The organism is Pseudomonas sp. 8 R 14, from assembly GCF_900005955.1.
GTDB lineage: Bacteria > Pseudomonadota > Gammaproteobacteria > Pseudomonadales > Pseudomonadaceae > Aquipseudomonas > Aquipseudomonas marginalis.
Genome location: NZ_CVTH01000085.1, coordinates 1 through 54,327 on the forward strand (window position 1 = coordinate 1; position 54,327 = coordinate 54,327).

Sequence of the window (54,327 nt, forward strand, 5' to 3'; positions counted from 1 at the left end):
GGCACCTGACACCACGGAAGGCAAGTTCAATGATCTGCTGACCAATCCGGTTGTCCTCGGTGTGATCGGCGGTGCGGCTGGCCTGGTGGTGTTGCTGCTCCTGCTGTTGTGGGCGCGCCATCGCAACGCCCGCCGTGAAGAGGAAAAGCACTTGCGCATGGCGCGGGCGCTGGCTGAAGAGCCGGAATTTACCTCAAGCATCGAACAGGACCTGCCGTCGGACAGTTTCGAAGGCCTCGAAGTGCCGCCGCCGAACGTCAAGCTGGCAGCCGCTCCGGCACCTGCTCCAGTGGTTGCGCCGGCGGTAGCGGTTCCGACGGTTGCCTCCGTGCTCGCGCCGCTGGCCGCTGCCGTGGCCCCGCAAAACGCCAACGATGCCCTGGCGCAAGCCCAGTCCCATATCGACCGTGGTCATCTGAACCAGGCCGCCGATGTGCTGGAGCAAGCGATCAAGCACGAGCCCAAGCGCAGCGACCTGCGGTTGAAGCTGATGGAAGTCTACGGCCTGCAAAGCGACAAGGACGGTTTCGTGACCCAGGAGCGTCAACTGGTGGCCAATGGTGAAAACCATGCCCAGGTCGAGCAGCTCAAGTCGCGCTTTCCTGCGATGGCGGTATTGGCGGCGGGCGTCAGTGCCGCGGTTGCCGCCGCGGCCCTTGACGCTCAGTACGTCAAGGACCTGCTGGAAGACAAGCCGGCTGCCCCGGCCGCCGAGCCCGATGCACTCGACACCGATTTCGACCTGAGCCTGGATGAGCTGGAGGCGGCTTCGCCAGCCAGCCTGGACGACGAGCAGACGTTTGCAGCGCTCCTGGAGCAGCAATCGGCGCCCAAGGCCGGCGAGGAAGACCTGTCGGACTTCGACCTGGACCTGCAACTCAATGACCCGGCGTCCGAGCAATCCGACGACGACTTCCTTTCCGGTCTTGAGGACCAGATGAAGGATGTGTCTGCCGTGGAGCCGCCGACGCTGACCCCATCGGCGCTGGATGACTTCGATTTGCCGGAGGATTTCGACCTGTCCCTGGCGGATGAGCCAGAAGCAGCCGCCAAGCCGGATGCCTTCGCTTCGGAGCTGGACGATGTCAACGCCGAGCTGGATCGCCTGTCCCAGAGCCTGGAAAGTCCGCCCATCGAACCTTCCTTTACCGCTGAGGACGCGGCGCTGGGCGATGATGAACCGGAGTTCGATTTCCTGTCCGGTACGAATGAAGTCGCCACCAAGCTAGACCTCGCCCAGGCCTATATCGACATGGGGGATGCCGACGGCGCGCGGGACATTCTCTCTGAAGTGCTCACCGAAGGTGATGAGGCGCAGCGCGGCGAGGCCAAGGAAATGCTCGGCAAAATCTGAAGGTTGATGCAGGTGCGGTGTGGGAAGGTCAATCCCCAACAAAAGCGCACGCCACGCAGCTGGCGCATTTATAATGGCCGCCTTCGCGCAACTCATCAGGCTCTCAGTTCTTGGCAAATATAGATAACCCGGCCGCCGAAATGGCGGCCGCTGGCTTTTACCGCATCGCCCTCGGCGTGGAATACAAAGGCTCGCGCTATCGCGGCTGGCAGCGCCAGGCGTCAGGCGTGCTGACGGTGCAGGAAACCCTGGAGAAGGCGCTGTCGAAAGTGGCTGACTCCCCGGTGTCGTTGATGTGTGCCGGGCGTACCGATGCCGGTGTGCATGCCTGCGGCCAGGTGGTGCACTTCGATACCCAGGCCGAACGCACGATGAAGGCCTGGGTGATGGGCGCCAATATCAATTTGCCCCATGACGTCAGCGTCAGTTGGGCCAAGGTCATGCCTGCGCACTTTCATGCGCGCTTCAAGGCGATTGCCCGGCGTTATCGCTATGTGATCTACAACGACCAGATCCGTCCCGCGCACCTCAACGAAGAAATCACCTGGAACCACCGTCCGCTGGATGCCGAACGCATGGCCGAGGCTGCGCAGCATCTGGTAGGGGTGCATGATTTCAGTGCGTTTCGTGCCGGCCAGTGCCAGGCCAAGTCGCCGATCAAGGAAGTCCACCACCTGCGGGTGACTCGCCACGGCAAGATGATCGTGCTGGACATCCGCGCCGGCGCCTTCCTGCACCATATGGTGCGTAACATTGCGGGCGTATTGATGACCATCGGCACCGGCGAGCGCCCGGTGGAATGGGCCAGGGAAGTGCTGGAAAGCCGCATTCGCCGCACGGGCGGCGTCACGGCGCATCCGTTTGGCCTGTACCTGGTGGATGTGGAGTACCGCGACGAGTTCGAACTGCCGCAGCGCTTCATCGGGCCACACTTCCTCACAGGGTTCAGTGAACTTGGCGGCTGACGCCCGGAATAGCTTTTGTTACCATCCGGGACTTTATCGGTCCAACCCCTGAGGTTTCTACGACATGCCTGTCGTTCGCAGCAAGATTTGCGGGATTACCCGCATAGAAGACGCGCTGGCGGCAGTCGAGGCGGGGGCGGATGCCATTGGCCTGGTGTTTTATGCCAGGAGCCCGCGGGCGGTGAATGTGTTGCAGGCGCGGGCGATCATTGCGGCGCTGCCGCCGTTCGTGACCACCGTGGGCTTGTTCGTCAACGCCAGCCGCTGCGAACTCAACGAAACCCTGGATGCCGTGCAGCTGGATATGCTGCAATTTCATGGCGACGAAACCCCGGATGAATGTGAAAGCTACCAACGCCCGTATATCAAGGCGTTGCGGGTCAAGGCGGGTGACGATATAGCGAGGGCCTGCGCGGCCTATTCCGGCGCGCGTGGCGTTCTGCTGGACACGTATGTCGAAGGCGTACCCGGTGGTACCGGTGAAGCGTTCGATTGGTCGCTGATCCCCGAAGGATTGAGCAAGCCGATCATCCTGGCCGGGGGGCTCAACCCAGCGAATGTCGGTGCGGCGATTCAACAGGTCCGGCCGTATGCCGTGGATGTCAGCGGTGGGGTAGAGCAAGGCAAGGGCATCAAGGATCACGACAGGATTCGCGCATTCATGCACGCGGTGCGCAACAGCTGTGGCGGGATGTGACGGCTGGCAGTCTGCCGCCGTCCATAACTACCACTGTGTAAAACAGCCCGGCGCCGCCTGAGGGCGGCCCGGAAATGAAGTGGCAACCTGCGCAGGCAGGCTGTCTGGAAGGCTGAGGATGCAGGCTGGAAATGGCAGGTCGAACGTCTGACCCCGTCCAGCCTGCGTCATCGCCACATATGAATTTAGCTCAAGGGCATACGCGGGGCTGTGTTCAAGCCACCGGTACTGGAGAAAGAAAGCATGAGCAACTGGTTAGTAGACAAACTGATCCCTTCGATCATGCGTTCCGAGGTGAAGAAAAGCTCGGTTCCTGAAGGTCTGTGGCACAAGTGCCCGTCCTGCGACGCGGTGCTGTACCGCCCCGAGCTGGAAAAGACCCTGGATGTTTGCCCCAAGTGCAACCACCACATGCGTATCGGCGCCCGCGCCCGAATCGATATCTTCCTCGACGCCGACGGCCGTAACGAGCTGGGCGCCGACCTGGAGCCGGTCGACCGTCTGAAGTTCCGCGACGGCAAGAAGTACAAGGACCGCCTGACCGCTGCGCAAAAGCAGACCGGTGAGAAGGACGCGCTGATTTCCGTCAGCGGCAAGCTGCTGGGCATGCCGGTGGTGGTGTCGGCGTTCGAGTTCTCCTTCATGGGCGGCTCCATGGGGGCCATCGTCGGCGAGCGCTTCGTGCGCGCGGCCAACTACGCCCTGGAAAACCGTTGCCCGATGATCTGCTTCGCCGCCTCCGGTGGTGCGCGGATGCAGGAAGCGTTGATCTCCCTGATGCAAATGGCCAAGACCTCTGCGGTGCTGGCGCGTCTGCGCGAAGAAGGCATTCCGTTCATCTCCGTGCTGACCGACCCGGTCTACGGCGGTGTTTCCGCCAGCCTGGCGATGCTGGGCGATGTGATTGTCGGTGAGCCAAAAGCCCTGATCGGCTTTGCCGGCCCGCGCGTGATCGAGCAGACCGTGCGCGAAAAACTGCCGGAAGGCTTCCAGCGCAGCGAGTTCCTGCTGGAGCACGGCGCAATCGACCTGATCATTCCGCGCGGTGAGCTGCGTCCACGCCTGGGTAGCCTGCTGGCGCAGATGATGGGCCTGCCGACACCTGTTTACGTCGCGCCTAAAGTCGAGCCGATCGTTGTGCCGCCGGTGCCTGCGAACCTATGACCCAACGTACCCTGGGCGAATGGCTCGCCTACCTCGAGCAGTTGCATCCGTCCGCCATCGACATGGGCCTGGAGCGCTCGCAACAGGTAGCGGCCCGCCTTGGGTTGGGCCGGCCGGCGCCGCGTGTGATCACGGTGACCGGCACCAACGGCAAGGGTTCTACCTGTGCCTTTGTTGCCGCGCTGCTGCAAGCCCAGGGGCTGAAAGTCGGCGTGTACAGCTCGCCGCACTTGCTGCGTTACAACGAGCGGGTGCAACTCAATGGCGTCGAAGCCAGCGATGAGCAACTCTGCGAAGCCTTCGCCGCACTCGATGCCGGGCGCGGTGAGATTTCCCTGACTTACTTCGAAATGGGCACCCTGGCGGCGTTCTGGCTGTTCGAGCGTGCGCAGCTGGATGTGGTCGTGTTGGAAGTGGGCCTGGGGGGGCGCCTGGACACCGTCAACGTGGTGGATGCCGACCTGGCGCTGGTCACCAGTATTGGCGTGGACCATGCCGACTACCTGGGGGATACCCGCGAGTCCGTGGCCTATGAGAAGGCCGGGATTTTCCGCCCGGGCAAGCCTGCGCTGTGCGGTGACCTGGATCCGCCGCAGCCCTTGCTGGACAAGGTGCGTGAGCTGGGCTGCCCATTCTTCCTGCGTGGCCGCGAATTCAATCTTGAAATCGGTGACCGGCACTGGCAGTGGCGCGGCCGGGATGCCCATGGGCAGGCTGTGGAGCTGCGTGATCTGCCCTTGCTGAACCTGCCGATGGAGAACGCCGCACTCGCGCTGCAAGCCTATCTGTTGCTGGACCTGCCTTGGCAGGCTGAGCAGATTGCTGCGACGTTGCTGGCGACCCGCGTGGTCGGGCGCCTGGATCACCGGGTGTTCGACTGGCACGGCAAGCGCCTGAACCTGTTGCTGGATGTGGGGCATAACCCCCATGCAGCGCAATACCTGGCCAAGCGCCTGGCACGCACGCCGCCGGTGGGGCGTCGCCTGGCTGTATTCGGTTTGCTCGCCGATAAGGACCTGGAGGGCGTAGTTGCGCCGTTGCTGGACAGCGTCCAGGCTTGGGCGGTAGCGCCGCTGGATACGCCCCGCAGCCGTCCGGCCCATGAGCTTGAGATCGCGTTACAGAACCTTGGTGCGCCCGTGGCGTCGTATGCAAGCGTGACTGCCGCCCTGGAGGCTCAGTGCGCGGTGGCGACGGCCGAGGACGAAATTCTGTTGTTCGGATCATTTTATTGTGTTGCCGAGGCGCTTGAGTGGTTGGCCCGGCGCTCCACGGAGGAAGCTGCAGATGGCATTACTGGATAGCGCATACAAGCAGCGAATGGTTGGAGCCCTGGTGCTGGTGGCATTGGCGGTGATTTTCCTGCCGATGCTGTTTTCCCGCCAGGACGAGCAGCGCCAGGTGGTCGTCGAGGCTCCGGCTGCGCCCCAGGCACCGGCAGTGCCCCAAGTGCAGGTGGAGCCGGTGGTGGTGCCTGAACCGCAGGCGTTGCCGGAAGAAGAACCGGTGCCGACCGATGATGAGGTGGCCGCGCAGCAGGCGCCGTCGATGCCGGTGCAGCCAAGCGTGCCGGTGGTCAAGCCGACACCTGCTCCGACGGTCGCCGCCAAGCCGGCGACACCTGCGCCTGCGCCCAAACCTGTAGCGCCACAGCCTGCTGCGCCGGGCAAGCCGGATGTGGGGCAGAGCCGTATCGACCCGAACGGCTTGCCGATCAGTTGGTCGATCCAGGTGGCCAGCCTGGGCAATCGTGAAGGCGCCGACGCCTTGCAGAAGAAGCTGCGTGCCCAGGGCTACAACGCCTACATCCGTAGCGCCGACGGCAAGAACCGGGTGTTTATCGGGCCGCTGATCGAGCGCGCCGAGGCCGACCGGCTGCGGGATTTGCTGGACCGTCAGCAGAACCTGAAAGGCTTCGTGACCCGCTTCCAGCCTGAGCGCGGCTGAGCCCGCATCGGTTTAAACCTGAAGTCCAATCAAATGTGGTGAGGTTGAAATGTGATCGGCCCGCCACAATCTATTGATTTGCAAAGCAGCCGCAATCACAGCTTACCGACAGCCCGACGCTCTGCTAAAATGCGCCGCCTTATCCGTCCGTAGGCTCAAACGTGCCATTTACCTGGGTTGACTGGGCGATCGTTGCAATCGTCGCCATCTCCGCTTTGATCAGTCTAAGCCGCGGCTTCGTAAAAGAAGCACTGTCGTTGCTGACCTGGATCATCGCAGGAGTCGTAGCCTGGATGTTCGGCGGTTCGTTGTCGGTCTACCTGGCCGGATACATCGAGACACCTTCGGCTCGCGTCATCGCGGGCTGCGCCATCATGTTCATCGCCACGCTGCTGGTGGGGGCAATGGTCAATTATCTTATTGGCGAGTTGATACGTGTCACCGGCCTCTCCGGGACCGATCGATTTCTCGGCATGGCCTTCGGTGCCGCGCGTGGTGCGTTGCTGGTGGTCGTGGCGGTCGGGCTGTTGAGCCTGGGGCCGGTACAGCAGGATTCGTGGTGGCAGGAGTCGGTACTCGTGCCAAAATTTCTATTGGTTGCAGATTGGTCCAAGAACCTCATATTGGGGTGGAGCAGTCAGTGGCTGGCCAGCGGAATCAGCGTACCCGCTGATCTTCCGTTCAAGGAACACCTCTTGCCGGCCAAAACGCCGCAGTAAGTTGTGTTCAGTCAAGATTCATTAAGTAGGGGTTGCGTCGCATGTGTGGCATCGTCGGTATCGTCGGTAAGTCGAACGTCAATCAGGCGCTGTATGACGCGCTAACCGTCCTCCAGCACCGCGGCCAGGACGCTGCCGGTATTGTGACCAGCCACGACGGCCGGTTATTCCTGCGCAAGGACAATGGCCTGGTACGTGACGTGTTCCATCAGCGTCACATGCAGCGCCTCGTCGGGCACATGGGCATTGGCCATGTGCGTTACCCGACCGCCGGTAGCTCGACGTCGGCCGAAGCTCAGCCGTTCTACGTCAACTCGCCTTACGGCATTACCCTGGCGCATAACGGTAACCTGACCAACGTTGAGCAACTGGCCAAGGAGATTTACGAATCTGACCTGCGCCACGTCAACACCAGCTCAGACTCGGAAGTGCTGCTCAACGTGTTCGCCCACGAGCTGGCCCAGCGCGGCAAGCTGCAGCCGACCGAAGAAGATGTGTTCGCCGCCGTGATCGACGTGCATAACCGTTGCGTCGGCGGTTATGCCGTCGTTGCGATGATCACCGGCTACGGCATCGTCGGCTTCCGTGACCCCCACGGTATTCGCCCGATCGTGTTCGGCCAGCGTCACACCGACGAAGGCGTCGAGTACATGATCGCGTCCGAAAGCGTGTCCCTGGACGTGCTGGGCTTCACCCTGATCCGCGACCTCGCGCCGGGCGAAGCGGTGTACATCACCGAAGACGGCAAACTGCACACCCGTCAGTGCGCTGTCGCGCCGAAACTCACCCCGTGCATCTTCGAACACGTCTACCTGGCGCGTCCGGATTCGATCATCGATGGTGTGTCGGTGTACAAGGCGCGCCTGCGCATGGGCGAGAAGCTGGCCGACAAGATCCTGCGCGAGCGTCCCGAGCACGACATCGACGTGGTGATCCCGATCCCGGACACCAGCCGTACTGCTGCGCTGGAATTGGCCAACCACCTGGGCGTCAAGTTCCGCGAAGGCTTCGTGAAGAACCGTTACATCGGTCGCACCTTCATCATGCCGGGCCAGGCGGCGCGCAAGAAGTCGGTGCGCCAGAAGCTCAACGCCATCGAACTGGAATTTCGCGGCAAGAACGTGATGCTGGTGGACGACTCCATCGTACGCGGCACCACCTGCAAGCAAATCATCCAGATGGCCCGTGAGGCCGGTGCGAAGAACGTGTACTTCTGTTCCGCAGCGCCTGCCGTGCGTTACCCGAACGTGTACGGTATCGACATGCCGAGCGCCCACGAACTGATCGCCCACAACCGCACGACCCAGGACGTGGCCGACCTGATCGGCGCCGATTGGCTGATCTACCAGGACCTGCCGGACCTGATCGAAGCGGTCGGCGGTGGCAAGATCAAGATCGAGCAGTTCGACTGCGCCGTGTTCGACGGCAAGTACGTGACCGGTGACGTCGACGAGGCCTACCTGAACAAGATCGAGCAGGCGCGTAACGACTCGTCGAAGATCAAGACCCAGGCGGTCAGCGCGATCATCGATCTGTACAACAACTGAGTAGACACCGGCCCTGAGGGGCCGGTTTTGTATCTTAAATAAAGAATTGAGTAAGGAGTCGCAGCATGAGTCAGGAATGGGATGCCGGTCGCTTGGACAGCGACCTCGATGGCGTAGCTTTCGATACCCTGGCTGTGCGCGCCGGCCAGCACCGTACCCCGGAAGGTGAGCACGGTGACCCGATGTTCTTCACCTCCAGCTACGTGTTCCGCACAGCGGCCGACGCCGCGGCGCGCTTTGCTGGCGAAGTGCCGGGTAACGTTTATTCCCGCTACACCAACCCGACTGTGCGCGCGTTCGAAGAGCGTATTGCGGCCCTGGAGGGCGCAGAGCAGGCGGTGGCAACGGCCACCGGCATGGCGGCGATCCTGGCGGTGGTGATGAGCCTGTGCAGTGCCGGCGACCACGTGCTGGTGTCGCGCAGCGTGTTCGGTTCGACCATCAGCCTGTTCGAGAAGTATTTCAAGCGCTTCGGTATCGAAGTGGACTACGTGCCCCTGGCGGATCTGTCCGGGTGGGGTGCGGCAATCAAGTCCAACACCAAGCTGCTGTTCGTCGAGTCGCCGTCCAATCCGTTGGCCGAGTTGGTGGATATCGCCGCGTTGTCCGAAGTGGCTCACGCCAAAGGCGCAATGCTGGTGGTCGACAACTGTTTCTGCACGCCTGCCTTGCAGCAGCCGCTGAAGCTGGGCGCAGACATTGTGGTGCACTCGGCCACCAAGTTTATCGATGGCCAGGGCCGTTGCATGGGCGGCGTGGTTGCCGGTCGCAGCGAGCAGATGAAGGAGGTGGTGGGCTTCCTGCGCACCGCCGGCCCGACCCTGAGCCCGTTCAACGCCTGGATCTTCCTCAAGGGCCTGGAAACCCTCAGCCTGCGCATGAAAGCCCATTGCGCCAACGCCCAGGCCCTGGCCGAGTGGCTGGAGCAGCAGGACGGTATCGAAAAAGTGCATTACGCCGGCCTCAAGAGCCACCCGCAGCACGCGTTGGCCCAGCGCCAGCAACGTGGTTTCGGCGCCGTGGTAAGTTTCGAAGTGAAGGGCGGCAAAGAGGGCGCCTGGCGCTTTATCGATGCGACGCGCCTGATCTCCATCACGGCCAACCTGGGCGACAGCAAGACCACCATTACCCATCCGAGCACCACGTCCCACGGACGCCTGGCGCCGCAGGAGCGTGAGGCGGCCGGTATCCGGGACAGCCTGATCCGCATCGCGGTCGGCCTGGAAGATGTCACGGATCTGCAGGCTGACCTGGCTCGCGGGCTGGCTGCCTTGTGATCGAGTGGTCCCTGGAGGCCGCGGCGGCCAGTAATGGGCGCGTCGCCCTGGTGACGGGCGCGGCGCGGGGTATTGGTCTCGGGATTGCGGCGTGGCTGATCAGCGAAGGCTGGCAGGTGGTCTTGACCGACCTCGACCGCGAGCGCGGTTCCAAGGTGTCCAAGGTGCTGGGCGAAAACGCCTGGTTTATCACCATGGACGTGGCTGACGAGAAACAGGTGGCCCAGGGAGTCGCCGAAGTCCTGGGGCAATTCGGTCGCCTGGACGCGTTGGTCTGTAACGCTGCGGTGGCCGACCCGCACAACATCACCCTGGAAAGCCTTGACCTGGCTTACTGGAATCGCGTGCTGGCCGTTAACCTCAGTGGGCCGATGTTGCTGGCCAAGCACTGTGCGCCTTACCTGCGTGCCCACGGCGGCGCCATCGTCAACCTGGCGTCGACCCGGGCTCGTCAGTCGGAGCCGGATACCGAGGCTTATGCGGCGAGCAAGGGTGGCCTGTTGGCCCTTACTCACGCCTTGGCGATCAGCCTCGGGCCGGAAGTGCGGGTGAATGCGGTCAGTCCTGGCTGGATTGATGCCCGTGATCCAGCTGCGCGGCGTGCCGAGCCTTTGACCGATGCCGATCATGCCCAGCATCCGGCGGGCAGGGTGGGTACGGTAGAGGACGTGGCAGCGATGGTGGCGTGGTTGCTGTCGCGCCAGGCCGGGTTTGTCACCGGGCAAGAGTTTGTGGTGGACGGTGGCATGAGCAAGAAGATGATTTACAGCGAGTAGGACGGGTAGCCGTCTTGAAGCCATTTTGTCTTTTTCAGAAAAACTTCAAGCAGGCTATTGACTTAGGTCCGCTACCTGCGTAAATTTCGCGGCCTCAACGAAGCAAAGGGTGATTAGCTCAGCTGGGAGAGCATCTGCCTTACAAGCAGAGGGTCGGCGGTTCGATCCCGTCATCACCCACCACTTCTTGAGAGTTTTGCCTTCGGGCAGGACGCAACGTTAAAGGTTGCACCGACGCGCAGCGGTAGTTCAGTCGGTTAGAATACCGGCCTGTCACGCCGGGGGTCGCGGGTTCGAGTCCCGTCCGCTGCGCCATATTTTCCAGGTTCGATTTATCGGGCTTGAGGTTGAACAGCCAAGCTGATCAATCAGATGTTCAAAGACGGTTGAGGCGGTTTGCTCAGCCGGTCAAGCGATACGCAGCGGTAGTTCAGTCGGTTAGAATACCGGCCTGTCACGCCGGGGGTCGCGGGTTCGAGTCCCGTCCGCTGCGCCATATCTGCCTCAAGGCCCGCTGAACGCCTTGAAGCACAAAGAAAGCCACTGGCTACTTTGATCCGATAGCAAAGACCCTGGTCGAAAGACCGGGGTTTTTTGTGTCTGCAATTTGGCAATTTTTTGCGGGAGCCGGCGAACCGGCCCCCATTGATTTGTCAGAAGCCCAGCTTATCCCGCAGCCCGTAGTACCAAGCTCCCAGTGCCGCAAACGGTGTGCGCAACAGTTGCCCGCCCGGGAATGGGTAGTGCGGCAGGTCGGCAAACGCATCGAAGCGCTCTGCCTGGCCTCTCAGCGCTTCCGCCAGCACCTTGCCCGCCAGGTGGGTGTACGTCACGCCATGGCCGCTGCAGCCTTGTGAGTAGTAGATGTTGTCGCCCAGGCGACCAACCTGCGGCAAGCGCGACAGGGTCAGCAGGAAGTTGCCGGTCCAGGCGTAGTCGATCTTCACATCCTTGAGTTGCGGGAAGGCCTTGAGCATCTTCGGGCGGATGATTGCTTCGATGTTCGCCGGGTCGCGCGCGCCATACACCACGCCGCCGCCGAAGATCAGGCGCTTGTCACTGGTGAGGCGATAGTAGTCGAGCAGGTAGTTGCAGTCCTCTACGCAGTAATCCTGCGGCAGGAGTGTCCTGGCCAGCTCATCCCCGAGTGGCGCCGTCGTGATCACCTGGGTGCCACAGGGCATCGACTTGGCCGCCAGCTCCGGCACCAGGTTGCCCAGGTAGGCATTGCCCGCGACGATGATGAACTTGGCCCTGACTTTACCTTCTGCCGTATGGACCACCGGGTTGGCGCCACGCTCGATGCGCACCGCCGCCGATTGTTCGTAGATCGTCCCGCCCAGAGACTCCACGGCGGCGGCTTCACCGAGTGCCAGGTTGAGTGGGTGGATATGGCCGCCACTCATGTCCAGCAGTCCGCCGACATAGTTGTCACAGGCCACGACCTCGCGAATGCGGCGCTCATCCAGCAACTCCAGCTGTGTATGGCCGTAGCGCTCCCACAAGCGCTTCTGCGACTCCAGATGGCCCATGTGCTTGCTGTTGAGTGCCGCGAACACGCCGCCGTCCTTCAGGTCGCACTGGATCTGGTATTTGGCCACACGCTCGCGAATGATCCTGCCACCCTCGAACGCCATCTGCCCCAGCAACTGCGCCTGTTGCGGGCCGACGCTGCGCTCGATCACATCAATGTCACGGCTGTAGCTGTTGACGATCTGTCCACCATTGCGGCCCGACGCACCAAAACCCACCTTGGCGGCTTCCAGTACCGTCACGCGAAAACCGTTCTCCAGCAGAAACAGCGCGCTGGATAGGCCGGTATAGCCGGCGCCAATCACGCACACATCGGTTTCGACGTCGCCTTGCAACATTGGGCGTGGCGGAACTGCATTTGCGGAAGCGGCGTAATACGACTGGGGGTAGGGGGTGTTCGCCATCCTGGAACCTCTGTTTTATATTTTTTACGAGTGCCCTGATCCTACCTGAGTTGAAAATTGCCTGCCAGCCACCCCAAAAAGTGCGGTGCGCCGGCTGCAAATAAATAATTCGCATATTCATAGGGTTAGCTGCAAAAAAGATGTTGACACCCCTCCGGAATTCCGTAGAATGCCGCCTCACAGCAGGCACGTAGCTCAGTTGGTTAGAGCACCACCTTGACATGGTGGGGGTCGTTGGTTCGAGTCCAATCGCGCCTACCAAACAAAATCCGCTCTGCTGGGCGGTCTAGAAGGGCTCACCGAAAGGTGGGCCCTTTTTTGTTCATGCGATTTATTACTACCCGAAAATCTTCCCACCCCCCCGCCTAAAGTAATCGACACCCAGGCCGATAGAGATCGCAAATCTCTTACTCTCGGACACTTGGCATGCTTATCAACATCAGCACTACCGCCTCCGTAGCAAGCACTCCAAGCACTGTCAGCTCGACGGTTGCCGCGACCAAGGAAAGCACAAGCAGCGCAGGCGGCACGACCGTCAACATGCACGCTGATTCCAATGGTGCGGCAGGTGTAAGTGGCGGTGGCGGTGGCCAAGCCTCCTCGCTCTCGAAGGAGTCCGATACCGTCAAAGAGTTGAAGAAGCAGATCGAGCAGTTGCAAAAGCAGCTTCAAGCGCAGCAGCAAGCCTTGCAGAAAGCTCAGTCCAGCAACCAGAGTGCAGAAGCCAAAGCGGCGGCAGTAGCGGCGGCGCAGATGCAGATCGCCGGCACTGCGGCGGCGTTGCAGACAGTGACTTCCGCACTGTTGCAGGCAGTCACCGATGAGGGCAACAGCACGTCGGGTTCGATGGTTAGTACCACCGCCTGATACTGGCAACAGTGTGTTGAGTCGCAGCCTTCACTGTCGATTCAACACACTTTCTCCCGCTCCCACCGTCAAGCGATACACATCCACCAGCGCCCACGCTCCCAGCAGCGCCACGCCGACGAACGCCACGCGAAAATCCCCGACCTGTGCCTGCATCTCATGCCCCTGCAGGGTCATGGATGCTCGTAGCAGCAGCGCCGCCACCGTTACGCCCATCCCCATGGCCAGCTGGAATGACATGCTGAACAGTGCCGAGGCCTCACTCATGCGCGGTTTGGGCACATCCGCGAAGCCGATCGAGTTGTAGCAGGTGAACTGCATCGAGCGGGACAACCCTCCCACAAATAACACGGCCGCGATCAGCACAAATGGGGTCTGCACCGTGAAAAGCGCGCAAGCGGCTATCGACACCACGCCGATTATCCCGTTCACCAGCAAGACCCGGCGAAACCCATAGCGGCGCATGATGGCCGTGGTGAACGGCTTCATCGCCAGATTGCCAGCGAATACCGCCAGCACCAGCAAGCCTGCGTCCACCGGGGACAAGCCAAAGGCGACTTGAAACAGCAGCGGCAGCAGGAACGGCAGGGCGCTGATGGCCAGGCGAAACAGCGAGCCGCCATAGATGCTCACACGAAATGTATCGATGGACAGGGTCTCGAGCGGCAATAACGGGTCGCTGGCATGGCGGCAATGGTGCACGGCCCACACTGCCAGCGCGATGCCTGCCGCGACCAGCACGGCGCCTGGAATAAGGCGTTCACCGGTCTGGTTACCCAGCCATTCCAGCCCGCCCAGCAGGGCCACACAGGCGCCTGCCAGCAGTACAAAACCCTTGGCATCGAACTGGCGCACGCTGGCTTCACGGTCTTCCGGTACAAGCCATAGTGCGGCGGCCAATGCCAGCGCACCCAGCGGCAGATTCACGTAGAAGATCCATGGCCACGATGCATGCGTCACGATCAAGCCGCCGACCAGCGGCCCCAGAATCGGCGCGACCAGGCCGGGCCAGGTAATGATCGCGATCATTTTCACCAAGTCTTTCTTATCCGTATTACGCAGCACGGCCAGGCGCCCCACGGGCACCATCAATGCGCCGCCGATGCCCTGCAGGACGCGGGCGAACACGAACATCTCGATACTTTGGCTGAGCCCGCAGAGCAGCGAAGCGAGGGTGAACAGGATGATTGCGCCAGCGAATACCCGGCGCGCACCAAAGCGGTCGGCGACCCAGCTGGACAGCGGTATGAAGATCGCCACGGCGAGGATATAGGCAGTGATGCCGATGTTCATGTCGACCGGTGTCACGCCAAAGGCCGATGCCATGGTTGGCAGCGCGGTGGCGATAACCGTGGCGTCGAGGTTCTCCATGAAGAAGGTCACGGCGACCACCAGGGCGATCAGACTGGTTTGTAGGCTGAGGCGGTTTTGCGCGGCGGAATCTGGAGTGGCTGAGCTCACCGGTGCTGCCCTTTTTCAGTGAACGGTTTGATGAAGAAGGCCGACCAACTGCCTGATGCGCCGCGCACGATAAACGGGCGGCGTTAAGATGAGCGAATCCTTCATGGTTTGTCCACGTCTTGTTACTTGTGGACTACTCAATTACCCACAAAATTTATTGGTTTGCAGCAACAATTTTTCTTGTTGGACACCTCCCGCTCCCAGGCAGCACAGTTGCCGCCACTGACGCTCGCCCTGACGGGCCAACAATAAAAAAACCGAGCCGACTGCACGCCACTTCCTGCTGTGAACCCTTTGTTCACATCCTGCTGTAATGGCGCCGCAGCGCGCACTTAAGGACCTCTCCGCCATGCAAACTGTTGTGAACTTATGGCCGTTGATCGGCGTACTTGTGATCGTGGTTGGCTTTGTTTTGCGTTTCAATCCGCTGTTGGTGGTCACCGCCGCAGCTATCGCCACCGGGCTCGCTGCCCACTTCCCGCTGGAGAAAATCCTCGCCACTATGGGGGATGGTTTCCTACAGACTCGCGCCCTGCAATTGATCCTGTTGTTGCCCCTCGCCGTCATCGGTTTGCTGGAGCGCCACGGCTTGCGCCTGCACGCGCAGAACTGGATTGCGCGGTTTGAGCGCGCCACGGTCGGACGCCTGCTGATCATCTATCTGTTTGTACGCGAATCCACTGCAGCCATGGGCTTGACCAGCCTCGGCGGGCACCCGCAGATGGTGCGCCCGCTACTGGCCCCGATGGCCGAAGGCGCGGCGGAAAAGCGCTACGGCAAACTGCCGGACAAACTGCGTCACAAGGTGTTGGCCATGTGCGCCGCCACCGATAACGTCGGCCTGTTTTTTGGTGAGGACATCTTCGTCGCCTTTGGTGCGATTGCGTTGATGCATACCTTCCTGCTCGGTTCGGGGATTGATGTGGAGCCGCTGCACATTGCGGTGTGGGGTATTCCTACGGCGATTTGCGCCTTTATCATTCACGCGCTCCGACTTCATCGGTTTGACCGAAGACTGACCCGCGAGATGACGACCGCCGCGACCCCTGTGGAGGCCGCGCTATGATCATCTCTATCCAATACCTGTACTGGCTCGCCGGGGTCCTGCTGCTGATCACCGCCGGCATGATCCTGTTGGATCGAACCCATCCCAAGCGCTGGTCCAGCGCACTGTTCTGGCTGCTGTTCGCCATCCCGTTCCTGGTGGGGGAGCGCCTGCCCTCGGTGGTGGTCGGTGCGGGAGTGGTGGTGATGGCGCTGATCGCCGGCCTGGGCGGCGTCGGCCGTGGCACCCATGCTGAGTTGCATGACAAGGCTTCGCGCGCCAGTGCCGGCCGCCTCGGGCACAAGCTGTTTATCCCGGCGCTGGCGATCCCCCTGACCACCGTGATCGGTTCGGTCTTGCTCAAGCACACCGAGATTGGCGGGGTACCGCTGCTGGATCCGAAAAACACCACCTTCGTGTCCCTCGGCATCGGCTGCCTGATCGCCCTCGGCCTGGCGTGCTGGCTGACCCGTGATACCCCGGTGCAAGCCTTGCGCGAATCCCGGCGACTCACCGAGGCCCTGGGCTGGGCCATGGTGCTGCCGCAGATGCTGGCGATGCTTGGCCTGCTGTTCAATGAAGCCGGTGTCGGCACGGCTGTCGCCCATGTCACCACCACCTACATCAACCTGGATTTCAAGTTGGTGGCGGTCATGGTGTACGTGTTGGGCATGGCGCTGTTTACGGTGATCATGGGCAATGGCTTCGCGGCGTTCCCGGTGATGACCGGGGGCGTCGGCGTGCCGGTGCTGGTGGGTATCTACGGCGGTAACCCGGCGGTGATGGCCGCCATCGGTATGTTCTCCGGCTACTGCGGTACGCTGATGACGCCGATGGCGGCCAACTTCAATATCGTGCCGGCGGCGTTGCTGGAGTTGCCGGACAAGAACGCGGTGATCAAGGCGCAACTGCCGACCGCGTTGATGATGCTGGTGGTCAATATTGTCCTGCTTTATGTGTTGATGTGAGGCGACGATGCGAACTGTATTGCTGACGGGGTTCGAGCCCTTTGATCAAGACCTGGTGAATCCTTCCTGGGAAGCGGTGCGCCAGTTGGATGGCGTGCAACTCGACGATGATGTGCGCATTGTTGCGCGCCGATTGCCCTGTGCGTTTGCCACGGCGGGTGAATGCCTGCTCCAACTGATCAGTGAACTGCGTCCGGCGATGGTCATCGCCACTGGGTTGGCCCCCGGGCGCAGCGAAATATCCATCGAGCGGGTGGCGATCAACGTCAACGATGCACGCATCCCCGATAATCTGGGGGAGCAGCCCATCGACACGGCGGTGGTGGTCGGCGGCCCGGCGGCGTACTTTTCGACGCTGCCGATCAAGGCCATGGCCAGGGCGGTGCGCGAGGCAGGGATTGCGGTGTCGGTATCGCAGACGGCGGGCACATTCGTGTGCAACCAGGTGTTCTACCGCTTGCAGCACGAACTCGCGGGCACCGGTGTACGCAGTGGTTTTATCCACGTGCCGAACCAGCTGGGAGCGGGCCTGGTCGATGGGCTGCGCACCGCGGTGTCGACGGCGTGGAATACCCCGGTGGATGTGCTGGAAGTGGGCGGTCAGGTGAGTTGACGTCCCACGGGTGCGATAACCTCGACTACAGTTCAGCTACATTCCTGTGTTGGATAATCGCCATGATCAAGTGCCCGAAATTCGTGTCTGTTGCGCTTTCGCTTGTGTTGTTTGCCGCTGGCGGTATGGCCCTGGCTGATCCAGGCAATGGCAAGGGGCAAGGCAACGATAAAGGCAATGGTCACGGCGGACAGGGGCATGACAAGCCCAAGGGCAAGGGTGCAGCAGGCAGTCGCGGCCCCAGTGTAGACCGTGGCAGCGTGCTGAATGTGTTGGGCGGTTATCGCGACTACTGGAGCCCGGGGCCCGCCTTGCCGCCTGGCATCCAGAAGAACCTGGCCCGCGGCAAGCCGCTGCCGCCGGGCATTGCCAAGAAACTGGACGGGCGTTTGTTGGGCCGCTTGCCCCATTACGATGGGTACGAGTGGCAGCAGGCGGGCACCGACTTGATACTGGTGGCCATCGCGACGGGCATCATCTACGAAGTCCTCAATGGCGCCCTCGATTGAGCTGGCGGTGTCGCCCGCATGGCGCTCGACGCCGCCGTGTTATTGCCGGCGTCGTTGGCGTTTACAAGCCGCCAGGTGATCCGTAGATTGCATTGCGTCGATTATTCGTTTCAGCTCACGAGGAAACCCCGCAGTGTCCATCCGAGGTTCAGCCGTATTTGCCCGCCCTTACCGCGCCTTTCTGTTCGATATGGATGGGACTCTGCTCAATTCGATTGCCGCGGCCGAGCGGGTATGGAGTATCTGGGCTGAACGCCATGGGCTGGAGGTGGCGACGTTCCTGGCCACCATCCATGGCGCCCGGGCGATCGACACCATCACGCGCCAGGCCTTGCCCGGCGTCGACCCGGAGGTTGAAGCGCAGTGGATTACCGAGGCTGAAATCAATGATGTGCAAGGTGTCGTTGCGATTGCCGGTGCCGTCGAGTTTCTGAACCGCTTGCCCGGCGATCAGTGGGCGCTGGTCACCTCTGCACCCAGGGAACTGGCGTTGCGTCGACTGCAAGCGGCAGGTATTACGCCGCCAGCGGTGCTGGTCACGGCTGAAGACGTGGCTATCGGCAAGCCGAACCCTGCCTGTTATGTGCTCGGTGCGCAGCGCCTGGGGGTGTCGACGCAGGATTGCCTGGTGTTTGAGGATGCGACGGTGGGGATCCGTGCAGGGGAGGCGGCTGGCGCGGATGTGATGGTCGTGACCTCGACGCACCTCAAGCCCATGGCGACGGAGCATCCTTCGATCGATGGGTATGAACAGCTGCAGGTGCAACGCAGCGCTGATGGCTTGCTGTACTTGGCGCGCGCGACGGGCTGACGCAGCAAGGCCGAGCCGGCTACCGGACTCGGCCTGTTTCGCGGGTGGCTGGATCAGGCGACGCCTGCATTCGATCACTGCGCATGCCTTGGCGTGACAGCACCATCTCCCTGAGAATCTCGTTGGCGAGCCGGGCAATCGCTTCGGCACCGCGATAATGCGCGCGCACGATTCCGGTGATTGCGAAGTGGTCGGTCTCCGGACCGCTGAGCACGGCCGAGAGGGTGCCGTCGGCGTGCAGCGTACAGGTGACCGTGTAGCTGGGCAGGCGGGCTGCCAATTCAGATTCGATTTGGGTTTTAGTGAGCGTGTCCATCTGTACCGGCACCTTCTACTGACTGTGCAAACACACCCAAGGATAGGTCCTGCTGCGAGGCTGTAAATACCAGCGATCTGAAAGCGAATCGGGGGTGGGCGTCAGCGTACGGTTTTGCGCACGATGCGTTGGCACAACTTGCGCTGCACGGCCATCTGGATGGGCTTGAGGCAGAACATGAACAGGTAGCCACACAGCAGGAGTACCAGGTCCAGCCGCGAACGGGGCGCTTCGGCGCCCTCTATTTCAAGCTTCAGGCCATATTCCAAGCCGACAAAGACCAGCCCCGTCAGCAGGGCGATCATCCAGGATCTGGAGAAAAATGGCTGGGCATTGCCTGGCAGCATCGACGTGCTCCTAAGTGCACACGGATGGCGGGATATCAGTCAGAGGATTCGGTTGCAAAGGGTGTAATAAGTTCCAGGCGTGAAGATAGTTTCATCTTGATGCATGGATGGGCATGCGGCAAAAAGCGCTTCGCACAACAGAGACAAAAGCAGAGCAAAGAGGTTTTCGCCAGCCGTTACAGTGAACGAAAGGGCTGGCTACTGAGGGCGCTTCAAGGCGTCTGGTTTTTGTCCGGAGCGGACAGACCGGCCTGGATGCGCTGGTAAATCTCCTCGCGATGCACGGCAACATCCTTGGGTGCGTTGATGCCGATTCGTACTTGCTGGCCGCTGACGCCCAGGATGGTGATCGTAATGTCATCACCGATGTTTATGCTTTCACCGACTTTGCGGGTGAGTATAAGCATGGACTTCTCCTTGATTACTTTTAAGGACACATGTTCAGACAGGGCAGGTGTCGTATGTGTGTAGCTTACTGCTAAGCGCGTCCCTGTGACTGCCTCTTTTAGGACGCATAGAGGCGACATTAATTCCCATGGCGGCATCATACAGGTCTGGGATACATCATTCGCATTGTTTAAGCCAACGTTTATGACGGCCAGAATAGACAGTGAATGATAAAGTCGCCTCTTTATCCGTTGAAGGAGCAGGGCAGTGCGTAAAGTAGCGATGGCAATTGCGGTGTTGGCATTGGCCGGTTGCGGTGAAGGCAAAAGCGTCGATGCCCCCAAGGCCAAGCCTGCCGTAACCGAAAGCCAGCCACAAACCGGCGCGATTGCTGCCCAGGAATGGGACCTGCGAGTAGGCCCGCCGGACCACAAGCTGCAGGCAATCACCGACCTGACCGCCTGGTTGCTCGAACACGGGTTCAGTTTTTACATCGTGAAGGTCGACGGCAAGGACGAAGTGCTGCTGGGGCCATTTGCAACCAGGGCCGAGGCCGAGGCCAAGCAGACGCTGCTCAACGAGAAGATGGCGCGGGCCAAGAAAACCGACACGGTGTCCGAGATCATCGAGCACAAGGCCGCGCAGTAACCGCTGATTGGGCGGCATTGCCGCCCCTGTTCAACCGCAGGCTTTCAGGTTAACCGGGCCGACAAACTCATTGCCGCGCCCCATCACGCACGCCACCGTTTGGTTCCGCTGGCGCTCCCAGGCTTGTACCGGATAGGTCTTGTTCCAGGCTTCGTACAACTGGCGATCCTGTTTCGACAGGCGCAAGCCGTACTGCTTGCTCATGTAGAAATACGTGCGTGCGATCATCCCGCGAATGGACGGGCGCGGCATGACCTTCTTGGCCTTGAAATCCACCTGGGTCAGGCACGAACCGTACTGCCCGCTTTGCACCGGCAGCCAGCCAAAACTGAAGTTACTTCGATCTCCATTGACCTCGCCGATGCTCGGCACCAGGTTGTGCAGATCCGCTTCGGCACGCTTGAATACGTCGTCATGGCGGGTGCAGTTCTTGCGTCCGCCGTCCTGCCAGCACTGGCGCTGATGTCCGATCTGCCAGGCCGGAACAATGTGCTCCCACTCGATGCGCGCGGCACGGTTGGCGTTTTTGCGTGGGATGTAGCCGCAGGCTTTCAGGTCAACGCGGTTGCCGGTGTATTTGCAGCCGCAATAGAACTCGGTGGATTGTGGCGCGTACAGCTTCCAGGCGACCTTTTTGGCTTCGCTGAAGGTTCGGGGCGCCTGGGCATGGGCAGTGACAGCAAAAAGCAGGCAGCACACTGCAATAAAACGGGCACTCATTGAATCAATCTTCCTTCGGCACAACCCAGAAAATCTGCACGCCGCCGTCATCCCGATAGGCGAGGGTGACGTTGTCGTTCTCCGCGATTTCCTCCAGCAAGCGCTGCCACTCGTCTTCTGGCTCGTCCGGCAAGCGGAAGATCAAGGCTGCCTTGGCTTTTTGGGCGTTGGTGGAGTTGATGATCTTTTGCACACGAATGGCCAGGCGTTCGTAGGCATCAGGTGGGGTTAGGGCTGCGGAAGAGGACTTTGCCACGGAGTGTTCCTTAATAAGCTGTACGTGCATACAGTATTTAACTGTAGGCAATTTCGCAACTGCTTAAAATTCAATAAGTTCGTCTGACGGCGATTTAGGCGAGTTGATGTAAGGCGGGGAGGTGTTGGTTGCGGGATTTACGCAGGAGGTAGAGGCGGGTAAACCCGCCCCTACAGAGATGTCAGCAGGAATCAATATTCCCAGAACATCCGTTGCAGTTCTTTGCTGTCCTGGGTCTTGGTCAGGGCGACCATTGCCAGAATCCGCGCTTTCTGCGGGTTCAGGTCGAGGGCGGCGACCCAGTCGTATTTGTCGTCCGGCTGTTCGGCATTACGCAGCACCATGCCCCCGGCATTTACGTGGGAAGAACGGATGATCTGCACACCTTGCTTGCGCAATTCCACCAGCGCGGGAACCACTTTGGACGACACCGAACCATTGCCGGTGCCGGCGTGGATGATGGCTTTGGCGCCAGCCTGGGCCAGTGCCTTGTAGGCGGTGTCGCTCACGTTGCCGTAGCCATAGGCGATTTCAACATCGGGCAGGCTCTTGATGTTCTTGATATCGAATTCCGAGTCCATGGTGTGACGCTTGGCCGGCAGGCGGAACCAGTAGGACTTGCCTTCAACGACCATGCCCAGCGGGCCCCATGGGCTCTTGAAGGCTTCGGTCTTGATATTGATCATCTTGCTGACGTCGCGACCCGATTGGATCTCGTCGTTCATGGTCACCAGTACGCCTTTGCCGCGTGCATCCTTGCTGCCGGCCACGGCGACGGCGTTGTACAGGTTGAGCATGCCGTCGGCCGACATGGCGGTGCCTGGGCGCATGGAGCCGACCACCACGATAGGCTTGTCGGTTTTTTCCACCAGGTTCAGGAAGTAGGCGGTCTCTTCCAGGGTGTCGGTACCGTGGGTGATCACGATGCCGTCCACGTCCTTGCTGTCGGCCAGTTCGGCGACGCGGCGACCCAGTTGCAGCAGGTTCTCGTTGTTGATGCTTTCGGACGCAATTTGCATCACTTGCTCGCCACGCACATTGGCGATCTGGCTAAGCTCAGGAACACCGGCGATCAATTGCTCGATACCGACTTTGGCAGCCTGGTACGTCGCACTGTTGGCGGCGCTGGCGCCGGCGCCGGCAATGGTGCCGCCGGTGGCGAGGATCACCACGTTGGACAGTTTGGTCTTGGATTCAACCTCCTTTGCCTGGGCGGCAACGGGGAATAGCAGCAGAAGGGCCAACGCCCCCGGAACAAAGTTCTTCAATGCAGATTTCATTATTTTTCTCTCTGGTTTTTGATGAGTGCTGTAGCAGGTTCATCTAGAACACCTGGGCATTGCTGAATGCCTCCAGGCGCTGTGTAGGAGCAGGATCTGTACCATGCCGAATATGTTCGAGCATATAAATTAACTTGTTGATATATATAAATTTTTATTGATTGAGCGATGAGGTTTTGCTTGCTGGATGTCCGGCTTTCCGAACAACCTGAGGTGTGGCGTTCGGTTGTCCGAAAGTTATGACGAAAGAATCCTGAGTGCCGCGCCAAAACCTGTCGTTTCAGAGAACGACCGAACGTGGCAGATGTTTAAGAGCGGCCTTCGCAGGACGGGAGAGCCGGGGCTGGAGGTCTTGCATGAAAGGCCATGTTCTACCGTTGACAAATCTCGACAAGGTTCTCATAGTTTGGCTAACGCAAACGTTTGCGAGATGTTTCATGAGACCCTTGATTAGAGTCTCCTGTCAGCTCGTATCAGCCACCCGGGTGGGAGGGCCGCCGAAGCACACTTCGGTGCACGCGTTGCTCACAATAATCATAAGATCGGAGTGAACCCATGAAGCTGCCATTCGCTGGACGTCTTCTTGCTGTCGCTGTGCTTGCTGCCGCATCCGCCGCCTTACCTTTCTCCCCTGCATTCGCTGATGACGCTGCCGCCAAACCCAAGGTCGGCCTGGTGATGAAATCCCTCGCCAACGAATTTTTCGTGACCATGCAGGACGGTGCCAAGGCGTATCAGAAAGACCACGCCGCCGATTTCGACATGATCACCAACGGCATCAAGGACGAAACCGATACCAGCGCGCAAATCGGTATCGTCAAGCAGATGATCCTGGCCAAGGTCAATGCCATCGTTATCGCGCCTGCTGATTCCAAGGCACTGGTAAAAGTGCTGGAGGATGCCTCTAAAGCCGGGATCAAGATCGTCAACATCGATAACCGCCTGGACCCGGACGTGCTGAAAAGCAAAAACCTCGATATTCCCTTCGTCGGCCCCGACAACCGCAAAGGCGCCAAACTGGTGGGCGACTACCTGGCCAAGCAACTGGCTGCCGGCGACAAGGTCGGCATTATCGAAGGCGTACCGACCACCACCAACGCCCAGCAGCGCACCGCGGGCTTCAAGGATGCGATGGACGCTGCCGGTATGAAGATCGTTTCCACCCAATCCGGCAACTGGGAAATTGACCAGGGCCAGAAAGTGGCCTCGGCCATGCTGAGCGAACACCCGGACCTCAAGGCGCTGCTGGCCGGTAACGACAACATGGCCCTGGGCGCAGTCTCCGCCGTACGTGCTGCAGGCAAGGCCGGTAAGGTGCTGGTGGTGGGTTACGACAACATCGACGCCATCAAGCCGATGCTGCAGGACGGTCGTGTTCTGGCGACCGCCGACCAGGCGGCTGCGCAGCAAGCGGTGTTCGGTATCCAGAACGCCCTCAAGCTGGTCAAGGGTGAGAAAGTCGATGCCAAGGATGGCATGATCGAAACCCCGGTCGAACTCGTCCTCAAGAAGTAATCCTGGCAGCACCCAACAGCGTCCGCCCGTCCTGGGCGGACGCCTGGAGATTTTCCTATGTCATCTTCCGCTCCGAACGCTGTCCTCTCGGTCAGCGGTATCGGTAAGACCTATGCCCAACCGGTTCTGGCCGACATTACCCTCACGCTTAACCGTGGTGAAGTACTGGCGCTGACCGGTGAAAACGGCGCGGGCAAGAGTACCTTGTCGAAGATCGTCGGCGGGCTGGTCACCCCGACCACCGGGCACATGCAATTCCAGGGGCAGGATTACCGTCCGGCCAGCCGTACCCAGGCTGAAGCGTTGGGCGTGCGCATGGTCATGCAGGAACTCAATCTGCTGCCGACGCTGACCGTGGCCGAAAACCTGTTTCTGGATAACCTGCCCAGCCACTGTGGCTGGATCAGCCGCAAGCAATTGCGCAAGGCTGCGATCGAGGCCATGGCCCAGGTCGGCCTGGACGCCATCGACCCGGACACCCTGGTCGGCAGCCTCGGCATCGGCCATCAACAGATGGTCGAGATCGCCCGCAACCTGATCGGCGACTGCCATGTGCTGATCCTCGACGAGCCCACCGCGATGCTCACGGCCCGCGAAGTCGAGATGCTGTTTGAGCAAATCACCCGCCTGCAGGCCCGGGGCGTGGCGATCATTTATATTTCGCACCGGCTCGAAGAACTGGCCTGTGTCGCCCAGCGCATTGCGGTATTGCGCGACGGCAAGCTGGTCTGCGTCGAGCCGATGGCCAATTACAACAGCGAACAACTGGTCACCTTGATGGTGGGCCGGGAGCTGGGAGAACACATCGACCTGGGACCGCGCAGCATCGGCGGCCCAGCCCTGACCGTGAAGGGCCTGACCCGCTCGGACAAAGTCCGCGACGTATCCTTTGAAGTGCGTGCAGGTGAGATATATGGCATCTCCGGCCTGATCGGCGCCGGTCGTACAGAGTTACTGCGGCTTATCTTCGGTGCCGACCTGGCCGACAGCGGCACTGTGGCTTTGGGTTCGCCGGCCCAGGTGGTGAATATTCGCTCGCCGGTGGATGCCGTGGGTCATGGCATTGCCCTGATCACCGAGGACCGCAAGGGCGAAGGGCTGCTGCTGACCCAGTCGATCAGTGCGAATATCGCACTGGGCAACATGCCGGAAATTTCCGCTGGCGGCCTGGTCAATAGCCGCGATGAAACTGCCTTGGCCAAGCGCCAGATCGATGCCATGCGGATCCGCAGTTCCAGCCCGGCGCAATTGGTGTCCGAACTGTCCGGTGGCAACCAGCAGAAAGTGGTGATCGGCCGCTGGCTGGAGCGCGACTGCTCGGTGATGTTGTTCGACGAGCCCACCCGTGGCATTGATGTCGGTGCCAAGTTCGATATTTATGCCTTGCTGGGTGAATTGACTCGCCAGGGCAAGGCGCTGGTGGTGGTGTCCAGCGACCTGCGTGAACTCATGCTGATCTGCGACCGCATCGGCGTGCTGTCCGCCGGGCGCTTGATCGAGACCTTCGAGCGCGACAGCTGGACCCAGGACGAATTGCTCGCCGCCGCCTTTGCCGGCTATCAGAAACGTGATGCGCTGCTCAACGACGCAGTGCTTAGGGATACCCCATGAAACTAACAACTTCCCCCGGTAAAACCGGCGGCAACTTCTACGGCCTGGGCACCTACCTGGGGCTGGCCGGTGCATTGCTGGCGATGATCGCGCTGTTTTCGGTGCTCAGTGATCACTTCCTGTCCTATGACACGTTCAGCACCCTGGCTAACCAGATTCCTGACCTGATGGTGCTGGCGGTGGGCATGACCTTCATCCTGATCATCGGCGGTATCGACCTGTCGGTGGGCTCGGTATTGGCGTTGGCGGCATCGGCGGTCAGCGTGGCGATTCTCGGGTGGGGCTGGAGTGTCTTGCCGGCTGCCTTGCTCGGCATGGGCTGCGCCGCGTTGGCCGGCACTATTACCGGCTCGATCACGGTGGCCTGGCGCATTCCATCGTTTATCGTGTCCCTCGGCGTGTTGGAAATGGCCCGTGGAGTCGCGTACCAGATGACCGGCTCGCGCACGGCCTATATCGGCGATTCGTTTGCCTGGCTGTCCAACCCGATCGCCTTCGGCATTTCGCCGTCGTTTATCATCGCTTTGCTGGTGATCATTGCCGCCCAGCTGGTATTGACCCGCACCGTATTCGGTCGTTACCTGATCGGTATCGGCACCAACGAAGAAGCCGTACGCCTGGCCGGGATCAATCCCAAGCCGTACAAGATTCTGGTGTTCAGTCTTATGGGCCTGCTGGCCGGTGTGGCGGCGCTGTTCCAGATTTCGCGCCTGGAAGCGGCAGACCCGAATGCCGGTGCCGGCCTCGAGCTGCAAGTGATCGCGGCAGTGGTGATCGGCGGCACCAGCCTGATGGGCGGGCGTGGTTCGGTGATCAGTACCTTCTTCGGTGTGTTGATTATTTCGGTATTGGCCGCCGGCCTGGCGCAGATCGGTGCCACGGAGCCCACCAAGCGCATCATCACCGGTGCCGTGATCGTGATCGCCGTGGTCCTGGATACTTATCGCAGCCGTCGTGCCAGTCGGCGAGGCTGAACCATGGCAACGATCAAGGATGTGGCCGCGATTGCAGGTATTTCCTACACCACCGTGTCCCATGTGGTGAACAAGACGCGCCCGGTGAGCGAGCCGGTACGGATCAAGGTTGAAGCGGCGATCAAACAGCTCGACTACGTGCCCAGTGCCGTCGCGCGTTCGCTCAAGGCCAAGACCACGGCCACCATCGGATTGCTGGTGCCCAACAGCCTCAACCCGTATTTTGCCGAGCTGGCCCGGGGCATCGAGGATTATTGTGAGCGTAACGGCTACTGCGTGATTCTCTGCAACTCCGACGACAACGCGGAAAAACAACGCAGCTATTTGCGGGTGTTGCTGGAGAAGCGCGTCGATGGCTTGATCGTGACTTCGGTAGGCGGTGATGACAGCGGCCTCGCCGCAGGCTTGAGCGCCGTGCGCACGCCCATGGTGATTGTCGACCGGGCTCTGGATGGCATCGATGTCGACCTGGTACGCATCGACCACGAAGAGGGCGCCTACCTGGCGACCCGGCACTTGCTTGAGCTGGGGCATCGGGACATCGCCTGCATCGGCGGCCCGGCCCACACCCGCGTCGCGCAAATGCGCCTGGCGGGTTACCAGCGTGCGCTCCATGAAGCCGGTGTGGCGGTGGTGGCCGATCGCATCCAGGAAAGCGACTTCACCAGCACCGGCGGTTATGCTGCTGCCGTGCAATTGCTGGCGCAGAACCCGCCCAGCGCGATTTTTGCCAGCAACGACATGATCGGCTTCGGCGTGTTGCGCGCGGCGGCGGAGCGCAATATCCGCGTGCCCGGTGAACTGTCGGTGATCGGTTTCGATGATATTCAAATGGGCCGCTACGTGTACCCGGCGCTGACCACGGTCGGGCAGTCGATCCTGCAACTGGGCGAGACCGCGGCCGAGCTTTTACTGCGACGAATTGCAACCCCCCAACTGCCGATCGATCAACGCATCGTGACGCCGAGCATCGTGTTGCGTGAATCGACGGCGCCCGTCGCCGGTGTGTTCGCCCAATACCGCTGAACCGAATTGATGAGTACTGATGTATGCCAGCAAAAGTAGTGGTAATAGGCAGCTTGAACATGGACCTGGTCACCCGCGCGAGTCGGCTGCCCCGTGCCGGTGAGACCCTGGTCGGCCAGACGTTTTCCACGGTGCCTGGCGGCAAGGGCGCCAACCAGGCAGTGGCCTCGGCGCGACTGGGTGCGGATGTGGCAATGATCGGCTGTGTCGGTAGCGATGCCTATGGCACTGAACTGCGTGGCGCCTTGCTGGTGGAAGGTATCGATTGCCAGGCGGTGAGCACCGTGGACGGTTCCAGTGGCGTGGCCTTGATTGTGGTGGACGACAGCAGCCAGAACGCGATTGTGATCGTTGCCGGCAGCAACGGCGAGCTGACACCCGCCTCACTGCAGGCGTCCGATGCGGTGCTGCAGGCTGCCGATGTGATTATCTGCCAGCTGGAAGTGCCGATGGATACCGTGGGCTACACCCTCAAGCGCGGTCGTGAACTGGGCAAGACCGTGATCCTCAACCCGGCGCCGGCCAGCGGCCCGTTGCCCGCCGACTGGTACGCCTCGGTCGACTACCTGATTCCCAACGAAAGCGAAGCCAGCGCACTGAGCGGCGTGACAGTCGACTCCCTCGACAGTGCCAAGGTCGCGGCGACACGGTTGATCCAGGCGGGAGCTGGCAAAGTCATTATTACCCTGGGTGCCCAAGGTGCGTTGTTTGCCGATGGCCAGGGCTTTGAGCACCTGGTGGCGCCCAAGGTCAAGGCGGTGGATACCACCGCTGCCGGCGATACCTTTGTCGGTGGTTTTGCCGCAGCACTGGCCAGTGGCAAAAGTGAAGCCGAGGCCATCCGTTTCGGCCAGGTCGCGGCAGCCTTGTCAGTCACCCGTGCTGGTGCGCAACCCTCCATTCCTACGCTGCATGACGTTCAAGGTTTTGTGCTTTTATGAAAAAGACGCCTCTGCTCAATATCGCCTTGTCGCGGTTGATCGCATCCCTGGGCCATGGTGACATCCTGGTGATCGGCGACGCCGGCCTGCCAGTGCCGCCCGGGGTCGAGTTAATCGACCTGGCGCTGACCCAGGGCATTCCCGACTTCATCAGCACCTTGCGTATCGTGCTCAGTGAAATGCAGGTGGAAAGCCACGTGCTGGCGGAAGAAATCCTGCTCAAGCAGCCACCCGCGCTGACGGAGCTGAACGCTTTGGCTGAACAGGCCGCCCTCGGCGAGCGACGTCTGCTCAGCCATGAACAATTCAAGCAACTGAGCCGTAGCGCGCGCGCTGTCGTGCGTACCGGCGAGTGCCAGCCTTACTGCAATATCGCGCTGGTCTCCGGCGTAACCTTCTAGAGTTTCCCAACGACAAGGAGTGTTTTATGCAACGTGGTCTGCCAACCCTGAAAAACCTGTTTCGGAGTGTCCTGCTTTTGTCCGCACTCACTGCTGCCAGCGCCCAAGCGGCGGAAAAAATCGACTTGATCATCGACACTGACCCAGGTGCCGACGACGTGGTGGCCTTGCTCTTCGCCATGGCTTCCCCGGACGAATTGAACATTCGTGCACTGACCACCGTCGCCGGCAACGTGCGCCTGGACAAGACCTCGCGTAACGCGCGCCTGGCCCGCGAGTGGGCCGGGCGTGAAGAAATCCCGGTGTACGCCGGCGCACCCAAGCCGCTGTTGCGCACACCGATCTATGCCGAGAACATCCATGGCAAAGAAGGTATTTCCGGCGTCACCGTCCATGAGCCTAAAAAGGGCCTGGCCGAAGGCAACGCCGTTGATTACCTGATCAAGACCCTGCGTGCGGCCAAGCCTCACAGCATCACCATTGCCATGCTCGGTCCGCAGACCAACCTGGCGCTGGCCTTGACCCAGGACCCGGAAATCACCCAAGGCATCAAGGAAGTGGTGGTGATGGGGGGCGCGCACTTCAACGGCGGCAATATCACCCCGGTTGCCGAGTTCAACCTGTTCGCCGATCCGATTGCAGCCGAGATTGTGCTCAAGAGTGGCGTCAAGCTGACCTACCTGCCGCTGGACGTGACCCACAAGGTGCTGACCAGCGAGGTGCGCCTGAAGAAGATCGCCGACATCAACAACAACGCGAGCAAGGTCGTCGGCGATATTCTCAATGAATACGTCAAGGGCGATATGGAACACTACGGCATCCCGGGCGGCCCGGTACATGATGCCACTGTCATCGCCTATCTGCTCAAGCCGTCCTTGTTCACAGGGCGTCAGGCCAATATGGTGGTGGACAGCCGCGAAGGCCCGACCTTCGGCCAGACCATCGTTGATTGGTACGACGGCCTGAAGCAGACAAAAAATGTGTTCTGGGTTGAGAACGGCGACGCCCAGGGCTTCTTCGATCTGCTCACCGAGCGCCTGGCACGCTTGAAGTAACCCGGTCGACGTTCGCCAGCCGGTTCTTATTCGCGCTCGGGGTCTGGTGCCCCCATGTGATCGGCCGGGTATTTTTCGAATACCTGGCCGATGAACGCCTGTGCCGCCTGGGTGCCGAGTTCCTTGACCAGCAGGTCGATACCGATGATTGCCAGTTCCTCCGGGCTTCCTGGGCTGTAGGAACTTTGTCCTTGGGGCCATTTGGCTTTGATGTCGGCTTGGAGCGTTACGGTGGTCATGGAAGTCTCACGGATTGAAATGCTGGGCAATGCGCTGGAACGCGGCTCTAACCGGCGCAGTTAATCATTTTGCGCGGGGTTTGGCACTGCTACTTAGGCATGAAGCAGGTGCTGTGCGACACTGTCCTCCTGTTTAATTGCCGGGGGACCCCGCGTGCAGATCGATTTGAATAACCCCGAGAACCTGACACTGGCCGCCGTGCGTCAACTGATCGCCAGTGCCAGTGATGACGAGCATACCCAGTTGCGTGTAACCAGGGCCGGAATTGCCTACATATCTTCTGGGGTGGTGGGAGGCACTGACATCGATGGCCTGCTGTTCCGCCTGGAGACCTGGGCCAAGGGTTCCGGTTATGTCGGCAATGTCGCGGCCAGCGACGAGGTCTGGGTTACACAGATTTTCAATGCGCTGAAGCAGAACTGGCCGAAGCCGCCGTTTGATTACATCGACGTCTACTGATTGCGCTCATATTTGGTCACGATTGATCGGGCGAATGCCTGCTGATAGTCGGGCAGACTTACCTATCGGCGGTTTACGTTTTGAAACCTATCAGCCAGACCGCTGTCGCACGATCTCTGTTCATTTTTCAATAGGAGGCTTCATGCCTTGGAAGCTCGCATCATTCGGTACTTTGTTGGCAGCACTCGCGTTGGCGGGTTGCAGCACCCCGGGTGCCTCTGAGCCAGCCAAAGACGCCGCCGTGACCGATGCCGGTCATAGCCGCTGTGAGTCGAAGGCCGCCGAATTCAGCATTGGCCAGAAAGCCTCGCCGCAGTTGCTGGAGCAGGCCCGTACCCGTGCTGGCGCACAGAACGCGCGGATCCTCAAGCCCAACGATATGATCACGCTGGAATACCGCTCCGACCGGCTGAACCTGAACACCGATGACAACCTGGTGATCACACGCGTTAATTGCGGCTGATCGTTTCCAGGCTTTTGCAACGCCCATAAAAAACCCCGTCACATGGACGGGGTTTTTTTAGCTCAGCGGAGAATTACTCGCCGCGAACCTGTGCAGCTTGCATACCCTTTTGGCCTTTCTCAGCCACGAAGGAAACGGTTTGGCCTTCTTTCAGGCTTTTGAAACCGTCGCTTTCGATAGCTTTGAAGTGTACGAACAGGTCGTCACCGCCACCTTGAGGAGTGATGAAGCCGAAGCCTTTTTCATCGTTGAACCATTTAACGGTGCCGGTTTGGCGATTAGACATGGTGTATCTCCAAGAAACATATATTTTCAGTAGTGCTGTGCTGCTCAGGCCAACTGGGCACACTGGGCTATCATAGTCGAAATGTTCGGCTTGGGAGCCCCCCCAAGGCATTGTTTGCTAATCAATAGCGTTGCGTTTGCTACTTGTGTCGGCTGAAAGCCCCGATCTACGGGGCTTCGGCGCGAAATATCAGCTGGTAAAAAAAGCCGTAAAAGCTGCGTAATTTGTGCGAAATGGCAGTTTTCAGGCTGTTTTCCTGCCAAAACGGCCGTCTGATCAAGGCCCGATCTTACTTTTTCTTCACGACTTTGCAGGACGAAATAGCCGCGACTGCCTTGTTTTTAAGCTCCGGGCTGGCGTTCTGGTTAGTCATGAGCTCTTTGATTTCCGCAGTGCTCAATTCGGCGTTGATCTTGTCGGCGCCACATTCGCAGTGGGCCTTGGCAGTCTTGACGTCTACGTTCTGGCTGGCGGCCGCGCTGCAGTCGCTGACGAAACTGTCACGGGCACCGGCTGGCCAATTGGATGGAGCGGCAGCCTGCGCGCCGAGGGAAAGGAGGCTCAGGGTAGCGGCGAAAGCGAGGGTCGAGGTAAAACGCATCATGGGATGCTCCTTTGATTCGAGGACGAACGGCGATTCTCAGTGGGTTTGAGGTGTGGCGTACAGCTCAAGTTCACTTTTGCAGCTATAAAGGCTGGAATTTGTCTTTGCAGCGGATACTGCCGGCGCGATGACCGTTCATCTGTGCTAGCATCTTCGGCCTGGCTAATTCCGGGCGCGCCATTTGCCGCCTTGCCATGTTTCTTTTCAGCTCACTCCAGTCACTGTGGTTCGATTATCGGTTGGCCGAAAGGCTCCTGCCGCTGTAAGGCAGGCGTTCATCACTGAACGGCCTGGTGTTGGATCTTGTACTGGCTCATCCCAACCCACGTGACCTTTGGTAGGGGTCACCACTAGGAGAGGAGGCGCCATGCCAACTATTACTCTTCCCGACGGCAGTCAACGCTCATTCGATCATTCGGTTTCCGTAGCCGAGGTCGCCGCATCCATTGGTGCTGGCCTGGCCAAGGCCACCGTGGCCGGCAAGGTCGATGGCAAGCTGGTTGACGCCAGCGACCTGATCACCTCCGATGCCAGCCTGCAAATCATCACGCCCAAGGATCAAGAGGGGCTGGAGATCATTCGCCACTCCTGCGCGCACTTGATTGGCCATGCGGTCAAGCAGCTGTATCCGACTGCGAAGATGGTGATCGGCCCGGTCATCGACGAAGGCTTTTATTACGATATCGCCTACGAGCGTCCTTTCACCCCGGACGATCTGGCCGCTATCGAACAGCGCATGCACGCCCTGATCGAAAAAGATTACGACGTCATCAAGAAAGTCACTCCGCGCGCCGAAGTGATCGACGTGTTCACTGCGCGTGGCGAAGACTACAAGCTGCGCCTGGTGGAAGACATGCCGGACGAGCAGGCCATGGGCCTGTACTACCACGAAGAATACGTCGATATGTGCCGTGGTCCCCACGTGCCGAACACGCGCTTCCTCAAGTCCTTCAAGCTGACCAAGCTGTCCGGTGCCTACTGGCGCGGCGACGCGAAGAACGAGCAACTGCAACGCATCTACGGCACTGCCTGGGCTGACAAGAAGCAGTTGGCCGCTTATATCCAGCGCATTGAGGAGGCCGAAAAACGCGACCACCGCAAGATCGGCAAGCGCCTGAACCTGTTCCACCTCCAGGAAGAAGCGCCGGGCATGGTGTTCTGGCACCCGAACGGCTGGACCCTGTACCAGGTGCTCGAGCAGTACATGCGCAAGGTTCAGCGCGACAACGGTTACCTGGAGATCAAGACCCCACAGGTCGTTGATCGCAGCCTGTGGGAGAAATCCGGGCACTGGGCCAACTACGCCGACAATATGTTCACCACCCAGTCGGAAAACCGCGACTACGCCATCAAGCCGATGAACTGCCCATGCCACGTGCAGGTGTTCAATCAAGGCCTGAAGAGCTATCGCGAGTTGCCGATGCGCCTGGCCGAATTCGGTGCCTGCCACCGTAACGAGCCATCGGGTGCGTTGCACGGCATCATGCGGGTACGCGGCTTCACCCAGGACGACGCCCACATCTTCTGTACCGAAGAGCAGATGCAGGCCGAATCCGCCGCGTTCATCAAGCTGACCATGGACGTTTATCGTGATTTCGGCTTTACCGAAGTCGAGATGAAGCTGTCCACTCGTCCGGAAAAACGCGTCGGTTCCGACGAACTGTGGGATCGCGCCGAAGCGGCCCTGGCCGCAGCGCTAGACAGTGCGGGCCTTGCGTACGATCTGCAGCCGGGTGAGGGGGCCTTCTACGGGCCGAAGATCGAGTTCTCGTTGAAAGATTGCCTTGGCCGTGTCTGGCAATGTGGTACCTTGCAGCTCGATTTTAACCTGCCGATCCGTTTGGGAGCCGAATACGTCTCCGAAGATAACAGTCGTAAACACCCGGTTATGCTGCACCGGGCGATCCTCGGCTCGTTCGAACGGTTCGTCGGTATCCTGATCGAGCACTACGAGGGTGCGTTCCCTGCGTGGCTGGCTCCGACTCAGGCAGTGATCATGAATATCACTGATAAACAGGCGGATTTTGCTGCTGAAGTTGAAAAAACTCTCAACGAAAGCGGATTTCGTGCCAAGTCCGACTTGAGAAATGAAAAGATCGGCTTTAAAATCCGCGAGCATACTTTGCTCAAGGTTCCCTATCTTTTGGTTATCGGAGATCGGGAAGTCGAGATGCAGACTGTCGCTGTGCGTACTCGTGAAGGTGCTGACCTGGGCTCGATGCCCGTCGCCCAGTTCGCTGAGTTCCTCGCGCAAGCGGTTTCCCGGCGTGGTCGCCCAGATTCGGAGTAATTATTATTAAGCGTGAAATGAGACAAGATAAACGAGCTGCACCGAAAGCCCCGATCAACGAGAATATCTCGGCACGCGAGGTTCGGTTAATTGGCGCTGACGGCGAGCAGATTGGCATCGTCTCGATTGATGAAGCGCTTCGTATTGCAGAAGAGTCCAAGTTGGACCTGGTGGAAATCTCCGCCGATGCAATCCCACCCGTTTGCCGGGTGATGGACTACGGCAAGTCGATCTTCGAAAAGAAGAAGCAGGTTGCCGCGGCGAAGAAGAACCAGAAGCAGATTCAAGTAAAAGAAATCAAGTTTCGTCCAGGGACGGAGGAAGGGGATTACCAGGTAAAACTGCGCAACCTGGTACGTTTCCTGAGTGATGGGGACAGGGCCAAGGTATCCTTGCGATTCCGCGGCCGTGAGATGGCCCACCAGGAGCTGGGGATGGAACTCCTCAAGCGGGTTGAAGCTGACCTGCTCGAGTACGGTTCGGTCGAACAGCATCCTAAGATGGAAGGACGCCAGCTGATCATGGTCATCGCCCCGAAAAAGAAGAAGTAATCAACAGGGCACGGCAGGCCTTCTGATTATGTTTATCAACTGAATGCGGAGTATCCGAACATGCCAAAGATGAAGACTAAAAGTGGTGCTGCTAAGCGGTTTCTGAAAACTGCTAACGGTATCAAGCACAAGCACGCTTTCAAGAGCCACATCCTGACCAAAATGTCGACCAAGCGTAAGCGTCAACTGCGCGGTAGCAGCTTGCTGCATCCGTCTGACGTGGCAAAAGTCGAGCGCATGCTGCGCCTTCGTTAATTTTGGATCAAGAATAGAGGAAGTAACTCATGGCTCGTGTAAAGCGTGGCGTCATTGCCCGTAAACGTCACAAAAAAATTCTGAAACTCGCTAAAGGCTACTACGGCGCGCGTTCACGCGTATTCCGTGTTGCCAAGCAAGCGGTAATCAAGGCAGGCCAATACGCCTACCGCGACCGTCGTCAGAAAAAACGTCAGTTCCGCGCTCTGTGGATCGCTCGTATCAACGCTGGTGCACGTGTTAACGGTCTGTCTTACAGCCGTTTCATCGCTGGCCTGAAAAAAGCGTCCATCGAAATCGACCGTAAGGTTCTGGCTGAACTGGCCGTGAACGAAAAAGCGGTGTTTGCTGCGATTGTCGAGAAAGCTAAAGCCACCTTGGCTTAAGTACCCCCGACAGTCACCCTGGGCTGCGCCTGTAGCCCAAGGTGGTAAACGTCATAAATAGGGGAAGAGCCTTCAAGCTCTTCCCCTATTTTGTATCTGGAGTCTGTACATGGAAAACCTGGACGCGCTCGTCGCTCAAGCTCTTGAGGCTGTGCAAAGCGCTGAAGATATCAATGCCCTGGAGCAAATCCGGGTTCACTACCTTGGCAAAAAGGGTGAATTGACTCAGGTGATGAAGACCCTGGGAAATTTGCCGGCTGAAGAGCGCCCGCAATTCGGCGCGCTGATCAACGTTGCCAAGGAGCGTGTCACAGAGGTGCTCAATGCGCGCAAGGCGACCATGGAGGAGGCCGATCTCGCAGCCAAACTCGCCGCCGAGTCCATTGATGTAACCCTGCCTGGTCGTGGCCAGGCCTCGGGCGGTCTGCATCCGATCACCCGGACTCTGGAACGTATCGAGCAGTTCTTCACCCATATCGGCTACGGCATTGCCGAAGGCCCTGAGGTCGAAGACGACTATCACAACTTCGAGGCGCTCAACATCCCAGGCCATCACCCGGCCCGGTCGATGCACGACACCTTCTATTTCAATGCAAACATGCTGTTGCGCACCCATACCTCCCCGGTACAGGTCCGCACCATGGAAGCGAACAAGCCGCCGATCCGCATTGTCTGCCCAGGCCGTGTGTACCGCAGCGACTCCGATATCACCCACTCGCCGATGTTCCACCAGGTCGAAGGCCTGCTGGTTGATCGCGACATCAACTTCGCCGACCTCAAGGGCACCATCGAAGAGTTCCTGCGAGTGTTCTTCGAGAAAGAGCTGGCGGTGCGTTTCCGTCCATCATTCTTCCCGTTCACCGAGCCATCCGCAGAAGTCGACATGGAATGCGTGATGTGCAGCGGTAAAGGCTGCCGCGTCTGCAAGCAGACTGGCTGGCTGGAAGTGATGGGCTGCGGCATGGTTCACCCCAATGTGCTGCGTATGTCCGGGATCGATCCGGAAGAGTTCTCGGGCTTTGCCTTCGGCATGGGCGTTGAGCGCCTGGCCATGCTGCGTTACGGCGTGAACGACTTGCGTCTGTTCTTCGACAACGACTTGCGGTTCCTCGCGCAATTTCGCTAGTCGTAACGAATCTTTAGGAGAGCAGGATGAAATTCAGTGAACAATGGCTGCGCGGCTGGGTAAGCCCGCAGGTAGATCGCGATGCGTTGGTTGCGCGTCTGTCGATGGCCGGTCTTGAGGTCGATAGCGTTACGCCGGCCGCCGGTGTTTTCAGTGGCGTAGTCGTGGGTGAGGTGCTGAGCACCGAGCAACACCCCGATGCCGACAAATTGCGTGTGTGTCAGGTCAGCAATGGCACGGAAACCTTCCAGGTCGTGTGCGGAGCGCCTAACGTGCGCCCCGGCCTGAAGATCCCGTTCGCCATGATCGGCGCCGAACTGCCGGGCGACTTCAAGATCAAGAAAGCCAAGCTACGCGGTGTCGAGTCCAACGGCATGCTGTGCTCCCAGGCGGAGTTGCAAGTAGGCGAGGGCAATGATGGCCTGATGGAGCTGCCGGCCGATGCACCTGTGGGTCAGGACATTCGTGTCTACCTGGAGCTGGAAGACGCCAGTATCGAGGTCGACCTGACCCCGAACCGTGGCGACTGCCTGTCCCTGGCCGGCCTGGCACGTGAAGTGGGCGCGTTGTACAACGCGCCAGTCACTCGTCCAGTGGTTGCCGCAGTGGCTGCGGTCCACGATGAAGTGCGTCCGATCGAAGTACTGGCACCAAACGCCTGCCCACGTTACCTGGGGCGCGTGATCCGCAACGTTGACCTGTCCAAGCCAACCCCGTTGTGGATGGTTGAGCGTCTGCGCCGCGCCGACGTGCGTAGCATCGACGCTGCCGTCGACATCACCAACTACGTGATGCTTGAGCTGGGCCAGCCGCTGCACGCTTTCGATCTCGCCGAAATCAATGGCGGCATCCGTGTGCGCATGGCCGAAGAAGGCGAGAAGCTTGTATTGCTCGACGGCCAGGAAGTCAGCCTGCGCGCCGACACCCTGGTGATCGCTGACCATTCCCGCGCCCTGGCGATTGCCGGTGTGATGGGGGGCGAGCACAGCGGTGTGTCCGCGACCACGCGCGATGTATTCCTTGAAAGCGCGTTCTTCGACCAGATTGCCATCGCTGGCAAGGCCCGCTCCTACGGCCTGCACACCGATGCCTCACATCGCTATGAGCGCGGGGTGGACTGGAAGCTCGCCCGTGAAGCCATGGAGCGCGCCACTGGCCTGCTGCTGGAAATCACCGGTGGCGAAGCCGGCCCGATCACTGAGACTGTCAGTGAACAGTATCTGCCGTCCGTTGCGCCGATCACCCTGCGCGCCAAAAGTGTCGAGCAAATGCTTGGCCTGGTCATCGCTCCGGCTGAAATCGAGCAATTGTTGTCGGCCCTCGGGTTGAACATTTCTGCGGGTTGGGAAGGGGAGTGGCATGTTGACGTGCCAAGCCATCGCTTCGATATCAGCCTGGAAGTCGATCTGATCGAAGAGTTGGCTCGCCTGTACGGTTACAACCGCCTGCCGGTTCGTTACCCGCAAGCGCGCCTGGCACCGCAACCCAAGGCAGAAGCGCGTGCGCACCTGCCTGAGTTGCGCCGTCTGCTGGTTGCCCGTGGCTATCAGGAAGCGGTGACCTACAGCTTCATCGATCCGAAGCAGTTCGAACTGTTCAACCCGGGCGTCGAGCCGCTGTTGCTGGCCAATCCGATCTCCAACGACATGGCCGCCATGCGTTCATCCCTGTGGCCGGGCCTGGTGAAAGCCCTTTCCCATAACCTGAACCGTCAGCAAGACCGCGTGCGCATGTTCGAAAGCGGCCTGCGGTTTGTCGGGCAACTCGACGGCCTGAAGCAAGAGCCAATGCTGGCCGGCGTTGTTTGCGGCAGTCGCTTGCCGGAAGGCTGGGCGCAAGGCCGGGATGCCGTGGACTTCTTCGACGTTAAAGCGGACGTGGAAGCGGTACTGGGCTTTGCCGGTGCACTGGACGACTTCACATTTGTGCCAGGCAACCACCCGGCGTTGCACCCTGGTCAGACTGCGCGTATCGAGCGCGAAGGTCGTCTGGTGGGCTTCATCGGGGCCATCCACCCGGAACTGTCGAAAACCCTTGGGCTCGACCGCCCGGTCTTCGTCTTCGAGCTGGTCCTGGCCGAAGTGGCCGCGGGCAAGATGCCTAAATTCAGCGAGTTGTCGCGCTTCCCTGAAGTGCGTCGCGACCTGGCCCTGATCGCCGATCGTGAAGTCGCCGCTACTGCCGTTCTGGATGTAATCCGTGAAAATGCAGGGGAATGGCTGACAGACCTCAGGCTATTTGACGTCTATCAGGGTAAAGGCATTGATCCGCATAGAAAAAGCCTTGCAGTTGGCTTGACCTGGCAGCATCCATCGCGCACTCTTAATGACGATGAGGTGAATACCACGACACAAAATATCCTCACCTCGCTCGAACAAAGGTTAAACGCCACGTTAAGGAAGTGACGTATGGGGGCTTTGACGAAAGCTGAGATGGCGGAACGTCTGTACGAAGAGTTGGGTCTGAACAAGCGCGAGGCCAAGGAATTGGTCGAGCTGTTTTTTGAAGAGATCAGACACGCTCTGGAAGACAACGAACAGGTCAAATTGTCCGGTTTCGGCAATTTTGATCTGCGGGACAAACGCCAGCGGCCTGGCCGCAATCCAAAAACGGGAGAAGAAATCCCGATCACGGCTCGCCGTGTGGTCACCTTTCGTCCAGGGCAGAAGTTGAAGGCCCGAGTTGAGGCTTATGCTGGAACCAAGTCATAACGACGAGCTACCCGTCATCCCAGGCAAACGCTACTTCACCATTGGTGAAGTCAGCGAGCTCTGTGCGGTAAAACCGCACGTGCTGCGCTATTGGGAGCAGGAGTTTCCTCAACTCAACCCCGTCAAACGCACTGGGAACCGTCGGTATTATCAGCGCCAGGATGTGCTGATGATCCGACAGATCCGTGCGTTGCTGTATGACCAGGGGTTCACCATCAGCGGCGCGCGCCAGCGTATGTCCGGTGATGAAGCCAAAGACGACACCACCCAGTACAAGCAACTGATCCGCCAGATGATCTCCGAACTGGAAGATGTGCTGGTGGTTTTGAAGAAGTGATACGGGCTTTTAAAATACTTCCACATTTCAAAAGCTTGCGGTATATTCCTGATCGCTTCGTTGCGAAGCTAACCCAGTAACACGCCTAGTCGGGGCGTAGCGCAGTCCGGTAGCGCACTAGCATGGGGTGCTAGGGGTCGAGTGTTCGAATCACTCCGTCCCGACCATATTTTTCAGTGACTTAGCCGAACTCTAGCCAGTTCGGCTTTTTTACGTGTAGGGACTTTTGCGGGGGCTCATCCCGTTTTTCTCCTCAAGATGGTCAGCGCTGGCCCGCGAGAGTCGGTTGCCGACACTTTGTTTGCAGCCTCAATCAGGTACTGCAATTCCGCTGTAGAATAGTGGCTCGTAATGCTGCCGTTCCTATGTCCAAGCAATGCCTTCCGATCTTCCTCTGTCACGCCTGCTGCACGTAGCCTTCTGCCAAAGGTGTGCTTCAAGTCGTGAACCCTGAATGACCTGAATCCGGGATGCGCCGGCGACTGGTGGGCTTTCTCCCACTTGTCCGCCGCACGCTTCCTGGCTTTCCTCCAGGCCGTATCGTTCATCCGTTCAATCGGCGTTGGCCCGAACTGATCCGGTTGCCCGTATGGGAACACCAGGTCTTTATGCAGGCCTCGCTGCTTATCGATGATGTTCATGGCCACCCTGTTCAGGATCACCAAGCGTTCATCGCCGTTTTTCACCCCTGCTTTGTCACTTCGCCCGCCGAATCCGGCAGGTATCAGAAACACGCTGGTGTTCAGTTCCGGCACCCGTATCTCCCAATCCCACCGCAATTTGCAAACTTCCTGCTCCCGGCACCCGGTGTTTACCTTGTAAAGGGCCATCCTCAACAAGTGGTCGGGTAGCTCGGGAAACAGTATTGCCTGCTCTTCCCAGGACATCTGGTAGGGTTTCCGGGCTGACCTCTTTTCCTCAAGCATCGATATCATCGGCACGCTCTCCAGCCACGGCCGCTTTTCAGCATCGCGCCACTTGCGGTGGCACAGGTTCAAGATCCTGACGACTCGCTGTAGGGCGATATTGACCGTCCTGTTCGATACGCCTGGCTTGACCTTTCCTTTGTCGGTCTTGCTCGGCCGCTGCCGGTCACGAATGAACGTAGCCAGGCTCCCATCATCGATGTGCGTTATCGGCAGATCGCCGATGTATGGGTCGAGCTGTTCGATGTGGGAAGCAGAAAGGCCGATTGATGCCTGGTCTTTGAACTCGACCAGGAACCGGGTGGCAGCCTCGCGCCAGGTTCGCACCTGGCGCACGCCGTAAATCTTTTCCTGCCGCAACTTTTCCAGCCGATGAATCAAATACTGCTCGGCTTCTTCCCTCTCGCTTGCTCCAGTGCTTTCTTGAAGTCGGCTACCTCTGACGACTTTGTCGATGTGCCAAATCCCGTTCCTCTGGTAGAGGCCCGACATTGTTTTTCGCGCCATTGTTTTTCTCCTTGGCGCCCACTGCGGGGCGGATTGTTGTCCTGATCGGTCTGCTTTTCAATTGCCATGCGTTCGATGTAGGCGTCTGCCCACTGGTCCAGCTCATGACGGTCGAAGGCAACGCCCTGTTTTCCAATGGGGAATTCGCGGACGTGGGGCCGGACGGTGTTCTTGAATTCTTCCCGGCACATGCCGAGGTAGGCGGGTGCAGCCGACGCCCGGATGAAGCGCGGCGCGGGTGCTGCGGCCTGTGCCGCGTTTGTTCTGGACATGGGAATGCCTCGCCACGCCGTTGCCGGGTGGATTGATTGGGTAATTTCGGGATGGAGTACGGATGTACTCCTATCGGGATTTGGTGTTCAGTCGACGCCGTTGTCGAAGCCGTCGTAGGCGCTGGTCTTACAGGTGCAGGGCAGGCGGCCTTGGTTGCAGTTGCACATTCGGATCTGCCCAGGTGGTAGGGATGGGTCAGGCACCACTTTGAGTCCTGCAAATTCCGCCACTGCTGCCGGCGCCGACTCACGATTGAGCGCGGCCTCAATCTTCAACCGTTCGCCAACACCTCGCTAACCGCTGCAGGCGCTCAGTCGATTCGTGCAAGTGCCAGACAGGTACGCCGCGAAGCTCCTCTGGCCACTGCCGAACAAGGTCGTCGTTGGCCTCTTCGTCGCCGTCGATGACGTCCGGAATGAGTGCCCAAGTGAAACCGGGGTGTCGATGCCAGTCTTCTACCCATCGCGTGTAGCCCTCGACATCAACCTGCCCACCCTTTTTCCATACCGTGAACGCGCCGTTATCGAAAACAAACGATTTGCACACATCGGCGACGATCCCAAGATCGTCCTTGCGCGGGAACGGCACCAGCGCGTGCCGGCCGGCCAGGAACTTTGCTGCATCCTCTCGCTTACCGCCGACAGGCGTGCCGTGGTAATGGATCATCCGCTAAGCCTCACTGTTTCGATCTCGACGCCCTGGTGGGTAGCAATGATGGTTTGGTCGCCGCCCAGGGATTCCGCAAGACGATCGGCGATCTGTTCATGCCAGCCTTTTTTAATCAGCGCTGTGGCCGCCCGGATATGCTCGACATGGATCATCGACAAGGATTTCAACTCAAGGCGATAAACAATGGTTTCGCCGTCAGACGGGCATACCGCGGCGAACGTGTGTCGATACGTATTCATAGAGGATCCTCGCCGGCTGGCGTGATTCGTTTAAGTGGGTGATATGCTTTGCTGCTTATCAAACAAGGAGGTGGTAATGCCCGGTAAAAAGCTTGAAGCGTTCCGCGAGTGGTTCACGCCGCGTAAGAGGCTATGGACAGGGGTAGGCCTGTTTGCAACAGCCATCGTCGTACCAATAGTCAGTCCCGGAATGACCGCCGCTTGGCTCATAGGGCCTGCGACTGTATTTTTCTTGGGTAGCTTTATTCCCGATACGAACAAAAAGCGTTAGGGCGAAGGCGGCTGGCGTGATTCGTTGATATGGGTTGGGGTTACTTCTTCTGGTAGGTCTTGGTTAGCGCGGCGTTGACGCTGTTGCCGCGCTTCAGCACGACTCGTGCAAGGGCTGCCCGGTCTGCGTGGCTGTGGCTTGCCTGGCTGAGAAGGCCGAAGTAGCTGTTGGCTGTCTCGCGCAGATCCTTGGCCGGCGCCGCGGCGGTGCGCTTCAGTGCCTGGGCCAAGGATCGCTTGCGGGTGGTTCGTCGCCAGGGCTTGATGACGTGACCAACGAAGTCGACGCCGCGGTCTACCGGTTGAAGGATCGTTTTGGTCGGGTTGAGCTTGGCGCCGAGCCTGGGCAGGAACGCTTCGACCTGGGCCAGCCATTGGTTGAGCTGTTGCGGCGACTCATGCAGGAACACGAAGTCATCGACATACCGGATGTAGTGCTTGGCGAGTAGCGTGTGCTTGGCGAACTGGTCCAGTGCGTCGAGGTAGATGTTGGCGAAGAACTGCGACGACAGGTTGCCGATCGGCAAGCCAAGGCGTGCAGGCTGTGCAACCAGGCGCTTGTGCTGCGGCACCCGGTTGAATAGGTGCGCCGGGCTGCGGGTCTCGTAATCCTCACGCGGGTCGTGCATGAGGATCTGCGTAGCCAGGGCCAACCACCAGGGCTCGGTGATCCTGGCCTCCAATTGCTTGCGCAGCACCGCCTTGTCGATGGCGACGAAGAAGTTGGCCAGGTCGCACTTGAGGTAGAAAAGTGGCTTTGACCAATTCTCGCTGGCGCTCCGTATCTTCGACTCAAGCCGGGTGGCGGCGTACAGCGTGCCGCGCCCTGGAATGCATGCGCAACTGTCCGCTATGAAGCTGGCGTAGAAGCGCGGTGCCACATGGTTGTACAGCAGGTGGTGGACGACGCGGTCCCGAAAGGCTGCCGCCCACACCTCGCGGGCTTTCGGTCGGGTAACCACGAAGCATATAGATCGGCCTGGCCGGTAGTTGCCGGTGACCAGGTCGTTGTGCAGCTGGATCAGGTTGCGCTCCAGGTCGATCTCGAAGGCCAGCGCGCTGTCGCTGTTGCGCTTGGTGCGTCGGCAGTCGTAATAGGCCTGAACCAGATCCTGAAACGGGTAGGGACCCAAAGTCGAATCTGCGGACGGGGCGGACACGGAGCTCGTTGTTCTTGTCGTTGTTGTTCTGATTGCCATCATCGAAGTTCATGTTGAATGCGTTGTTGGCTGAGCGCTGCGACCTATCGTGCTATCTGCGTCACCGAGCCGAAGGCAAAGCCGATCAGCAAGGAAACTGCGCGAGACCTGCGCGGACGCTTTAGACCGTCGGTATCTCTGATGCGCATGGCGGTGACCTATCAGGTCAGCGGCACGACCAGATTCAATTCGCACAGACCAGAAAGCCGTAACCTTCAGGTAGCGGGCGCGGTTGGGGTAGAGCGTTTCCAGGCGTTGGCCTGCTTGCCGACGGAGGCTGTTACCTCGATCGCCTTGGCATGCTGTTCGACACTGATAAATCGGCTGTCCTTGAATAGGCGCATCAGGAATTCGACCACTTGAACCCTCTCGACCAACAGGGTCAGGTGCGGGCGTTTGTCCTGGGTTGCGTTTGCACGGGCGATCAGCATCACGACCTCAATGCATTCGTCGATCACTCGCTTTCCCAGCGATTGCTTGAGGTCTCGCGGGATATTGCGAGTCAGGATGGTTGCCATGTGTAAGAGGCCCATGGCCGACCGGTAGATCGACAGATCGGTGTGCATTCCCATTGCGGTACAGCTCCATAAGCAAAGCAACCGGCCGCACGCGGCCGGATTAAATAAGCGAATTAATCGATAAATTCACTGCGGACGGGGCGGACACGGAGCTCGAAGTACTTGACGACGTAGCTCTGATTGCCATCACCGAAGTACATGTAGAATGCGTTGTTGGCTGAGCGCTGCGAGCTGCTCCAGTACCAGGTATCACGGAAGGCTTCAGCGCCACCTTCTTGGAAGGCGGTGTGTACGGTTTGCAGCGGGTCTTCGGCGCTATACATCTGGCCTACCGGTTCGCTGTGCGGGTTGTCACCATTGCGCGAGTTCTCCCAGTTCTCTTCGGTGGTCGGCTTGAAGTGGCGGTATTGCAGCTCCTGGACATCGCGCGCCGGGATAGCCCAGTCGGCATGTCCGCCGATAGTCAGCGCCAGCACGTTCGCTGCCAGCTCACTGCCTGCCGCCGCCATGGCCTGGGTGTTCGCCAGGCTTTCGGTAAAACTGTCGGCGCCTTCGATCTTCTCGCCGTACTCGGCCCACTTGCCGACCAGCTCATGCGCCGCGCCGGCGGTGATGTGCAGAGAGCGCTTGCCGGTCATCGGGTCGCGGATGATGCCGGTGACGAAGCCGCCGCCGTAGGCCTGGCCGATAGCCGGGGTGGTGACTGCTGGTGCTGCTTTCTCAACTGCGGACATGATGCTTCCTCTTTTCGAAGGCAACAAAAAAGGCGCTGTGCGCCTTGGTGTGCCGGATCAAGAACGAATGGATGAAGGATTAAATAAAGAATCTGCGGACGGGGCGGACACGGAGCTCGCTGTCCTTGGCGTAGAAGCCCTGATAGGGGCCAGGTTGCAGCGGCAGGCAGATGCAAGAAGCCCGGCACTGACCTGGTTTCACACGGTTAAATCCCAGGCAAAGAAAAGCCCGCGATGGGGAGTGCGGGCTTAAAGGGATGTTCATCAGGAGCTGGGTTAACCCTAGACGCTCGACTGTGAAAGGTATGTGAAAGGGCAGCAGTCGCTAAGGGCTCGCGTCAACCCTTCTTGCTTCATGATTTTTGGAGCATCGCTTCCACTTCTGCAACGGTTACACGCGCAATGACGCTGTCCGGGATCTTCGAAATATCGGATAAGTTGTAAACCATGAAGTCATCCCCCATGACCTTTTTGGACATCAACTCGAACGACGGCAGTATGCGGGTGTAATAGTGTTGGTCGAGCCCGCAGGGGGAGTTTGTGGAGTTTTTCGTTTCGTAAAACCTCCCCGACTTTTCGTCCAGGTCGACGCCCACCAGGAAAACCTTGGAGAACCCGACGTGGAATGCCAGCTGGATGGCCAGGTAGGCCACGGTTCGGGCATCAAAAAAGCCCTGGCTCATGTCCTTGCTGAACCCGATGGACCGTTTCCGAAAGGCGATCAAGGAGTGATCAGTAACCAGCTCTTTTGATCTTCCGAGCGCCACATCGATCCACGACGGTTTTGGAGCCTTGGCCAGCGGGTAGAGCTGCCCGGTTGGACGAGCATGGGAGGATTGCGCGTGGTCTTCCCATAGCGCGACCCTTTGGCTGACAGCCATGGCGTAATTGAATAAATCCGGCTGCTGTTTGGAAAAACTTCTGTCCGTGCAAGCGTAAAAACTCGGTTTGATGTCGGTATTCATAAACATCGAAATCGCGCCATTCATGGTGATCATGGGCACGTGCGCAAACTTTTCGAGGGGGAATGATTTGGCTGACAGGCCGGAAGCGATAATAAAAACCGCGCCTGATTCGACATTCCGACAGGCAGCAAAATCGTGCAGGTGCAGCGGGCTTGCGCTTGAACGCCATGGCGCTGACACGGGTGCAAACAAAGCCAGCTTTTTGTCGGCAACAGGCTTGGCCTCGACGAAGGGCATCTGTTTCATCCGATCTATCCGCGTAGTGAAAGGAAAATCCACACATCAGCCGACCAAGGCTTGACAGCAGAGTTCCCTTATAAAAAACAATACATAAACGCGGCTTCGCCAGACGTCCGGTATTTGTGTAGGGCCTTTCCCAGAAGGGGGAAACGCATCAACACGCCACACCCTTTAAAACGTCTGCCCCATGGAGAACTGAAACACCTGCTTGTCCGCGTTCTCCGGCGTGCGGATCGGGTATGCCAAATTCACACTCAGCGGCCCCAGCGGGCTGTACCACGTCACCCCAACCCCCACCGAACTGGCCATCTGGCCCAGGTCCACGCTGCCGCAGCCTTGGGTGGTACTGAGGTAGCACTTGTCCGAATACACCGTGCCCACGTCCCAGAACAACGAGGTTCGCACGGATTTGTTGTCTTTGATGAACGGCACCGGGAATAAGTACTCCGCGCCGCCTGTTATCAGGATATTGCCGCCCAGCGATTCGGTGTCCCGGTCCGAGTAGTACGCCTGCCCGGCACTGGCGTAGGCACCGGTTGCCGGGGTGTTGCGCGGGCCGAGGGTGCCGCTTTCAAAGCCGCGCACCGTGCCTTCGCCGCCGGCGGTGTAGGTTTCATAGAAGGGCAGCCCGTCCGTGGAGCCGTAGCCGCTGCCGTAGCCGAGCTTGGTGTGAAAGCGCAGTGACGTGTTGTTGCTGACAGGCAGGAACGTCTGCCCCGTGTAGTCGATTTTGTAGAAACTCAGGTCGCTGCCGGGCACCGTCACCATCAGGTTGAGGTTTTGCGAATGCCCGCGAGTCGCCAGCACGCCTTTGTTCAAGGTCGATTCCGACCAGCCAAGGTTGGCCTTGAAGTTGGTGAATTCCTTGCCTTCGCGCTCGATAAAGTCGTAGATCTCGTCGGCGCTGTAGGTGCCCGGTTCGATACTGTCGTGTTGCGCCGTCAGGCCAAAGCTCAAACGCGAGGTTTCATTGATCGGGTAACCGAGGGTGGCGCCCAGGCCAAAACTATTGATGGCGTAATAGGACACCCCGTCATCGTAGTACTTATTGTAGTCGGTCTTGCTGTAGAACGCGTTGTAACCCAGGCTCACCCCGTCGGTGGTGAAGTAGGGATCGGTGAAACCGATGTTGTACTTGCTCTGGTAGGACGAGCGGGTCAGCCCCAGGCTGGCGTAGTTGCCGGTGCCGAGGAAGTTGTTCTGGGTGATCGAGCCGCCGAGGATCAGCCCCGAACTCTGGGCAAAGCCGACGCTGGCGGTAATCGAACCGGACGCTTGTTCTTCCACGGCGTAGTTCACATCCAGTTGGTCGTCGAGGCCGGCCACCGCAGGCGTCTCGACGTTCACCTCTTTGAAGAACCCCAGGCGCTCCAGGCGCACCTTGGACTGGTCGATCAGATAGGTTGACGCCCAGCCACCTTCCATCTGGCGCATTTCCCGCCGCAGCACCTTGTCGTCGGTCTTGGTATTGCCACGGAAGTTGATACGGTTGACGTAGGCCCGCTTACCGGGGTCGACGGAGAACGTGACGTCAACCGTGTGGTCTTCATCGTGGGCCTGCGGCACGCCGTTGACGTTGGCGAACGTGTAGCCTTCGTTGCCCAGGCGACGGGTAATCAGCTCCGAGGTGGTGGTCATCAGTTTGCGTGAGAACACCTGGCCCTTCTGCACCAGCAGCAAGGACTGGACCTGGTCCTGCGGGACTTTCAGCTCACCACTGAGCTTCACCTCGCGTACCGTGTATTTCTGGCCTTCGTGGATGTTCACGGTGATGTAGACGTGCTTTTTGTCCGGGGTCATCGAGACCTGGGTCGAGGTGATATCCATGTTGATATAGCCACGGTCCAGGTAATAGGAGCGCAAGCGTTCAAGGTCGCCCGACAGCTTCTCCCGTGCGTATTTGTCGTCGTTCTTGAAAAACGACAGCCAGTTGCTGGTCTTGAGGGTGAACTGGTCGATCAGGGCGTCGTCGGCGAACACCGTGTTGCCCACCACGTTGATGTGCTGGATCGACGCCACTTCACCTTCGTCGATCTTGATTTTCAAGCCCACGCGGTTACGCGGCTGAGCCACCACCTGCGCGTCGACCGACGCCGAGTACCGGCCCTGGGCAACGTACTGGCGCTGCAACTCGTTGCGTATCCCTTCCAGGGTGGCGCGCTGGAAAATCTCGCCCTCGGCAAGGCCCGATTGCTTCATGCCTTTCATCAGGTCATCGGTGGCAATCGCCTTGTTGCCCTCGAATTCGATACTGGCAACCGAAGGACGCTCGACTACATTGATGATCAACACATCGCCTTCGCGGCTCAGTTGGATGTCCTGGAAGTAACCGGTCTTGAACAGCGCGCGGGTCGAGTCCACCAGGCGCCGGTCATCCGCTTCGTCGCCGACGTTCAGGGGTAATGCCCCGAACACGCTGCCCGCAGAGACCCGTTGCAGGCCGTTGATTCGAATATCCGAGATTTTGAAGCCTTGGGCGAGTGCCAGTGAGGTATTGAGCAGCAGCGCAACCGAGCAGAGCAGGCGCGAAAAATTCATCAAGATCTTTTCCAGAACACATCGACAAGCAGCGCCGGCACGCATGGACAACTCGCCGCGCGGCCGGACTGGTGAACATCCAGCATACGAGCGAGGGGCGTTTGGTGCGGTTAACCGAATGTCAAGTTAGGTAAAGTTTGGTCTGGGATGCCAATGCCGGGTCGATAATGCGCAACCCCCCACTGACGAGCCCGAGATGATCCGCGTACTGTTGGTCGACGACGACCAGGAACTGACTGACATGCTGAGCCAATACCTCGCGCGCGAAGGCTTTGAGGCCACGGCCGTGCACACGGGGGAGGAGGGCGAGGAGGAGGCGCTGTCGGGGCGCTACAGCATTGTGGTGCTGGACGTCATGCTGCCCCAGCGCTCGGGCATCGAGGTACTCCGGCGCATCCGCGTCGTCAGCCAGGTACCCGTAGTGCTGCTCACCGCCCGTGGCGACAACATCGACCGCATCACCGGCCTGGAACTCGGCGCCGATGATTACGTGCCCAAGCCCAGCTCCCCCGGCGAACTGGTCGCGCGCCTGCGCGCCATCATGCGCAGGGTGCAGCCGGTGGGCCAGCCGACCACCGAAGTGATCACGACCGGCGCGCTGGTGTTGTGGCCCGGTAGGCGCCAGGCCCTGTGGAACGGCCTCGAGCTGGGCGTGACCAGCACCGAGTTCAGCCTGCTGGAAGAGCTGGCCCGCAGTGCCGGCCAGGTAGTGAGTAAAAAGGATCTGTCACTCAATGCCCTCGGTTGCCCGCTGACCCGCTACGACCGGCGCATCGACGTGCATATCAGCAGCATCCGGCAAAAACTCGGGCCGCGCCCGGACGCCAAGGCCTGGATCCAGAGCGTGCGCGGCCTCGGCTATTTGTTGATTGCCGAATGACCAAGCCCAGCCTGCTGTTCTGGAAACTGTTCCTGGCCTTCTGGTTGGCGACCACCTTGACCTTCCTGGTGGGCGTCGGCGTGCTTGAACTGGGCCGTTTCCAGCCGAATGACCCGCATGTGGAAGCCATGCTGGCGGCCGAAGACAAGCTGCTGCAAACGTTCGGTGTCGAGGCGGGCGGCCAGCTCCTGGCGGTGTGGGAGCGCCCGGCGGATGAGGCCATCGGCGTCTACAACAGTGCCGGTCAATTGCTGGTAGGTGGGCCGGTGACGCAGCCGGTCTATGAGCGAGCGGTCGTCAGCAAGGAAGGCCTGACGCTGTCGATCAGGTCGACCCACGCGCCCGGTAACCCGCCGGGCCGGCCCTGGCACCAGATTCCGCTGATCATCGGCACGTTGATGAGTGCGCTGTTCAGCGGCTACATGGCCTATTACCTGGCCTGGCCCCTGGCGTACCTGAAGCGCGCCATGAGCGACGCGGCCCAGGGACGCTTCGAAACCCGGGTCAAGCCGGCCATGGGCAAGCGTCGCGACGAGATCGTCGACCTGGCGGAAGACTGCGACCGCATGGCCAACCAGTTGAAGGTGCTGGTGGAGGCCCAGCAACAGCTGCTGCACGACATCTCCCATGAACTGCGCTCCCCGCTGACGCGCATGCAGGCGGCCATCGGCCTGTTGCGCCAGGACGCCGCCCGCCTGGAAATGCTCGAACGCATCGAGCGCGAATCCGAGCGCATGGACACCCTGATCGAGGCGTTGCTGACCCTGGCGCGCCTGCAAGGCCGTCCGGAAAGTATCGAGCGCGAGCCCGTGGATATTGTCGAATTGCTGGCGATGATCGTTGAAGATGCGCAGTTTGAGGCCGGCATCAAAGGCTGTCGCGTGCACCTGCAGGTGTGCCCGCCGTTTATCGCCTGCGTCAGCGGTGAGTTGTTGTACCGCTGCTTCGAGAACGTGATTCGCAATGCCGTGCGCTACACCCGGCCGGACACCACCGTGTGCGTGTCGGCGCAGGTCAACCACGATGCGAACCGCCTCACGGTACAGATCACCGACCAAGGGCCGGGCGTCGACAATGACCGGCTGCGCAGCATTTTCCAGCCGTTCGAGCGTGGGGTGGGCGATGCCAGCGTGGGGTTTGGCCTGGGGCTGGCCATTGCTGCGAGGGCCGTCCAGATGCACGGCGGCCACATCCTCGCGCGCAACGAGCCAGGCGGTGGGCTGGCAGTGGAGATCACCCTGCACAGCGCGCGATCTTTACACGACATTACACTGGCTTGACCGCCCTGTACGTCGCGCCTGATTAGACTTGTCACCCTTGATTGAGTGGAGGTGGCGATGTTTCAGGTGCATAAAAAGGGCTTTGTGCCCGGCAGGAAAATGGTCGACGGCCTGGTCCCTTACGACTTTTTTTGCGAAGACAGCCCGGCGATCAATCTGTTTGTGTTTACCGGCGCCGCTACGCCGGGCGCCACCGTCGAAGAACAGACCCTATGGGGCTTCACGCGGTTGGAACGTTTCGAGGCGATGAGCCACGCGCTGGTGAGCAACCAGCGGCACGCCGGCTGGTTTCAAAGCGTCAATGTGCTCACCGGGCCCAACCAGAACGGCACGCAAAGCGTGAAGTTCCAGCGCGTGCTGAAAATCATCAAGCACGCCAGTCCGGCCCGCAAGGCCGACTACGAGATCCTCACCGACGAAGGCGACACCTATTTCACCCGCCGGGCGGTCGGCGAAAACAGCGCGCAAACCGTCATCTATTCGGTCGAGCCATAACGCCAGCGGTGGGCTGGATTCGCCTCAAGCAAAAAGCATCTCGCCCACGGTCCGCCTTGTTACTTCCGCCCACCAATGGGGCGTCTTCTGCGCCATTGGGTAGCAAAATCCCACGCGACTTTTCAACGCCAGCCCCAGCTTTTTCCCTTCTATCCGATCTGAATCAATCACTTGGCTCCTGTCCCAAGCCGTTGGCACGCATCCTGCTTTTTTGTATTCGTGGATAATTGGATACAAAAATTCAAAAGGTGCTGCCGATGCAATTCGCTCCCGCTTACGTTGACCGCCAGCCCCTCACCGCCGAGGAGGAGGCCTACAACTTTCTGCTCGATGCCATTTGCGGCGGTCGCTACCGCAAGGGTGACCGGCTGATCGCCGAAGACATCGCCAGCGAGATCGGCATGAGCCGCATGCCGGTGCGCGAGGCCTTTCGCCGCCTGGACGCCCAGGGCCTGGTGACCCTGCGGCCCAACCGTGGCGCAGTCGTCAGCGGTTTGGATATTGATGAACTGCACGAAGTGTTTGAGATGCGCAGCGCCCTTGAAGGCCTGGCGGTACGCGTTGCCGTCGGGCGTATCGGCGAGCGTCAACTGGCGGCCCTGGAGCGCATGCTCGATGAGATGGACGACTACCGTGACGAAGGCGCCGCGTGGGTCAGTCGGCACCGCGCGTTCCATGAATACCTGTGCAGCCTCAGCGGCCGCCCGCGCCTGATGAAGCAGATTTCGGCGCTGTACTCGCTGGTCGAGGCACCTATGCGCTTGTGGCTGCAGCACGGCGAAAAACCCCTCAGCGCCCGCCAGGAACACGCAGTGATCCTTGATGCGATCCGCGCCGGCGATGCCGCCCGCGCCGAAGCCGTGGTGCGCGAACACATCGAAGGCACCGTGCCGGCACTGATCCAGTTCCTGCAAACCGAACAATAAGAAACACCCGCTGTGTTTTGACTTTAGTCCTGCCCCGTTATTCAACGAACTGGAGTGTCTGGTCATGCATAAATGCCGCGCCTTGCTGGTGGCTGTCTCCTTCGGTCTCTGCGCACAGGGGGCCTTTGCTGCGCCTCAAGTGCCGGATCGTCTGCAAAAAGTCGACAAACTTGTCTATTGCTCGGGGATGGATTCCCCGCCCCTGGTGTCCTTCGACGAAGCCCAGAAACCGCGCGGGCTCACCGTTGACCTGGGCCTGGAAATCGCCAGGCGCCTGGGCGACAAGCAAGTGCAATGGCGGGTGATTCCGTTCTCTGGGCTGGTGCCGGCGTTGCTCGCCCAGCAGTGCGACATGATCGTCGACCAGTTGTTCGACAAACCCGAGCGGCGCCAGGTGATCGACATCGTCAACTACATGTATTCCAGCCAGTCGGTGGTGGTGCCCAAGGGCAACCCCAAGGGCATCAAGGCGCTGGATGACCTGTCCGCGCACAAGGTCGCGGTGCTCAACGGCTCCACCATCAAGACCCTGCTCGATGCCCACAATGAAAGCCTCGCCAAGGCCGGCAAGCCCCCGATGAAACTGGTGGTCTACAACACCGACACCGATGCCTTCCAGGCCCTGCGTATCAGCCAGGTCGACGCCTACGGCACCACCGTGGAAACCGCCGGTTACTACGCAGCAATGGCCCCGGACCTGTTCCAGGAAGGCGTGCCGGCGTTCAGCCGCATCCTCACCGGCCTGGGCATACGCAAGGACGACCCGCAACTGACCGCCGCCGTGCAACAGGTGATCAGCGATATGCGCAGCGATGGCAGCTATGTGCAGTTGCTGGACAAATGGCATGTCAGCAGCGACACACTCGACTGAGGCGTACCTGCGATGAATTTCAATTGGGATGTGTTCTGGCAGTACCTGCTGCAGCCCAGCGGGGTCTACCTCACGGGGCTGTGGCTGACGTGCCTGATCAGTGTGCTGGCGATGCTGTTGGGCTGCGCGCTGGGGCTGGCGGCGGCGTTGTTGCGCTTGTCGAAGAACCCGCTGTTGCATCTGCCGGTGCGTTTTTACGTGTGGCTGATGCGCGGCACGCCGCTGCTGGTACAGATCGTGTTTCTGTACACGGCACTGGCGGCGGGCGGGATTTTCCGCTTCGAAGATATTGAACTGTTCGGCCTGATCGTCCCCGGCAATATCCAGGCGGCGATCATTGCCCTGGGCCTCAACGAAGGTGCCTATATGGCCGAGATCATCCGTGCCGGCATCGGCGCGGTGGACAAGGGCCAATATGAAGCCGGGCGCTCCCTGGGCATGGGCTTCGCCAAGTTGATGCGGCGCATCGTGCTGCCCCAGGCGTTCCGGGTGATCGTGCCGCCGCTGGGCAATGAGTTCAACGTGATGCTCAAGAACACCACCCTGGTCAGCGTGATCGGTGTGCAGGAGCTGCTGCTCAGCACCCAGATGATCACCTCGGCGACCTTCCGCGTGTTTGAGCTGTACCTGGTGGTCGCCCTGTATTTCCTGACGCTGACCACGCTCTGGGGCTTTTTCCAGCGCTGGCTCGAAGCCCGTTTCAGCCAGTCCGACCGGCCTTCCGCGCCACCACCGGCAGCCAGCCGCATGTTCGGGCGCAGCACCCTGAAACTGCTGAGGGGACGATAACCATGGCGCACCAAAGTGAAGAGCTGATCATTGAGGCACTGGATATTCAGAAGTCGTTCGGCGAGTTGCAGATCCTCAAGGGTATCTCGCTGCAAGTACGGCGCGGCGAAGTGGTGGTGCTGATCGGCGCCTCGGGCTCGGGCAAGACCACCTTTATCCGCTGCAT

Annotated in this window: 61 protein-coding genes and 5 tRNA genes (1 of these 66 only partly in view); 46 read left to right on the forward strand and 20 right to left on the reverse strand. The window is 59.9% G+C overall.

Features of this window, described 5'->3' with window-relative positions:
- The 13 genes from BFQ01_RS24445 to BFQ01_RS24505 all read left to right on the forward strand — a co-directional run.
- Positions 1-1,354 (forward strand): FimV/HubP family polar landmark protein (locus BFQ01_RS24445; RefSeq protein WP_305119740.1); only part of this gene is annotated, 1,354 nt, incomplete at its 5' end.
- 140 nt (positions 1,355-1,494) lie between these two features.
- A complete protein-coding gene (gene truA / locus BFQ01_RS24450; RefSeq protein WP_027604074.1) occupies positions 1,495-2,319 on the forward strand; it encodes a tRNA pseudouridine(38-40) synthase TruA in 825 nt (274 codons plus the stop codon).
- Positions 2,320-2,383: 64 nt separating this feature from the next.
- Positions 2,384-3,016, forward strand: coding sequence for a phosphoribosylanthranilate isomerase (locus tag BFQ01_RS24455; protein WP_065927243.1), 633 nt, complete (start codon positions 2,384-2,386; stop codon positions 3,014-3,016).
- A 243-nt stretch (positions 3,017-3,259) separates the two neighbouring features.
- Positions 3,260-4,180, forward strand: a complete 921-nt coding sequence (accD, locus tag BFQ01_RS24460) for an acetyl-CoA carboxylase, carboxyltransferase subunit beta (RefSeq protein ID WP_027604076.1) — start codon at positions 3,260-3,262, stop codon at positions 4,178-4,180.
- The gene (gene folC, locus BFQ01_RS24465; protein WP_065927244.1) at positions 4,177-5,484 is read left to right on the forward strand and encodes a bifunctional tetrahydrofolate synthase/dihydrofolate synthase; all 1,308 of its coding nucleotides are present in this window, start codon (positions 4,177-4,179) and stop codon (positions 5,482-5,484) included. Before accD ends, folC begins: the two co-directional genes overlap by 4 nt.
- Positions 5,468-6,127: an SPOR domain-containing protein gene (locus tag BFQ01_RS24470; RefSeq protein WP_065927245.1), complete on the forward strand. Its 660-nt coding sequence runs from the start codon at positions 5,468-5,470 to the stop codon at positions 6,125-6,127. The genes folC and BFQ01_RS24470 overlap by 17 nt, the downstream gene beginning before the upstream one ends.
- A gap of 161 nt (positions 6,128-6,288) precedes the next feature.
- The gene (locus BFQ01_RS24475; RefSeq protein WP_003192538.1) at positions 6,289-6,846 is read left to right on the forward strand and encodes a CvpA family protein; all 558 of its coding nucleotides are present in this window, start codon (positions 6,289-6,291) and stop codon (positions 6,844-6,846) included.
- Between the two features lie 41 nt (positions 6,847-6,887).
- Positions 6,888-8,393 carry an amidophosphoribosyltransferase gene (gene purF, locus BFQ01_RS24480; RefSeq protein WP_027604079.1) on the forward strand — a complete coding sequence of 502 codons (1,506 nt, stop codon included), beginning with the start codon at positions 6,888-6,890 and terminating at the stop codon, positions 8,391-8,393.
- 65 nt (positions 8,394-8,458) lie between these two features.
- Positions 8,459-9,670 (forward strand): O-succinylhomoserine sulfhydrylase, encoded by a 1,212-nt coding sequence (locus tag BFQ01_RS24485; protein ID WP_065927246.1) that lies wholly within the window; start codon positions 8,459-8,461, stop codon positions 9,668-9,670.
- Positions 9,671-9,681: 11 nt separating this feature from the next.
- Entirely contained in the window at positions 9,682-10,446 is a 765-nt protein-coding gene (locus tag BFQ01_RS24490; protein WP_027604081.1) for an SDR family oxidoreductase, read from the forward strand.
- A 107-nt stretch (positions 10,447-10,553) separates the two neighbouring features.
- Positions 10,554-10,629: transfer RNA gene (locus BFQ01_RS24495), tRNA-Val, on the forward strand.
- A gap of 55 nt (positions 10,630-10,684) precedes the next feature.
- Positions 10,685-10,761, forward strand: a tRNA-Asp gene (locus BFQ01_RS24500).
- 104 nt (positions 10,762-10,865) lie between these two features.
- Positions 10,866-10,942: transfer RNA gene (locus BFQ01_RS24505), tRNA-Asp, on the forward strand.
- Positions 10,943-11,099: 157 nt separating this feature from the next.
- Here BFQ01_RS24505 and BFQ01_RS24510 read toward each other — a convergent pair.
- Positions 11,100-12,383 (reverse strand): NAD(P)/FAD-dependent oxidoreductase, encoded by a 1,284-nt coding sequence (locus tag BFQ01_RS24510; RefSeq protein WP_065927247.1) that lies wholly within the window; start codon positions 12,381-12,383, stop codon positions 11,100-11,102.
- Positions 12,384-12,567: 184 nt separating this feature from the next.
- Between BFQ01_RS24510 and BFQ01_RS24515 the strand changes: the two genes are divergently transcribed.
- A tRNA-Val gene (locus BFQ01_RS24515) sits at positions 12,568-12,644 on the forward strand.
- Positions 12,645-12,809: 165 nt separating this feature from the next.
- Complete coding sequence (locus tag BFQ01_RS24520) at positions 12,810-13,250, forward strand: hypothetical protein (RefSeq protein WP_065927248.1); 441 nt, start codon at positions 12,810-12,812, stop codon at positions 13,248-13,250.
- A 30-nt stretch (positions 13,251-13,280) separates the two neighbouring features.
- Here BFQ01_RS24520 and BFQ01_RS24525 read toward each other — a convergent pair whose 3' ends face one another.
- The gene (locus tag BFQ01_RS24525) at positions 13,281-14,711 is read right to left on the reverse strand and encodes a DHA2 family efflux MFS transporter permease subunit (protein ID WP_083244929.1); all 1,431 of its coding nucleotides are present in this window, start codon (positions 14,709-14,711) and stop codon (positions 13,281-13,283) included.
- A gap of 349 nt (positions 14,712-15,060) precedes the next feature.
- Here BFQ01_RS24525 and BFQ01_RS24530 point away from each other — a divergent pair, with 349 nt between their 5' ends.
- The 5 genes from BFQ01_RS24530 to BFQ01_RS24550 all read left to right on the forward strand — a co-directional run bounded on the left by BFQ01_RS24530 (position 15,061) and on the right by BFQ01_RS24550 (position 18,657).
- Positions 15,061-15,777, forward strand: a complete 717-nt coding sequence (locus BFQ01_RS24530; RefSeq protein WP_065927249.1) for a DUF969 domain-containing protein — start codon at positions 15,061-15,063, stop codon at positions 15,775-15,777.
- Positions 15,774-16,724, forward strand: coding sequence for a DUF979 domain-containing protein (locus tag BFQ01_RS24535; RefSeq protein ID WP_065927250.1), 951 nt, complete (start codon positions 15,774-15,776; stop codon positions 16,722-16,724). The genes BFQ01_RS24530 and BFQ01_RS24535 overlap by 4 nt, the downstream gene beginning before the upstream one ends.
- A gap of 7 nt (positions 16,725-16,731) precedes the next feature.
- The gene (gene pcp / locus BFQ01_RS24540) at positions 16,732-17,337 is read left to right on the forward strand and encodes a pyroglutamyl-peptidase I (RefSeq protein ID WP_065927251.1); all 606 of its coding nucleotides are present in this window, start codon (positions 16,732-16,734) and stop codon (positions 17,335-17,337) included.
- A 62-nt stretch (positions 17,338-17,399) separates the two neighbouring features.
- On the forward strand, positions 17,400-17,846 hold the full coding sequence (locus BFQ01_RS24545; protein WP_065927252.1) for an anti-virulence regulator CigR family protein: 447 nt from the start codon (positions 17,400-17,402) through the stop codon (positions 17,844-17,846).
- A gap of 133 nt (positions 17,847-17,979) precedes the next feature.
- The gene (locus BFQ01_RS24550; RefSeq protein WP_065927253.1) at positions 17,980-18,657 is read left to right on the forward strand and encodes an HAD-IA family hydrolase; all 678 of its coding nucleotides are present in this window, start codon (positions 17,980-17,982) and stop codon (positions 18,655-18,657) included.
- Positions 18,658-18,676: 19 nt separating this feature from the next.
- Here BFQ01_RS24550 and BFQ01_RS24555 read toward each other — a convergent pair whose 3' ends face one another.
- From BFQ01_RS24555 to csrA, 3 genes are all read right to left on the reverse strand, one after another.
- Positions 18,677-18,973: a hypothetical protein gene (locus BFQ01_RS24555; RefSeq protein ID WP_027604093.1), complete on the reverse strand. Its 297-nt coding sequence runs from the start codon at positions 18,971-18,973 to the stop codon at positions 18,677-18,679.
- A 101-nt stretch (positions 18,974-19,074) separates the two neighbouring features.
- On the reverse strand, positions 19,075-19,320 hold the full coding sequence (locus tag BFQ01_RS24560) for a hypothetical protein (RefSeq protein WP_027604094.1): 246 nt from the start codon (positions 19,318-19,320) through the stop codon (positions 19,075-19,077).
- Between the two features lie 212 nt (positions 19,321-19,532).
- Complete coding sequence (csrA, locus tag BFQ01_RS24565) at positions 19,533-19,727, reverse strand: carbon storage regulator CsrA (protein ID WP_027604095.1); 195 nt, start codon at positions 19,725-19,727, stop codon at positions 19,533-19,535.
- Between the two features lie 262 nt (positions 19,728-19,989).
- Between csrA and BFQ01_RS24570 the strand changes: the two genes are divergently transcribed.
- The gene (locus BFQ01_RS24570; protein WP_065927254.1) at positions 19,990-20,355 is read left to right on the forward strand and encodes a penicillin-binding protein activator LpoB; all 366 of its coding nucleotides are present in this window, start codon (positions 19,990-19,992) and stop codon (positions 20,353-20,355) included.
- 30 nt (positions 20,356-20,385) lie between these two features.
- On the opposite strand, the gene BFQ01_RS24575 is transcribed toward BFQ01_RS24570, so the two are convergent.
- The 3 genes from BFQ01_RS24575 to BFQ01_RS24585 all read right to left on the reverse strand — a co-directional run bounded on the left by BFQ01_RS24575 (position 20,386) and on the right by BFQ01_RS24585 (position 22,611).
- Positions 20,386-21,075: an endonuclease gene (locus BFQ01_RS24575; protein WP_027604097.1), complete on the reverse strand. Its 690-nt coding sequence runs from the start codon at positions 21,073-21,075 to the stop codon at positions 20,386-20,388.
- 4 nt (positions 21,076-21,079) lie between these two features.
- Positions 21,080-21,331, reverse strand: coding sequence for a DUF1654 domain-containing protein (locus BFQ01_RS24580; protein ID WP_174562738.1), 252 nt, complete (start codon positions 21,329-21,331; stop codon positions 21,080-21,082).
- Positions 21,332-21,522: 191 nt separating this feature from the next.
- Positions 21,523-22,611 carry an asparaginase gene (locus BFQ01_RS24585; RefSeq protein WP_010209102.1) on the reverse strand — a complete coding sequence of 363 codons (1,089 nt, stop codon included), beginning with the start codon at positions 22,609-22,611 and terminating at the stop codon, positions 21,523-21,525.
- 555 nt (positions 22,612-23,166) lie between these two features.
- Here BFQ01_RS24585 and BFQ01_RS24590 point away from each other — a divergent pair.
- Genes BFQ01_RS24590 through BFQ01_RS24620 form a run of 7 tightly spaced genes read left to right on the forward strand, consistent with a single transcriptional unit; the run spans position 23,167 to position 30,134 of the window.
- Positions 23,167-24,126, forward strand: coding sequence for a sugar ABC transporter substrate-binding protein (locus tag BFQ01_RS24590; RefSeq protein ID WP_027604099.1), 960 nt, complete (start codon positions 23,167-23,169; stop codon positions 24,124-24,126).
- A 57-nt stretch (positions 24,127-24,183) separates the two neighbouring features.
- Positions 24,184-25,737: a sugar ABC transporter ATP-binding protein gene (locus BFQ01_RS24595; RefSeq protein ID WP_065927256.1), complete on the forward strand. Its 1,554-nt coding sequence runs from the start codon at positions 24,184-24,186 to the stop codon at positions 25,735-25,737.
- Positions 25,734-26,711, forward strand: a complete 978-nt coding sequence (locus tag BFQ01_RS24600; RefSeq protein ID WP_065927257.1) for an ABC transporter permease — start codon at positions 25,734-25,736, stop codon at positions 26,709-26,711. Before BFQ01_RS24595 ends, BFQ01_RS24600 begins: the two co-directional genes overlap by 4 nt.
- A gap of 3 nt (positions 26,712-26,714) precedes the next feature.
- Positions 26,715-27,737 carry a LacI family DNA-binding transcriptional regulator gene (locus BFQ01_RS24605; protein ID WP_065927258.1) on the forward strand — a complete coding sequence of 341 codons (1,023 nt, stop codon included), beginning with the start codon at positions 26,715-26,717 and terminating at the stop codon, positions 27,735-27,737.
- Positions 27,738-27,760: 23 nt separating this feature from the next.
- Complete coding sequence (gene rbsK / locus BFQ01_RS24610) at positions 27,761-28,678, forward strand: ribokinase (protein WP_065927259.1); 918 nt, start codon at positions 27,761-27,763, stop codon at positions 28,676-28,678.
- Entirely contained in the window at positions 28,675-29,079 is a 405-nt protein-coding gene (rbsD, locus tag BFQ01_RS24615) for a D-ribose pyranase (protein ID WP_065927260.1), read from the forward strand. Before rbsK ends, rbsD begins: the two co-directional genes overlap by 4 nt.
- 26 nt (positions 29,080-29,105) lie before the next feature.
- Complete coding sequence (locus tag BFQ01_RS24620) at positions 29,106-30,134, forward strand: nucleoside hydrolase (protein WP_065927261.1); 1,029 nt, start codon at positions 29,106-29,108, stop codon at positions 30,132-30,134.
- A 26-nt stretch (positions 30,135-30,160) separates the two neighbouring features.
- On the opposite strand, the gene BFQ01_RS24625 is transcribed toward BFQ01_RS24620, so the two are convergent.
- The gene (locus BFQ01_RS24625; protein ID WP_027604106.1) at positions 30,161-30,373 is read right to left on the reverse strand and encodes a hypothetical protein; all 213 of its coding nucleotides are present in this window, start codon (positions 30,371-30,373) and stop codon (positions 30,161-30,163) included.
- Positions 30,374-30,527: 154 nt separating this feature from the next.
- Between BFQ01_RS24625 and BFQ01_RS24630 the strand changes: the two genes are divergently transcribed.
- Together BFQ01_RS24630 and BFQ01_RS24635 are read left to right on the forward strand one after the other, a co-directional pair.
- Positions 30,528-30,833, forward strand: a complete 306-nt coding sequence (locus BFQ01_RS24630; RefSeq protein ID WP_065927262.1) for a hypothetical protein — start codon at positions 30,528-30,530, stop codon at positions 30,831-30,833.
- Between the two features lie 142 nt (positions 30,834-30,975).
- Positions 30,976-31,296 (forward strand): I78 family peptidase inhibitor, encoded by a 321-nt coding sequence (locus tag BFQ01_RS24635; RefSeq protein ID WP_027604108.1) that lies wholly within the window; start codon positions 30,976-30,978, stop codon positions 31,294-31,296.
- Between the two features lie 73 nt (positions 31,297-31,369).
- On the opposite strand, the gene BFQ01_RS24640 is transcribed toward BFQ01_RS24635, so the two are convergent.
- A complete protein-coding gene (locus BFQ01_RS24640; protein ID WP_003234260.1) occupies positions 31,370-31,582 on the reverse strand; it encodes a cold-shock protein in 213 nt (70 codons plus the stop codon).
- Positions 31,583-31,871: 289 nt separating this feature from the next.
- Positions 31,872-32,186 carry a hypothetical protein gene (locus BFQ01_RS24645; RefSeq protein ID WP_027604109.1) on the reverse strand — a complete coding sequence of 105 codons (315 nt, stop codon included), beginning with the start codon at positions 32,184-32,186 and terminating at the stop codon, positions 31,872-31,874.
- Between the two features lie 367 nt (positions 32,187-32,553).
- On the opposite strand from BFQ01_RS24645, the gene thrS reads away from it, so the two are divergent.
- From thrS to BFQ01_RS24690, 9 genes are all read left to right on the forward strand, one after another.
- Positions 32,554-34,476 carry a threonine--tRNA ligase gene (gene thrS, locus BFQ01_RS24650; RefSeq protein ID WP_048719014.1) on the forward strand — a complete coding sequence of 641 codons (1,923 nt, stop codon included), beginning with the start codon at positions 32,554-32,556 and terminating at the stop codon, positions 34,474-34,476.
- Positions 34,476-35,027, forward strand: coding sequence for a translation initiation factor IF-3 (gene infC / locus BFQ01_RS24655; RefSeq protein ID WP_015884933.1), 552 nt, complete (start codon positions 34,476-34,478; stop codon positions 35,025-35,027). Before thrS ends, infC begins: the two co-directional genes overlap by 1 nt.
- A 60-nt stretch (positions 35,028-35,087) precedes the next feature.
- Positions 35,088-35,282 (forward strand): 50S ribosomal protein L35, encoded by a 195-nt coding sequence (gene rpmI / locus BFQ01_RS24660; protein ID WP_002553160.1) that lies wholly within the window; start codon positions 35,088-35,090, stop codon positions 35,280-35,282.
- Positions 35,283-35,311: 29 nt separating this feature from the next.
- Positions 35,312-35,668, forward strand: coding sequence for a 50S ribosomal protein L20 (rplT, locus tag BFQ01_RS24665; protein WP_003174975.1), 357 nt, complete (start codon positions 35,312-35,314; stop codon positions 35,666-35,668).
- Positions 35,669-35,777: 109 nt separating this feature from the next.
- Positions 35,778-36,794, forward strand: a complete 1,017-nt coding sequence (pheS, locus tag BFQ01_RS24670; protein WP_065927263.1) for a phenylalanine--tRNA ligase subunit alpha — start codon at positions 35,778-35,780, stop codon at positions 36,792-36,794.
- Positions 36,795-36,820: 26 nt separating this feature from the next.
- The gene (pheT, locus tag BFQ01_RS24675) at positions 36,821-39,199 is read left to right on the forward strand and encodes a phenylalanine--tRNA ligase subunit beta (protein ID WP_065927264.1); all 2,379 of its coding nucleotides are present in this window, start codon (positions 36,821-36,823) and stop codon (positions 39,197-39,199) included.
- Positions 39,200-39,202: 3 nt separating this feature from the next.
- On the forward strand, positions 39,203-39,505 hold the full coding sequence (ihfA, locus tag BFQ01_RS24680) for an integration host factor subunit alpha (protein WP_002553164.1): 303 nt from the start codon (positions 39,203-39,205) through the stop codon (positions 39,503-39,505).
- The gene (locus BFQ01_RS24685) at positions 39,486-39,842 is read left to right on the forward strand and encodes a MerR family transcriptional regulator (protein ID WP_003174972.1); all 357 of its coding nucleotides are present in this window, start codon (positions 39,486-39,488) and stop codon (positions 39,840-39,842) included. Before ihfA ends, BFQ01_RS24685 begins: the two co-directional genes overlap by 20 nt.
- Before the next feature lie 90 nt (positions 39,843-39,932).
- Positions 39,933-40,009, forward strand: a tRNA-Pro gene (locus BFQ01_RS24690).
- A gap of 69 nt (positions 40,010-40,078) precedes the next feature.
- Here BFQ01_RS24690 and BFQ01_RS24695 read toward each other — a convergent pair.
- The 9 genes from BFQ01_RS24695 to bamA all read right to left on the reverse strand — a co-directional run bounded on the left by BFQ01_RS24695 (position 40,079) and on the right by bamA (position 48,920).
- Positions 40,079-41,260, reverse strand: coding sequence for a tyrosine-type recombinase/integrase (locus BFQ01_RS24695; protein ID WP_256097775.1), 1,182 nt, complete (start codon positions 41,258-41,260; stop codon positions 40,079-40,081).
- Entirely contained in the window at positions 41,146-41,547 is a 402-nt protein-coding gene (locus BFQ01_RS33055) for a hypothetical protein (protein ID WP_256097776.1), read from the reverse strand. The genes BFQ01_RS24695 and BFQ01_RS33055 overlap by 115 nt, the downstream gene beginning before the upstream one ends.
- A 265-nt stretch (positions 41,548-41,812) precedes the next feature.
- Complete coding sequence (locus tag BFQ01_RS24700) at positions 41,813-42,214, reverse strand: hypothetical protein (protein ID WP_256097777.1); 402 nt, start codon at positions 42,212-42,214, stop codon at positions 41,813-41,815.
- Positions 42,211-42,456, reverse strand: coding sequence for a hypothetical protein (locus BFQ01_RS24705; RefSeq protein WP_065927266.1), 246 nt, complete (start codon positions 42,454-42,456; stop codon positions 42,211-42,213). The genes BFQ01_RS24700 and BFQ01_RS24705 overlap by 4 nt, the downstream gene beginning before the upstream one ends.
- Before the next feature lie 311 nt (positions 42,457-42,767).
- A complete protein-coding gene (locus BFQ01_RS24715) occupies positions 42,768-43,859 on the reverse strand; it encodes an RNA-directed DNA polymerase (protein WP_065927268.1) in 1,092 nt (363 codons plus the stop codon).
- 281 nt (positions 43,860-44,140) lie between these two features.
- Positions 44,141-44,497: a four helix bundle protein gene (locus BFQ01_RS24720; RefSeq protein WP_065927269.1), complete on the reverse strand. Its 357-nt coding sequence runs from the start codon at positions 44,495-44,497 to the stop codon at positions 44,141-44,143.
- 59 nt (positions 44,498-44,556) lie between these two features.
- Positions 44,557-45,177, reverse strand: coding sequence for a DUF1566 domain-containing protein (locus BFQ01_RS24725; protein WP_065927270.1), 621 nt, complete (start codon positions 45,175-45,177; stop codon positions 44,557-44,559).
- A 353-nt stretch (positions 45,178-45,530) separates the two neighbouring features.
- Complete coding sequence (locus BFQ01_RS24735; RefSeq protein ID WP_083244930.1) at positions 45,531-46,388, reverse strand: lipopolysaccharide biosynthesis protein; 858 nt, start codon at positions 46,386-46,388, stop codon at positions 45,531-45,533.
- Positions 46,389-46,553: 165 nt separating this feature from the next.
- Complete coding sequence (bamA, locus tag BFQ01_RS24740) at positions 46,554-48,920, reverse strand: outer membrane protein assembly factor BamA (protein WP_065927272.1); 2,367 nt, start codon at positions 48,918-48,920, stop codon at positions 46,554-46,556.
- Positions 48,921-49,116: 196 nt separating this feature from the next.
- Here bamA and BFQ01_RS24745 point away from each other — a divergent pair, with 196 nt between their 5' ends.
- The 7 genes from BFQ01_RS24745 to BFQ01_RS24775 all read left to right on the forward strand — a co-directional run.
- Entirely contained in the window at positions 49,117-49,800 is a 684-nt protein-coding gene (locus tag BFQ01_RS24745) for a response regulator transcription factor (RefSeq protein WP_065927273.1), read from the forward strand.
- Positions 49,797-51,080 (forward strand): HAMP domain-containing sensor histidine kinase, encoded by a 1,284-nt coding sequence (locus tag BFQ01_RS24750; RefSeq protein WP_065927274.1) that lies wholly within the window; start codon positions 49,797-49,799, stop codon positions 51,078-51,080. The genes BFQ01_RS24745 and BFQ01_RS24750 overlap by 4 nt, the downstream gene beginning before the upstream one ends.
- A 57-nt stretch (positions 51,081-51,137) precedes the next feature.
- Complete coding sequence (locus tag BFQ01_RS24755) at positions 51,138-51,575, forward strand: hypothetical protein (RefSeq protein ID WP_065927275.1); 438 nt, start codon at positions 51,138-51,140, stop codon at positions 51,573-51,575.
- 257 nt (positions 51,576-51,832) lie between these two features.
- Positions 51,833-52,501, forward strand: coding sequence for a GntR family transcriptional regulator (locus tag BFQ01_RS24760; protein WP_065927276.1), 669 nt, complete (start codon positions 51,833-51,835; stop codon positions 52,499-52,501).
- Between the two features lie 64 nt (positions 52,502-52,565).
- Positions 52,566-53,372, forward strand: a complete 807-nt coding sequence (locus BFQ01_RS24765) for an ABC transporter substrate-binding protein (RefSeq protein WP_027607401.1) — start codon at positions 52,566-52,568, stop codon at positions 53,370-53,372.
- A 12-nt stretch (positions 53,373-53,384) separates the two neighbouring features.
- Positions 53,385-54,161: an amino acid ABC transporter permease gene (locus BFQ01_RS24770; protein WP_027607402.1), complete on the forward strand. Its 777-nt coding sequence runs from the start codon at positions 53,385-53,387 to the stop codon at positions 54,159-54,161.
- A gap of 2 nt (positions 54,162-54,163) precedes the next feature.
- A protein-coding gene (locus BFQ01_RS24775) for an amino acid ABC transporter ATP-binding protein (protein WP_053129053.1) crosses the window boundary here: on the forward strand, positions 54,164-54,327 show its beginning. The gene runs 616 nt beyond the window's last position; 164 of the gene's 780 nt are visible here — the first part of the coding sequence; it begins with the start codon at positions 54,164-54,166; its stop codon lies beyond the right edge, outside the window.

Coding starts and splice junctions, on each gene's coding strand:
- truA (WP_027604074.1), top strand. CDS start 1,495: ATGGCGGCCGCTGGCTTTTACCGCATCGCCCTCGGCGTGGAATACAAA.
- BFQ01_RS24455 (WP_065927243.1), top strand. CDS start 2,384: ATGCCTGTCGTTCGCAGCAAGATTTGCGGGATTACCCGCATAGAAGAC.
- accD (WP_027604076.1), top strand. CDS start 3,260: ATGAGCAACTGGTTAGTAGACAAACTGATCCCTTCGATCATGCGTTCC.
- folC (WP_065927244.1), top strand. CDS start 4,177: ATGACCCAACGTACCCTGGGCGAATGGCTCGCCTACCTCGAGCAGTTG.
- BFQ01_RS24470 (WP_065927245.1), top strand. CDS start 5,468: ATGGCATTACTGGATAGCGCATACAAGCAGCGAATGGTTGGAGCCCTG.
- purF (WP_027604079.1), top strand. CDS start 6,888: ATGTGTGGCATCGTCGGTATCGTCGGTAAGTCGAACGTCAATCAGGCG.
- BFQ01_RS24485 (WP_065927246.1), top strand. CDS start 8,459: ATGAGTCAGGAATGGGATGCCGGTCGCTTGGACAGCGACCTCGATGGC.
- BFQ01_RS24510 (WP_065927247.1), bottom strand. CDS start 12,383: ATGGCGAACACCCCCTACCCCCAGTCGTATTACGCCGCTTCCGCAAAT.
- BFQ01_RS24520 (WP_065927248.1), top strand. CDS start 12,810: ATGCTTATCAACATCAGCACTACCGCCTCCGTAGCAAGCACTCCAAGC.
- BFQ01_RS24530 (WP_065927249.1), top strand. CDS start 15,061: ATGCAAACTGTTGTGAACTTATGGCCGTTGATCGGCGTACTTGTGATC.
- BFQ01_RS24535 (WP_065927250.1), top strand. CDS start 15,774: ATGATCATCTCTATCCAATACCTGTACTGGCTCGCCGGGGTCCTGCTG.
- pcp (WP_065927251.1), top strand. CDS start 16,732: ATGCGAACTGTATTGCTGACGGGGTTCGAGCCCTTTGATCAAGACCTG.
- BFQ01_RS24545 (WP_065927252.1), top strand. CDS start 17,400: ATGATCAAGTGCCCGAAATTCGTGTCTGTTGCGCTTTCGCTTGTGTTG.
- BFQ01_RS24555 (WP_027604093.1), bottom strand. CDS start 18,973: ATGGACACGCTCACTAAAACCCAAATCGAATCTGAATTGGCAGCCCGC.
- BFQ01_RS24560 (WP_027604094.1), bottom strand. CDS start 19,320: ATGCTGCCAGGCAATGCCCAGCCATTTTTCTCCAGATCCTGGATGATC.
- csrA (WP_027604095.1), bottom strand. CDS start 19,727: ATGCTTATACTCACCCGCAAAGTCGGTGAAAGCATAAACATCGGTGAT.
- BFQ01_RS24570 (WP_065927254.1), top strand. CDS start 19,990: ATGGCAATTGCGGTGTTGGCATTGGCCGGTTGCGGTGAAGGCAAAAGC.
- BFQ01_RS24575 (WP_027604097.1), bottom strand. CDS start 21,075: ATGAGTGCCCGTTTTATTGCAGTGTGCTGCCTGCTTTTTGCTGTCACT.
- BFQ01_RS24585 (WP_010209102.1), bottom strand. CDS start 22,611: ATGAAATCTGCATTGAAGAACTTTGTTCCGGGGGCGTTGGCCCTTCTG.
- BFQ01_RS24590 (WP_027604099.1), top strand. CDS start 23,167: ATGAAGCTGCCATTCGCTGGACGTCTTCTTGCTGTCGCTGTGCTTGCT.
- BFQ01_RS24595 (WP_065927256.1), top strand. CDS start 24,184: ATGTCATCTTCCGCTCCGAACGCTGTCCTCTCGGTCAGCGGTATCGGT.
- BFQ01_RS24600 (WP_065927257.1), top strand. CDS start 25,734: ATGAAACTAACAACTTCCCCCGGTAAAACCGGCGGCAACTTCTACGGC.
- BFQ01_RS24605 (WP_065927258.1), top strand. CDS start 26,715: ATGGCAACGATCAAGGATGTGGCCGCGATTGCAGGTATTTCCTACACC.
- rbsK (WP_065927259.1), top strand. CDS start 27,761: ATGCCAGCAAAAGTAGTGGTAATAGGCAGCTTGAACATGGACCTGGTC.
- rbsD (WP_065927260.1), top strand. CDS start 28,675: ATGAAAAAGACGCCTCTGCTCAATATCGCCTTGTCGCGGTTGATCGCA.
- BFQ01_RS24620 (WP_065927261.1), top strand. CDS start 29,106: ATGCAACGTGGTCTGCCAACCCTGAAAAACCTGTTTCGGAGTGTCCTG.
- BFQ01_RS24625 (WP_027604106.1), bottom strand. CDS start 30,373: ATGACCACCGTAACGCTCCAAGCCGACATCAAAGCCAAATGGCCCCAA.
- BFQ01_RS24635 (WP_027604108.1), top strand. CDS start 30,976: ATGCCTTGGAAGCTCGCATCATTCGGTACTTTGTTGGCAGCACTCGCG.
- BFQ01_RS24640 (WP_003234260.1), bottom strand. CDS start 31,582: ATGTCTAATCGCCAAACCGGCACCGTTAAATGGTTCAACGATGAAAAA.
- BFQ01_RS24645 (WP_027604109.1), bottom strand. CDS start 32,186: ATGATGCGTTTTACCTCGACCCTCGCTTTCGCCGCTACCCTGAGCCTC.
- thrS (WP_048719014.1), top strand. CDS start 32,554: ATGCCAACTATTACTCTTCCCGACGGCAGTCAACGCTCATTCGATCAT.
- rpmI (WP_002553160.1), top strand. CDS start 35,088: ATGCCAAAGATGAAGACTAAAAGTGGTGCTGCTAAGCGGTTTCTGAAA.
- rplT (WP_003174975.1), top strand. CDS start 35,312: ATGGCTCGTGTAAAGCGTGGCGTCATTGCCCGTAAACGTCACAAAAAA.
- pheS (WP_065927263.1), top strand. CDS start 35,778: ATGGAAAACCTGGACGCGCTCGTCGCTCAAGCTCTTGAGGCTGTGCAA.
- pheT (WP_065927264.1), top strand. CDS start 36,821: ATGAAATTCAGTGAACAATGGCTGCGCGGCTGGGTAAGCCCGCAGGTA.
- ihfA (WP_002553164.1), top strand. CDS start 39,203: ATGGGGGCTTTGACGAAAGCTGAGATGGCGGAACGTCTGTACGAAGAG.
- BFQ01_RS24685 (WP_003174972.1), top strand. CDS start 39,486: ATGCTGGAACCAAGTCATAACGACGAGCTACCCGTCATCCCAGGCAAA.
- BFQ01_RS24695 (WP_256097775.1), bottom strand. CDS start 41,260: ATGTCGGGCCTCTACCAGAGGAACGGGATTTGGCACATCGACAAAGTC.
- BFQ01_RS33055 (WP_256097776.1), bottom strand. CDS start 41,547: ATGTCCAGAACAAACGCGGCACAGGCCGCAGCACCCGCGCCGCGCTTC.
- BFQ01_RS24700 (WP_256097777.1), bottom strand. CDS start 42,214: ATGATCCATTACCACGGCACGCCTGTCGGCGGTAAGCGAGAGGATGCA.
- BFQ01_RS24705 (WP_065927266.1), bottom strand. CDS start 42,456: ATGAATACGTATCGACACACGTTCGCCGCGGTATGCCCGTCTGACGGC.
- BFQ01_RS24720 (WP_065927269.1), bottom strand. CDS start 44,497: ATGGGAATGCACACCGATCTGTCGATCTACCGGTCGGCCATGGGCCTC.
- BFQ01_RS24725 (WP_065927270.1), bottom strand. CDS start 45,177: ATGTCCGCAGTTGAGAAAGCAGCACCAGCAGTCACCACCCCGGCTATC.
- BFQ01_RS24735 (WP_083244930.1), bottom strand. CDS start 46,388: ATGAAACAGATGCCCTTCGTCGAGGCCAAGCCTGTTGCCGACAAAAAG.
- bamA (WP_065927272.1), bottom strand. CDS start 48,920: ATGAATTTTTCGCGCCTGCTCTGCTCGGTTGCGCTGCTGCTCAATACC.
- BFQ01_RS24745 (WP_065927273.1), top strand. CDS start 49,117: ATGATCCGCGTACTGTTGGTCGACGACGACCAGGAACTGACTGACATG.
- BFQ01_RS24750 (WP_065927274.1), top strand. CDS start 49,797: ATGACCAAGCCCAGCCTGCTGTTCTGGAAACTGTTCCTGGCCTTCTGG.
- BFQ01_RS24755 (WP_065927275.1), top strand. CDS start 51,138: ATGTTTCAGGTGCATAAAAAGGGCTTTGTGCCCGGCAGGAAAATGGTC.
- BFQ01_RS24760 (WP_065927276.1), top strand. CDS start 51,833: ATGCAATTCGCTCCCGCTTACGTTGACCGCCAGCCCCTCACCGCCGAG.
- BFQ01_RS24765 (WP_027607401.1), top strand. CDS start 52,566: ATGCATAAATGCCGCGCCTTGCTGGTGGCTGTCTCCTTCGGTCTCTGC.
- BFQ01_RS24770 (WP_027607402.1), top strand. CDS start 53,385: ATGAATTTCAATTGGGATGTGTTCTGGCAGTACCTGCTGCAGCCCAGC.